The following is a 56,711-nucleotide window of genomic DNA, read 5'->3' on the forward strand; positions in this document are numbered from 1 at the left end:
GAACGGCTTCCCGCAGGCCCCGCACATGATCGGCGCCTGGGCCAGTACGGACGGTACGACCCGGACGTTGCGTCCGCAGTCGCACACGGCCTTGACCCGCACCCCGCCGCCCGACGAACCGTGCCGCGCGGCGGGGCCGCGGAAGGCGCGGGAGGTGTCGGTGGCGGTGGCGGCACTGTGGGCGCGCAGGGCGCGCTGCAGCTTCTCGATGGTGGGACGGTAGCGCTTTCTGGTCTCGGGCTTCATCACGACCAGCGAGAACCCGCTGCTCGGATGCGGTTCCTCCGAGTGCTCCAGGCCCAGCTCCTCGGCGATCGCCAGGAAGCGGCGGTTGTGGTAGCGGCCGGCGCGCGAGGTGTCCCGGACTCCGCGGGCGGCGGCGATCCCGTGGACGGCCTCGTGGAGCAGCCGTTCGAAGGAGAGCTCGGCGCCGCAGGCGGACGACGACTCCCCGATCAGCGATTCGGGCGCGGCCAGGTCGGGCAGCTCGGGGTGGTGCCGTTGAATGTCGGCCCACGCGAGTGCCAGCTCGGCGGCGAGTACAGGTGGTGTCGTGCTCACGTCGTGCACAACGAGCCAGAGTGTCCCGGTGTTCCGATTACGGGGCATCCCAAATAATTTGCACCTACCCGTCGGTTCAGGTTGATGCGCGCCGACGGGGCGGGTATGCCGATCCGGGAGGACCCGCCCGAGCAGGGGCCGGCCGGTCCGTGGGCGGAGCTCTCCGCCGGCCCCGCGCCCCTGCCGGATCCCGGGCGGCCGCCGCGCAGCCCTCAGTAGGAGCGGGCGACCACGGCCACCGTACCGGGGGCGTCGTCGGACTCGGGTACCGACCCGTCCTCGCCGACCAGGCAGCGCACCGTGACGCCCTGCTCCGCGAGCCTCGCCTCGCCCTCCGGCCCCAGGTCGGCCCAGGGAACGCGGGCCCAGCCGCCGGCGGCGGCCTCGACGGCCTCCTCCACCGTCCGCACGTCCGAGGTGCGGGCCTCGCGGCGCTCGCGGGACCGGCGCAGCAGCAGCGCCTGGTCCTCCTCCAGGATCCTCGGGCACAGCTCGGCCAGGGTGTCGGTCGCCACCGGCTCCTTGCCCCCGGCGATGCGGCGCACCAGCATCGCGGTGCCGCTCTCCAGGTCGCGCGGGCCGATCTCGACGCGCAGCGGCACGCCCTTGAGCTCCCAGTCCACGGCCCGGCGGCCGAAGGGGGTGTCGGTGCGGTCGTCCACACGCACCCGGACGCCGGCCGCGGTGAGCCGGTCGCCGACCTCGCGGACCTTGGCCAGCACCGCGTCGTCGCCCTTGATCGCCAGGACGACGGCCTGGACGGGGGCCAGGCGCGGCGGGATCCGCAGCCCGTCGTCGTCGCCGTGCGTCATGATCAGGCCGCCGACCATCCGGGTGGAGGTGCCCCAGGAGGTCTGCCACACCAGTTCCCGCTCGCCGTCCTCCGACAGGTAGCGGGTGTCGAACGCCTTGGCGAAGTTCTGGCCCAGCTCGTGGCTGGTGCCCATCTGCAGGGCCTTGCCGTCGCCCATCATGCCCTCCAGGGTGAGGGTGTTGACGGCGCCCGCGAAGCGCTCCCCGGGGGTCTTGCGGCCCAGTACGACGTCCATGGCCAGGACGTTCTCCATGAAGTCGGCGTAGACCTCGCGGTGGATGCGGGCGGCGTAGTCGCGCGCGTCCTCGTAGGTGGCGTGGGCGGTGTGCCCCTCCTGCCACAGGAACTCACTCGTTCGCAGGAAGACCCTCGGACGCATTTCCCAGCGCACCACGTTGGCCCACTGGTTGATCAGCAGGGGCAGGTCGCGGTAGCTCTGCACCCACTTGGCGAAGTACTCGTTGACGATCGTCTCGGAGGTCGGCCGGACGACCACCGGCTCCTCCAGCTCCTTGCCACCGCCGTGCGTGACGACCGCCAGCTCGGGGGCGAAGCCCTCGACGTGCTCGGCCTCCCTGGTCAGGTAGGACTGCGGGATGAACAGGGGGAAGTAGGCGTTCTCGGCGCCCGCGGCCTTGATGCGGGCGTCCATCTCCCGCTGCATCCGCTCCCAGAGCCCGTACCCGTACGGACGGATGACCATGGTGCCGCGCACCGGCCCGTTGTCGGCCAGCTCGGCCTTGTTGATCACGTCCTGGTACCAGCGCGGGAAGTCCTCCGCCCGAGGTGTGAGCACGGGAGCCTTTGCCATGTCGCGCATGTTACGGCGGTCTGCTGCGGATGCGTGAACCGGACTGCCGGGGGAACGTAGGAGTGCGCGCGGGCAAGCGCGGGTGGAAACACCCCGGCGCCCCCTCTGGACTCGGGGACAGATGCGCAGTTCCCTGGCTTTCGGGGACTTCAGGACCTCTCGGGGGACGAGACGGCGGCCGGTTATCCGGCGATCCTTCCATCGGAATGGGGATGTTGCGATGGCACCCACGCTCGCACAGCGGCACCTCCCGCGGCCCGCCCGGGACTGGGCGGAGATTCAGGAACGGATGCTGGTTCCGCTCTACGAGGCGGTATACGAGCGGTTCGAGGTCGGACGGCACTCCCATGTGCTGGGCCTGGGCTGCGGCTCGGGCCTGGCGCTGGTGATGGCGGCGGCCCGGGGCGCGACCGTCACGGGGACCGACACCGACGAGGCACGCCTGGAGCTGGCCCGGCAGCGGCTGCTGCCGGAGCCGCAGTGGGGTGCGCGGCACTGGACCGCGCGGGTGCTGCCGGGCGGGCCGGACGGCGGACCGGGCGGCGCGGCGCTGCGGGAGGGGCCGCCGCCGACGCTGGTGACCGCCTTCGACACCCTGCCCGACGCCGCCGTGCTCGCCCGGGTGGCCCAGGCTGCCGGCCGGGGCGTGCCGGTGGTGCTGGCGGGCTGGGGGCCGGCCGAGCGGTGCGCCGCGGCCCCCGCGCTGCGGGTGGCCCAGCGGCTGGCCGAGCCGGAGCGCGCGGCGGGCCGGTGCTGGCGGCCGGGCGGCCGGGACGACCTGGAGGACCTGGCGCGGCGGGCCGGGCTGCGCCCCGACGGCTCGGGCCGGGTCGCTTGCCCCTTCGGCTACGCCGACCTGGACAGCGCGGTGCGCGGGCTGGTCTCGACCGGGCTGTACGACGCGGCCGTCCGGGCGACGGACGAGGAGCAGGTCGCCAAGGAGCTGGCCGAGGCGCTGCGCCCGCACGTACGGCCGGACGGCACCGTGTGGATGCAGAACCTGTTCCGCTACGTGGTCGCCATGACCTGAGGGCGCCGCCGTCGCGCGGCGGGCGGCGGCGCCCGGGCGGTCACTTCGGCGGGAGCATGTCCTTGAACTCCTGGGGCAGCTCGAAGTCCTCCGGCCCCTGGCCGCCGGGCAGTCCGAAGGCGCCGCCCTGCCCCGCGGCGCGGCGCTCGGCCACGGCCTGCTCCTCGGCCTTGCGCTTCATCGGGTTGCCCGAGCGCTGCTTGCCCTTGGCCTTCTTCTGCTGCTTGCCCTTCTTCCGAGCGCCGCCCACCCCCGGCATGCCCGGCATCCCGGGCATCCCCGGCATGCCGCCCTGGGCCATCTTCGACATCATCTTGCGGGCCTCGAAGAAGCGCTCCACGAGGTTCTTCACCGCGCTGACGTCCACGCCGGAGCCGCGGGCGATGCGGGCCCGCCGCGAGCCGTTGATGATCATGGGGTCGGTGCGCTCGGCCGGTGTCATCGACTTGATGATCGCGGCGGTGCGGTCCACGTCGCGCTCGTCGATGTCGTTGATCTGCTCCCGGATCTGCCCCATCCCGGGCATCATCCCCAGCAGCTTGGAGATGGAGCCCATCTTGCGGACCTGCTCCATCTGGGCCAGGAAGTCGTCGAGGGTGAACTCCTTGGGGCCCTTGGCCAGCTTGGCGGCCATCTGCTCGGCCTCTTGCCGGCTGAAGGTCTGCTCGGCCTTCTCGATGAGGCTGAGGACGTCGCCCATGCCCAGGATGCGGGACGCCATGCGGTCCGGGTGGAACGCGTCGAAGTCGTCCAGCTTCTCACCGTTGGAGGCGAACATGATCTGGCGGCCGGTGACGTGCGCGATCGACAGGGCCGCGCCGCCGCGGGCGTCGCCGTCGAGCTTGGAGAGCACCACGCCGTCGAAGCCGACGCCGTCGCGGAACGCCTCGGCGGTGTTGACCGCGTCCTGGCCGATCATGGCGTCGACGACGAAGAGGGTCTCGTCGGGACGGACGGCGTCGCGGATGTCGGCGGCCTGCCGCATCATCTCGGCGTCGATGCCCAGGCGGCCGGCGGTGTCGACGACGACGACGTCGTACTGCTTGGTGCGGGCGTACTCGATGGAGTCCTCGGCGACCTTCACCGGGTCGCCGACGCCGTTGCCCGGCTCGGGCGCGTAGATCCCGACGCCCGCGCGCTCGGCGACGACGGTGAGCTGGTTGACGGCGTTGGGGCGCTGCAGGTCGCAGGCGACCAGCAGCGGGGTGTGGCCCTGGGTCTTGAGCCAGCGGCCCAGCTTGCCCGCGAGCGTGGTCTTGCCCGCGCCCTGCAGGCCGGCGAGCATGATCACTGTCGGCGGGTTCTTGGCGAACCGCAGGCGGCGGGTCTCGCCCCCGAGGATGCCGATCAGCTCCTCGTTGACGATCTTGATGACCTGCTGGGCCGGGTTCAGGGCCTTGGAGACCTCGGCGCCGAGGGCGCGCTCCTTGACCTGCTTGATGAAGGCCCGCACCACGGGCAGGGCGACGTCCGCCTCCAGCAGGGCGATACGGATCTCGCGCGCCGTGGCGTCGATGTCCGCCTCGCTCAGACGGCCCTTGCCCCTGAGGTTCTTGAACGTCGCTGTGAGGCGATCGGAGAGAGTGTCGAACACGTCGGTCGCGGATCCTTCGCGTTGGTGGCGGTATCGGCGGTCGACCTCCAAGAGTATCCGCCCGCCCGCGGTCCGGTCAGCCGCCCAGGGCCCGCTCCAGTTCCGCGGCGAGACCGGCGGCCTCCCGGGGCGGCAGCGGGGAGCCGTCGGGTCCGGTGACGTAGAAGGCGTCCACCGCGTTGGCGCCCAGGGTGCCGACGCGGGCGCTGCGCACGGTGACGCCGGCGTCCTCCAGGGCCCGTCCGATGCGGTACAGCAGGCCCGGGGCGTCCTGGGCGCGCACCTCGATGACCGTCGCCAGCCGTGATCCGGCCGGGGCGACGGTCACCTCCGGCGGCGGGGCCCCGGCTCCGTGCCGGCGGGCGCGGCCCAGGTGGGCCCGCTCGCGCTCGGCGAGCCGGGCGGGGATGTCCAGGGAGCCCTCCAGGGCACGCGCCAGGTCGGCGCGGAGCCGCGCGGCCTGCGGCAGCGACCCGTACTCGGCGGCCACCCGCCAGCTCAGCAGCAGCACCCGCCCCTCGCCGGGCGGGTCGACGGCGCGCAGGTCGGCAGCGCGCACGGTGAGCCGGTGCAGGGCCAGGACGCCGGCCGCGGCGGGCAGTACACCGGGCTGGTCGGGCAGAGCGACGAGCAGTTCGACGCCGACTGGTTCCGGGCCCGTCTCCCCCTCGGCGGAGGCCGCCCGGTCCGCCCTGTCGCTCCGGTCCGTCTCGGCGGGGGTTCCGGCCCGGGTTCGCAGGGAGAGCACCGGCCCGCCGGTGCGCCACGCCTCGACGGCCAGCCGCTCGGCCTCGGCGGCGGGCCGGGGGACGTGGTGCTCCCGCTCACCCGCCTCACTCGTCCCTTCCGCCCCCTCCGCCCCCTCCGCCGCCTTCCCCGCCAGCACCGCGCCGGTCCGTCCTACCAGATCGGCCACGAGCCCCGCGCGCCAGGCGGACCAGGCAGCGGGCCCGGTGGCCAGGGCGTCGGCCTCGGTGAGCGCGTGCAGCAGTTCCAGGGTCCCGGTGCCGCCGACGGCGTCGGCCACGGTACGGACGGTGGCCGGATCGTCCAGGTCGCGCCGGGTGGCGGTCTCGGCCAGCAGCAGGTGGTGGCGGACGACGGTGGCCAGGGTCGCGGTGTCGGCGGCGTCGAAGCCCATCCGCGCGGCCAGGTCGCGCACGACGGCCTCGCCCGCGACACTGTGGTCGCCGGGCCGCCCCTTGCCGATGTCGTGCAGCAGCGCGGCGACCAGCAGCAGGTCCGGACGGCGCACGCGGCGGACGTGCGCACCGGCCCGTACGGCGGTCTCGATCAGGTGGCGGTCGACGGTCCAGCGGTGCACGGGGTTGCGCTGCGGACGGCAGCGCACCCGCTCCCACTCGGGCAGCCAGGCGGTGACCAGCCCCTCCGCCTCCAGCGCCTCCCACACCCCGACGGCGGCCTCGCCCGCTCCCAGGAGGGTGACGAACTCCTCACGGGCCTCGGCCGGCCAGGGCACCGGAAGCGGCGGCGCCGCGGCGGCCAGCCTCCGCAGGGCGGGGCGCGACGGCGGCAGCCCGGCCTGGGCGGCCGCCGCGGCGGCCCGCAGCGGCAGCACGGGGTCGCGTTCGGGGCGCGCGGTCCGGGCGAGCACCACCTCGCCGTCCTGCACGACGACACCGTCGGCCAGCGGGGTGCGCTCGGCGGACCGCCTGGCGCGCCGCAGGCCCGGGCGGCGGGCGCGCAGCACCCGGTCGACCTCGCGCCAGGTGACGTCGCAGGCGTAGGAGAGTACCCGGGCCGCCTCGTAGACGCGGCGCAACAGCGCGTCCGCGTCCTCCAGCGCGAGGGCGGCGGCCACCTGGTCCTGGTCCTGGAGGGCGAGCCGGTCGGTGGCTCGGCCGGTGGCCAGGTGGAGGGCGTCCCGTACGTCGAGGAGGGTGCGGTGGGCCTGGTCCAGCCCCTCACGGGGCGCGTCGGCCAGCCAGGAGGCGGCCACCGCGTGCAGGGCGGTGGAGTCGCGCAGGCCTCCGCGGGCCTCCTTCAGGTCGGGTTCGAGGAGGAAGCGCAGCTCGCCGTGGCGGCGGGCGCGCTCCCGGGTCGCCTCACGCAGCCCGGGCAGCAGCCGGGGGGCGCCGGCGCGCCAGCGGGCGAGCATCCGGGTGCGCAGAGCGGCGGTGAGCTCCGGGTCTCCGGCGATGTGCCGGGCGTCGAGCAGCCCGAGCTGCACCCTGAGGTCGCCGGCCGCGGCCCGTTCGGCCTCGCCCGGTGTGCGCACCGAGTGGTCCAGCGCGATCCCGAGGTCCCACACGGGGTACCAGAGGCGGTCGGCGAGGGCGGCGACCTCGCGTGCGCCGCGTCCGGTGTGCAGCAGCAGCAGGTCCAGATCACTGCGTGGGGAGAGCTCCCCGCGGCCGTAACCGCCGACGGCCACGAGCGCGACCCCTTCGCCCGCGTCGCCCAGCAGCGAGGCGAGCCAGGCGTCGGTGAGGTCGGACAGGGCCCGGCGGCGAGGCGGCCCGGACCGCGCCCCTTCGTCGAGGAGGCGCAGCCGGGCCGCCGCGTAGTTGCCGGGGTCGCCGGGTCCCGGGGTCACGCGGTCTCCCGCTCCGGCCGGCTCACAGCGCGTCCGGGCCGCGCTCGCCGGTGCGGACGCGTACCGCCGTCTCCACGGGGACGCTCCAGACCTTGCCGTCGCCGATCTTGCCGGTCCGGGCGGCCTTGACGACCACGTCGAGGAGCTGCTCGGCGTCCTCGTCCTCGACCAGGACCTCCACGCGGACCTTGGGGACGAGGTCGACGGTGTACTCGGCGCCGCGGTACACCTCGGTGTGGCCGCGCTGCCGGCCGTATCCGCTGGCCTCGGTGACGGTCAGGCCCTGCACTCCGAACGCCTGCAGGGCGTCCTTGACCTCTTCGAGCCGGTGCGGCTTGATGACTGCGGTGATGAGCTTCACGCGTCCACCTTCTTGTCGGTCTCCTTCGCGGACGGCGAGGCCGTCGCGCTGTCGTCGTGGCCGCCGGCGGTCCCGGCCGTGCCGCGGGAGGCGGGCGAGCCGCCCACCGCGCTGAGGTCGTACGCGGTCTCGGCGTGGTACGCCTGGTCCAGCCCGGCGGTCTCGTCGTCCTCGCTCGCCCGGAAGCCGACGGCCGCGTCGACCAGCTTGGCGAGTATCCAGGAGACCGCGAAGGAGAAGGCCATCACCGAGAAGGCCCCGGCGGCCTGCTTGCCGAGCTGGGCGAGGCCGCCCACGCCGTCCGTGGCCAGGACGCCGACCAGCAGGGTGCCGATGACGCCGCCGACCAGGTGGACTCCGACGACGTCCAGGGAGTCGTCGTAGCCGAGCCGGTACTTCAGGCTGACGGCCCAGGAGCAGACCAGACCGGCCGCCAGGCCGATGACGATCGCGCCCACGGCGTTCACATGCGCCCCGGCGGGGGTGATGGCGACCAGGCCGGCGACGGCTCCGGAGGCGGCGCCCAGGGTGGTGAGGGCCCCGTGCCGGATCCGCTCGTACAGCAGCCAGCCCAGGATGGCGGCGGCGGTGGCGACCTGGGTGTTCAGGGCCATGGTGGCGGCGGTGCCGTTGGCGCCCAGCGCGGAGCCGGCGTTGAAGCCGAACCAGCCGAACCACAGCAGGGCGGCGCCCAGGACCACCAGCGGAAGGCTGTGGGGCCGCATGGGCTCCCTCTTGAAACCGATGCGCCTGCCGACCACCAGGACGGCCGCCAGGGCGCCGACTCCGGCGTTGATGTGGACGGCGGTGCCGCCGGCGAAGTCGATGACCTCCAGCTCGAACAGCCAGCCGCCCTCGGCCCACACCCAGTGCGCGACGGGGAAGTAGACGACCGTGGCCCACAGCGTGATGAACAGCGCCCAGGCGCTGAACTTCACGCGGTCGGCCAGGGCGCCGCTCATCAGGGCGGGCGTCAGGACGGCGAACATGAGCTGGAAGAGGACGAAGGCGAGGACCGGGATGCCCTCCTCGCCGTCGGTCAGCGTCTCGACGCCGATGCCACTCAGACCGATGTGCTCAAGACTGCCGATCAGGCCGCCGGTGTCGGTGCCGAAGGCGAGCGAGTAGCCGTAGAGGACCCAGAGGACGCTCACGATGCCCAGGGAGATGAAGGACATCATGAGCATGTTCAGTGCGCTCTTGACCCGGACCATGCCGCCGTAGAAAAGGGCCAGGCCGGGCGTCATCAACATGACCAGCGCCGCGCTGATCAGTACGAAAGCGGTGTCCGCGCCGTTCAATGTGGGCGTCTCCTCGCGTACGCGACCCGTGGGGGCGGATCTGGGGGTCAGGATGAGCCACAGATTTCAGGAGTCCCGTTTCCGCCGATGCGGCGCGGCGTTTCACGGCCGTGACGAAGGCACGCTCTCTGTTACGCCTGGGTGAACACGCCTGCGGGCCGAAACCGCGCCGTCGCCGGCCCGGCCCCCGGCCGCCCGTGCGGCGCACCGCCCCGGCCGGGCACGACGGCCGCGCCAGGCAGGCGCGGGACGGCCCGGCCCGCACGGTCGTATGACAACCCCGGGGCCGTGCGGCGGGCGGCCGGGAAGAGACGGTGGGGCGGACGGGAGCGGGCGCGGCCGGCTTCGGGCCCGTTCAGCCCGCGAGGGCGGCCTCGGCCTCGGGCGGTTCGCCGGCGAGTCGCTCGGTGAGTTCGGCGACCTCCGCGACGTCCCCGAACTCGCGGGCCGCCGTGGCCACGGTCTTGCGGATGCGGTTGTCGACCCGTTCCGAACGGAGACGCTTCGCCACCGCCAGCGCCTGGCCGGCCATCTCGGCGCACTGCTCGGGTTCGCGCTGCAGCAGGTGGACGGTGGCCATGCCGGCGAGGTTGAGCGCGTAGGAACGCTGGTGGCCGCTGCCGCCGCCGCACTCGCGGCCGAACAGCTCCACGGCCCGCCGCATCGCCGGCTGTGCGAGCGATAGGTAGGCGGGGCTGCGGCCCGCCACATGGGCGAGGTCGCGGTAGGAGTGGGCGTTCTCGGCGTTGAGCTCGGCCTCGGAGAAGAAACCGATCCAGCCCGGGTCGTCGTCCCCCTCCGTGACCTCGGCGAAGGTCTCCTCGGCCATCCGCACCGCCCGGTGGCACTTGTCGGGCCGCCCCATGTTGGCGTACGCGCGCGCCTCCACCGCGTGGAGCATGGCCCGGGTGCGGGCGGTGGCGTCCTCCCGGCCGCCGTACTGCGCGAGGTGGACCAGTTCCAGCGCGTCCTCGGGGCGGCCCAGATGGATCATCTGGCGGCCCATGTCGGACAGCACGTAGGAGCCCAGCGGCCGGTCGCCGGCCTCCTTGGCCGCGTGCAGGGCGAGGACGAAGTACTTCTGCGCGGTCGGCTGGAGCCCGACGTCGTAGCTCATCCAGCCGGCCAGCTCCGCCAGCTCGGCGGTGACGCGGAACAGCCGCCGCCGCACCGGCTCGGCGTGGTGCTCCTGGAGGAGGTCGGTGACCTCGTGGAGCTGTCCGACGACGGCCTTGCGCCGCAGTCCGCCGCCGCACTGGGCGTCCCACCGGCGGAACATCACGATCGTCTGCTCCAGCAGTTCCAGCTCCGGGCCCGACAGCCGGCGGTCGCCCCGCACGCCGGGCTCCCGGGCAGGGGCCGGCGACGCGCCGGGCAGGTGCTCGCCGGTGACCGGGGCGGCCGGGGCGGGCACCAGCCAGCGCTGCATCGGCTCGATCAGCGCGGGACCAGCGGCCATGCCGAGGGAGGTGCCGAGGAAGCCCCGGCGGGCCAGCATCAGGTCGCCGCGCGAGAATTCGCTGATCATCGCCACGGTCTGCGGTCCCGTCCAGGGCAGGTCCACACCGCCGTCGGAGGCCGTCTGGCGGGGGGCGCGCAGTCCCAGCTCCTCGACGGCGACCACACAGCCGAAGCGTTCGGAGAACAGCTCGGAGAGAATGCGCGGGATCGGCTCGCGGGGCTGTTCGCCGTCGAGCCAGCGGCGCACCCGGGAGGTGTCGGTGCTGATGTGGTGCGCGCCCATCCGGCGTGCGCGGCGGTTCACCTGCCGGGCCAGCTCGCCCTTGGACCAGCCGCTGCGCGCGAACCACGAGGCGAGCTGTCCGTTCGGGCGCTTCCCGGCGGTGCCGAGTCCGCCGCCGCTGCCGTTGCCGCCCAATGGAACGCCCCCATCCCGGCCCGTGCGCGTCCTGTCCTCGGATGCCCCCTCGGCATGCCTCTGGCATAGGCGCACGCCGGGCGTCTCTCCGTGCCTCTGTGTCACCGTGTGAACCGAAAGTAATCCTACGATCACCGACGTGGCGAGTGAAATTGCAAAACCGCCACCATTCGCCACCCCTTCGGATGAACTCAAGCAGCTTTCCGCGCGGTTCACTTGACCCAGGGCGGCCACAACCGGTTGAAGCGATGCACACCGGGGGCGCGTGAAGACCGGCGCACCCCCTCACAGAGATCCCGTCGCCCCGCTTCGACCCGGACCACCCGGCGTCGCCCTGTGCGACGGTTTCGTAACCAAGAGCACGCGGGACCCGTTGGAGGGGGCATGGGCTTCACAATCGGCAGCATCCGCGAGATCCGGGAGCTCCGGGAGCTGCGGTCCGGCACCCGGCGCCGGGGCCGCGCCCCGGTTTGCACGGCGGTGGCCGAGTACACCGGTCTGTGGGGCTGGGACGTGGTCCCGGGGGCGCGCGCCACACGCGTCGGCGACCGGACCGAGTGCTCCTGCGGTGCCCCGCGGTGCCCCTCCCCCGGCGCCCACCCCCTGGACGAGGCGCTCCTGGTACCGGCCGGCGCGACGCTGGACGAGGCCACCGCGGCCTGGGAGCGGGTTCCGGGCGCGGCCCTGCTTCTGCCGGTGGGCCGCGCCTTCGACGTCATCGAGGTCTCCGAGTCCGCCGGGCGCCACGCGCTGGCCCGGCTGGAGCGGATGGGGCTGCCGCTCGGGCCGGTGGCCGTCGCTCCGCACGGCCGCGCCTGGTTCTTCGTGGCCACCGGCGCCGCCGCCGGCCTCCCCCGCCTTCTGTACCGGATGGGCTGGGACGACGCCGTACTGGACCTGCACGGCCTCGGCCCGGGCGACCATGTCACCGCTCCGCCCTCCGACCTCGGCGGGCTCGGCCCGGTCCGGTGGCTGCGGCCGCCCACCCTGGAGGGGGCGGGCCGTCCCCCGCAGGCCAGGCTGCTGCTGGGCACCCTGGCGTACGTCTGCCACCGCGGGCTGCCCGGCTCCTGACCCCCGGGGCCCGGGCCCCGCCGCGGCCTCGGCCGTGCGCGGCGGGGCGCTCCCGGTGCCCTCCCCGTGTCCGTCAGTCGCCGATCAGGGCGTCGACGAACGCCTCCGGCTCGAACGGCGCCAGGTCGTCCGCCCCCTCACCCAGGCCCACGAGCTTGACCGGGACGTTCAGCTCGCGCTGGACGGCGATGACGATGCCGCCCTTGGCCGTGCCGTCGAGCTTGGTGAGCACGATGCCGGTGATGTCCACGACCTCGGCGAAGACCCGGGCCTGGATCAGCCCGTTCTGGCCGGTGGTGGCGTCCAGTACGAGCAGGACCTCGTCGACCGGGCCGTGCTTCTCCACCACTCGCTTGACCTTGCCCAGCTCGTCCATCAGACCGGCCTTGGTGTGCAGCCGTCCCGCGGTGTCGATGAGCACCACGTCCGCGCTCTCGCCGATGCCCTCCTTGACCGCGTCGAAGGCGACCGAGGCCGGGTCACCGCCCTCGGGGCCGCGTACGGTGCGGGCGCCGACGCGCTCACCCCAGGTCTGGAGCTGGTCGGCGGCGGCGGCGCGGAAGGTGTCGGCGGCGCCGAGCACGACCGACCTGCCGTCGGCGACCAGGACACGGGCGAGCTTGCCGGTGGTGGTCGTCTTGCCGGTGCCGTTGACACCGACGACCAGCACCACGCCCGGCCGCACCACGCCCCCGGAGGACACACCGCCCTCGGTGTGGACGGTGCGGTCCAGATCGGTGCCGATCAGGGCCAGCAGTTCCTCGCGCAGCAGCGCACGCAGCTCGGCGGGCGTGCGGGTGCCCAGCACCCTCACCCGCTCGCGCAGCCGCTCGACCAGTTCCTGGGTGGGGGCGACGCCGACGTCGGCGGTGAGCAGGGTGTCCTCGATCTCCTCCCAGGTGTCCTCGTCGAGGTGGTCTCGGGAGAGCAGGGTGAGCAGACCGCGGCCCAGGGTGTTCTGGGACCGCGACAGGCGCTCGCGCAGCCGCACCATGCGTCCGGCGGTGGGCGCGGGCACCTCGATCTCGGGAGCCTCGGGCTGTGGGGGCGCGGGAGGCGCCGCAGCCTCCGCGTCCGTCGCCCCGGCCGGGGGCTGCGGCAGCTCGACCTCTTCGATGGTGCGGCGTTCCTCCGCGCGGGGAGGCCCGGCCTCCTCGCCGACCTGCGGTTCGGTCGGGGGCGCGGTGATGGTCGGTGGTGGGGCGGAGCGGTCCAGCCGTGGCGTCTTCCTCCTGCGGACGCCGGTGACCACCAGTCCGCCGATCGCCACGACGGCGACCACGGCGATGACGACAACGAGAATGAGGATGTCCATGTTTCCCTAGAGAGTTACCTGCGTCACGGACAGGGCCTGCCTTTGACGCAGAGCCGTTCGGGCCGGGCGAGAAGCTCCTTCGGAGCCGGAGTCACAACGCGTCCCAGTATCGGTCAAGGACGCGGACGATCGCCGTTCCGGCCCGTGGGCGGGCCGGAACGGTGATCGTCGCCGCAAAGGCGTGGCCGGGGCGCGGGTCAGCCCATCTCCTCCAGCGCCCTGCCCCTGGTCTCCGGCACGAACTTGAGGACGAACGGGATCGAGAGGGCCGCGAAGGCGTTGTAGATGACGTACGCGCCCGACAGGTTCCAGCCCGACAGGCTCGGGAAGGTGACGGTGATCAGCCAGTTCGCCAGCCACTGGGCTCCGGCGGCGACGCCGAGGGCGGCTGCGATGACCTGCGCGAGCACGCCGGAGGCGATGCCGAATCTGCCCCGGATGCCCTCGACCGCGCCGTTGACGACGGAGCTGTCGTAGCCGAAGAGGAAGCCTCCAATCGCAGCAGCGGCGGCGATGAAGACGACGTGTCTGAGGTGCTGGTGCCGTCCGGCCGGGACACCCGGTCGGTCCGGCCTCACCTGCGCGGTGCTGGTCACTGTGTGTACTCCTGCGATCCCCGACAGCGGTGCCGGGTGGGATGCCAAGCGGTTGCCGCCTTTTACCCGGCACGCACAACTGCATGCCGCTGCTTGAATGCATGACTGGCCACACAGAGATAATTCGTTCAAAAATTGAATTCAATGGATGAGATGATCCCGAGGTAGGTCTAATCTGTGAATTTTCCCGTTCGGGAAGTGAAGAAAAAGTGAAGACCAGGGCCGCCTACCGGACAGCTCGGCGGAGCCGCTGGCTGATGACCTTCGACACCCCGTCGCCCTGCATCGAGACGCCGTAGAGGGCGTCGGCGACCTCCATGGTCCGCTTCTGATGGGTGATCACGATGAGCTGGGAACTCTCCTGGAGCTCCCTCATGATCCCGATCAGCCGCTGGAGGTTGGTGTCGTCCAGCGCCGCCTCGACCTCGTCCATGACGTAGAACGGGCTGGGACGCGCCTTGAAGATCGACACCAGCAGCGCCACGGCCGTCAGCGAGCGTTCGCCTCCCGACAGCAGCGACAGCCGCTTGACCTTCTTCCCCGGCGGCCGGGCCTCGACGTCCACACCCGTGGTGAGCATGTTCTCCGGGTCGGTGAGGACCAGCCGCCCCTCGCCACCGGGGAACAGCCTGGAGAAGACGCCCTCGAACTCGCGGGCCGTGTCGCGGTACGCCTCGGTGAAGACCTGCTCGACCCGCTCGTCGACCTCCCTGACCACCTGCAGCAGGTCCGCGCGGGTCTTCTTCAGGTCCTCCAGCTGCTCGCCGAGGAAGCGGTGTCTCTCCTCCAGGGCCGCGAACTCCTCCAGCGCCAGCGGGTTCACCTTGCCCAGCTGCCGGTACGCCCGCTCGGCTGCCTGCAGCCGCTTCTCCTGCCCGGCGCGGACGAAGGGGACCGGACGGTTGCGCGGATGGCCGGGGTCTCCGGGCAGTTCCTCCCCCTCGGCGGGCGGCGACGGCGGCACCGGCTGGTCCGGGCCGTACTCGCGGATCAGTACGGCCGGCTCCACGCCCAGTTCCTCCAGGGACCGGCTCTCCAGTTGCTCGATCCGCAGCCGTTTCTCGGCGCCCAGCACCTCGCCGCGGTGCACGGAGTCGGTGAGCTTGTCCAGTTCCTCCTTCAGCTGCCGGCCCCGGTCACGCTCGGCGGCCAGTTCGCGTTCCCGCTCGGCCTTGTCGCTCCGGGCGGCCTCCCGCTCCTGCCCGGCCCGCGCCAGCGACACCTCCGTATGGGCCAGCAGTTGCCGGGCGCCGGAGGCGACGGCCGAGGCCACCTCTCTCTCGTGCCGCAGCCGGGCGCGCCGGCGCTCCACCCGCGCCCGCGCCTCCCGCTCGGCACGCGCCGCCCGGTCCAGGGAGTCCGCCCGTCCGGCGAGCCCCTTGGCCCTCTCCTCGTGGGTGCGCACCTGGAGGCGGGCCTCCATCTCCGTCTGCCGGGCATTGGCGCCGTCGGCCGCCAGCCGGTCGCGCACAGAGGTGTCCGGCTCCTCCTCACCCGGCTGCTCCTCGGCCGCCGCCAGCCGCCCGGCCAGCACCTCGGCCTCCTCACGGGCCCGCGCCAGCGCCTCCTCGGCCTTCGCCACGGCCGCCGCCGCACGCTCGGCCTCCCCGACCGCGGCCCGCGCCTGTCCGCCCAGCCGCCCGAGGCGGCCCGCGACCTGCGACCTCTCCCTGTCGGCCGCGCTGCGCCGCGCCCCCAGCTCCTCGACCCGGGCGGCACACTCGCGCCGCCGCTCCCGGGCCCTCTCCCGGCTCCCGGCCAGCGCCTCACACCGGCCGTCCAGCCCGGCCAGCTCCGCGGCGGCCTCGTCCACCGACGCCCGTACCTCCAGCAGCGACGGCGCCCCGGCGGAACCGCCCTGCGCGAAGTGGGCGCCGAGCAGATCGCCCTCGGCGGTGACGGCGGTCAGCTCCGGGCGGGCGGTCACCAGCTCCACCGCGTCCCGGAGGGCGCCGACCACCACCGCGTCGCGCAGCAGCCGCCGCAGGGCGGGCAGCAGCGCCTCCGGACCCGACACCAGCTCCGCGGCCCACCGCGCACCGGGGACGTCCAGGACCCCGGGAGGCTCCTCCGGAGGCGCGTCGCCGAGCACGAGCGCCGCGCGGCCGGCATCCTGCCCGCGCAGCAGGCGCAGGGCGTCGGCGGCCGCGGCCGGGCCGGTCACGGCCACGGCGTCCGCGGCCGAGCCGAGAGCGGCGGCGACGGGCACCTCGAAACCCGGTGTGACGGTGAGGAGTTCGGCGGCCGGGCCGAGCAGTCCGGTGAGTTCGCCGCCGGCGCCGAGCAGAGCGCCGGTACCGTCCTTGCGGCGCAGCCCCAGGGCCAGGGCATCACGGCGGGCGGCGGTCGCCGCACGTTCCCGCTCGGCGGCCGACAGCGCTTCGCGGGCCTCGCTCAGCTCCGCCTCGGCCTCGGCCAGTTCCCGTCCGGCCGCCTCGTGCTCCTCGGCCAGCTCGGCGTCGTCCGCGTCCAGCCCGTCCACCTCGGCCCGCAGCGCCTCGTACTCCTCCTGGGCCGCCGCCGCGCGCTCGGCCGCCTCGTCCCGGGCGGTGGCCAGCCGGTCGATCTCGGCCTGCGCGGAGGCGGCCCGGCCGCGGGCGGCGGTGACCTGGCCGTGCAGCCTGGCCAGCCCCTCGCGGCGGTCGGCGATGGCGCGGGCGGCGTCCTTCAGCCGCCGTTCCTCGTCGGCCAGGGCGCGCTCCAGCTCCGCGCGGTGGGCGACGGTGTCCTCCAGCGCCCGGCTCGCCGCCTCCAGCGCGGCCGTCAGCTCCGCCTCCTGCTCGCGGACCCGGGCCGCCTCCCGCTCCATGTCCTCCGGATCGCGCCCCCGGCGCTCCTCGGCGGGCTCGGCGGACGCACTGCGGACCCGGGCGTCGGCCAGGCTCACGGTGCCGCGCACCCGCTCGGCGAGCTGCGACAGCTCGTACCAGGTCTGCTGTGCCCGCTCCAGTCGCGGGGACAACTCCCTGACCTGCTGCTCCAGCGCGGCCTCCCGTCGCAGCACCTCCCCGAGTCCGGCCTCCACCGACTCCTTCCGCTCCTTGAGCGCCGCCTCGTCGGCGAGTTCGGCCCTCAGCGCCGCGCGCAGGGCCACCAGGTCGTCGGCCAGCAGCCGCAGCCGGGCGTCGCGCAGGTCGGCCTGGATCACCGCGGCCCGGCGGGCGACGGCCGCCTGCCGTCCCAGCGGCTTGAGCTGGCGGCGCAGTTCGTCGGTGAGGTCCTGGACACGGGCGAGGTTGGCCTGCATGGCGTCCAGCTTCCGCAGCGCCTTCTCCTTGCGCCTGCGGTGCTTGAGGACGCCGGCGGCCTCCTCGATGAAGGCCCGGCGGCCGGCCGGGTCCGCGTGCAGGACGGAGTCGAGCTGGCCCTGGCCGACGATGACGTGCATCTCGCGGCCGATGCCGGAGTCCGACAGCAGTTCCTGGATGTCCAGCAGCCGGCAGGTGTCGCCGTTGATCTGGTACTCGCTGCCGCCGTTGCGGAACATGATCCGCGTGATGGTGACCTCGGCGTACTCGATGGGCAGAGCGCCGTCGGAGTTGTCGATGGTCAGGGAGACCTCTGCCCGGCCGAGCGGAGGGCGGCCGGAAGGGCCCGCCGTCCCCGCGAAGATGACGTCCTCCATCTTGCCGCCGCGCAGCGACTTGGCGCCCTGCTCGCCCATGACCCACGACAGTGCGTCCACGACGTTGGACTTGCCGGAGCCGTTGGGTCCCACCACGCAGGTGATGCCCGGCTCGAAGCGCAGCGTCGTGGCCGAGGCGAAGGACTTGAACCCGCGCAGGGTCAGGCTCTTGAGGTGCACGTATCCGGACTTTACTCCCAGGTGCCTGTTTCACGACCGAAGCGAGTTTCGCCGCTGAACGGGTGGGGCACATCACACGGTAAGCGCCACGGCTCCGGCCGGAAACGACGAAGGGACGCCGAAGCGTCCCTTGCAGTTTTCTCCAGCGGCTTGGCGCTGCGTTCCCCGGACCGGGAGGTCAGGTGAGCGCAGGCTCCGCCTTGGATACGTCGATGCTCTCCAGCAACGAGTCGCCGTGCCGTGCAGCGGCGGCCGACAGCGCGTCGTTCTCGGCCTGGATCCGTACCAGCTCGGATTCCAGGTCCTGAACACGCTGCTGCAGCCGTCGCATCTCGGCGAGGACTCGGGGGTCGGAACCGCCGACGTAACCGAGAAGCGCCTTTGCCATGATGGATGGTCCTCCACACTGAGTGACCGACCGGAACGGTGGTGGGTCGTGAGGGATTCGCACCCGCGGTTGCCGTTCGGCCTTCATTCCCAAGGCAGAACAGCTGCGGTGCGCGGGGCTTCCAGAGTCTCACCAAAAGTTTTGGCGGTCAACACGATCACGCCACGCTCCCCGGCGGCCTTGACTCGACGGCACTCAATCTGCCGGAGGGCTCGCGGGGTCCCGCGGGGGTGACGCTGGCCGCAGCCTTGCACGTCACGCGGGGAAAGGCAACCACTTTGGATCATCGGATCGCGAAGCCCTCGTAGCCGCCGCGCGGCGGACCCCAGATCTCGGTCACGCCTTCAACCCGGCCCGGCGTGTCACCCGTCCGGAGCCATCCCAACAGCATTTCGCAGCGATCGCGCGGCCCTTCGGCGACCACCTGGACCCGGCCGTCGCCGAGATTGAGCGCAAAGCCCTCCAGTCCGCCGATCCGAAGCGCGCTGGCCCGGGCGAACCAGCGGAAACCGACCCCCTGCACCTGTCCGCGCACCCAGGCCGTCATCCGCACGGTCTCCCCGGCCGCGCCTTCGCCGGCGCCCTCCGTGTTCGTACCCATGGGCGCACGCTATCCGGACGCACACCGCTCCCACGCGCCCCGTCCTCTCCTCCCTTCCCGTGTTTCCGCCGACCGCTCCTCCGCCTCTCGTGGATGCCGTACAGTCACGCCGCAACGGGACTCACTCTTTCGAGTGACACAAGTGACGCCGATCACGTGAGGACTGCAGCAGATGGGACGCCACCGCCGCGCCGAACCGGTTCCAGCACCGGCCCCCGTCACCCCCGACCGCCACGCGGCGGGCGGACGCCACCGCAGCCCGCACCGCAGGCGGGGCGCAGCCCCCGCCCGCACCGGCCTCCTCGGAGCCTCGGCCGCGATGGCCATGGGTGCCGTGGCGGTGGCCTCGGGGCTGCTGCCCGGCCCGAACGGCGACTACACCGTCGGCGGATTCGCCTCCCCCTCCGGCGCGGCCCCGGACGATCTGCGGGAGCTGCGGGAGCTGCGGACCCAGGGTGCCGCGACGCCGGCCCCGGACGACCGCGGCGAGGGTTCCGCCACGGGTCTCGGCGACGGCCGCGACGCCTCCCCCGGCGCCGAACCCTCGCACGACCGGGAGCCGGGGAAGCCGGAGGCCACGCCGTCGGAGAGGACGACCGAGCCCACCCCGTCACGCGGCAGTACGCCCCCCGCCGAGGAGGACGGCGCGGCCGACGCCCTCCGCATACCCTCCGGCACACCCGGCGAGCCCTCCGCCTCCTCCCGGAAACCCACGGCGCCCGGCCTCCCCTCCCTCGACGAGGAGACGGCCGCCGAGGCGGAGGTGCTGAGACTGGTCAACCTGGAACGCGCCGAGGCCGGTTGTCGGCCGGTCACCGCCGATCCCGAACTGGCCGAACTGGCCGGGGATTTCAGCCAGGACATGGCCGCCCAGGGGTTCTTCTCCCACACCAGCCCCAACGGCGACACCCCCTGGGACCGCGCCGAGGCGGCGGGCATCGACAACCTCGGCGGCGAGAACATAGCCCGCGGCCAGGCCGACGCCCGGTCGGTGATGGACGCCTGGATGGACAGTCCCGGCCACCGCGCCAACATCCTCAACTGCGACTACCGGACCCTGGGCGTGGGCGCGCACTTCGCCGAGGGCGGCCCCTGGTGGACACAGAACTTCGGCTTCTGAGCGGTTTCCCGGCAGGCGCCCGCCGTCCCGCCCGGGCGGCGGGCGGTGTTCAGCGCGCCGGGCGGGGCGGGCGCTGGCAGTGCGGGCAGAAGTAGCTGGAGCGGTTCATCCAGGGGCTGCGGCGCATCGGAGCGGCACAGCGGCGGCAGGGCAGGCCCTCGCGGCCGTAGGCGTCCAGGGAGCGCTCGAAGTAGCCCGACTCCCCGTTGACGTTGACGTAGAGGCTGTCGAAGCTGGTGCCGCCGACGGCGAGGGCCGCGTTCATCACGTCGCGGACGTGGCCGAGGAGTTCCGCGGTGCGCGGGCGGGTGAGGGTGGCGGTGGGACGGTCGTAGTGCAGCCGGGAGCGCCACAGCGCCTCGTCCGCGTAGATGTTGCCGACCCCGCTGATCAGGGACTGGTCGAGCAGTGCCCGCTTGAGCGTGCTGCTGCGGCGGCGCAGGGCGGTGTGGAAGGCGGCCTCGTCGAAGACCGGGTCCAGCGGGTCGCGGGCGATGTGGGCTATGACGTCGGGCAGGCCGTCGTCCGTGGTGGCGTGCAGGGACAGTCCGCCGAAGGTGCGCTGGTCGACGAAGCGCAGTTCGGTCCCCTCGTCGTCGGCGAAGCGGACGCGCACGCGCAGGTGCTTCTCGTCGGGGGCGTCCTGCGGCTGGACGAGCAGCTGACCGCTCATGCCGAGGTGGGCCAGGACACACTGGCCGGTGCCCTCCAGCGGCAGCCACAGGTACTTGCCGCGGCGCAGGGGCGCGCCGACGCGTGTCCCGCGCAGCCGGCCGGTGAAGTCCTCCGCTCCGGCGAGATGACGGCGGATCGCTCGCGGGTGCAGCACCTCGGCTCCGGCGATGGTGCGGCCGCCGACCCAGCGCTCGAGTCCGCGCCGGACGACCTCGACCTCGGGCAGCTCTGGCAACGACGGCTCCTCGTCGACGGAAATCCCGCGTCAGCGGGAGGCGGTGTGGGGTCACTGATGGAACGACGCGCCCACCCGCCCGGATTCCGGGCGGGTGGGCGGAAGGCGCGGGGCGGGCTCCGGGCCGTTCAGGAGACCTTCTCGGCGGTCCGCCCCTCCCGCTGGTCGGCGGCGGCCCGGATGGCACGCCAGGCGGCCTCCGCCGCCTGCTGCTCGGCCTCCTTCTTGCTGCGGCCGGTGCCGGTGCCGTACGCGACACCACCGACGCGGGCAGCAGCCGTGAAGGTCTTCTCGTGGTCGGGACCGGTCTCGCTGACCAGGTACTCCGGAACCCCCAGCCCCTCGGCCGCGGTCAGTTCCTGGAGGCTGGTCTTCCAGTCCAGTCCGGCGCCGAGGTTGGAGGACTCCTCGATCAGGGGGTCGAAGAGCCGGTGCACCAGCTCGCTGGCCGCCTCCAGCCCCCGGTCGAGGTAGACCGCGCCGATCACGGCCTCCAGGGTGTCGGCGAGGATCGACGCCTTGTCCCGGCCGCCGGTGCCCTCCTCACCCCGGCCGAGCCGGATGAAGGCGCCCAGGTCGAGACCGCGGGCGACTCCGGCCAGCGCGCGGGAGTTGACCACCGCCGCGCGAAGCTTGGCGAGCTGCCCCTCGGGCAGGTCGGGGTGGGTGCGGTAAAGGGTGTCGGTGACCACCAGGCCCAGTACGGAGTCCCCCAGGAACTCCAGGCGCTCGTTGGTGGGCAGGCCGCCGTTCTCGTACGCGTAGCTGCGGTGCGTCAGTGCACGCGTCAGAAGGGCGGACTCGAGCTGGTACCCGAGCCGCCCTTCCAGAAGCGTGTGGGACGAGGCCGCGTCCACCAGACCCGCCCTCTGCGCCGTTTCACCCCTGTCGTTGCGGGGAGAGTCTGCGGGCGTAGTGGCGTCTGACATGGAGCCCGTCACCAGCCGATCAGACCTCGAGGACCTGGCGGCGGTTGTAGGTGCCGCAGTTCGGGCAGGCGATGTGCTGCTGACGGGGCTCCTGGCAGCGCTCGCACTTCACCAGGGTCGGGACCGCAGCCTTCCACTGCGACCGGCGGTGGCGCGTGTTGCTGCGCGACATCTTCCGCTTCGGAACAGCCACGGCTATTTCTCCTGTGGATCGTCCCCGGCAGTGCGGGGTTCGTTGTCTTCGTCCTTCTCGCCGTCCCGCATGGAGCCGGCGAGTCCTTCGAGGGCCGCCCACCGGATGTCGACGGCCTCGTTGTGGTCGTGCCCGGGTTCGTCCGCGAGCCTCGCCCCGCAGCGGGGGCAGAGTCCGGGGCAGTCCTCCTGGCACACCGGCTGCAGCGGCAGTGACAGCACCACCGCGTCACGCAGCACGGACTCGAGGTCGAGCAGGTCGCCCTCGAGTCGGAACGTCTCCTCGTCCTCGGCGTCGTCGCCGGTGTCCGCGAAGCGGCTCCGGTCGTCGGCGTCGGGGTAGGAGAACATCTCCTGGAAGTCCGCCTCGCATTCCTGCTCCAGCGGCTCCAGACACCTTACGCACTCCCCCTTCAGCCGCGCACGGGCGGTGCCCGTGACGAGCACCCCCTCCATGACCGACTCCAGGCGGAGGTCGAGCTCCATGGGCGAGCCCTCCGGCACCCCGATGACCTCGATGCCGAGGTCTCCCGGAGCCGGGACCGTCCGGGAGAACTCCTTGAGCGCACCCGGACGGCGCCCCAGCTCGCGCGTGTCCAGCACGAGGGGGGAACGGGGGTCGAGGGGGGCGTTCAGGGCTTCCTGCTTTCTACGGTCTGACAGCGGCTGGCTCCGATTCCTGCGTTCTGGGCAGCCGGACGTCGCGGACGGACCACGACCGAATGGCCAGGATACTGGACCGGCCGCCCGGGACCCAATCCGGGCCGACCGGACACGGCCCGGCCCGTCGGGATGCCGGGCCGGTACGGCTAGCGGCCCTGCTCGTACTGCCGCAGCTGCCCCATGTCGATCATGCTGGTGTCGAAGAAACTGGTCTCGTCGAGCGCCGCGGGCCGCTGTGCCTGCTGCGGCTGGTACGCGGGCTGCTGCGGGGACTGCTGCTGGTAGGCGTACGGATCCTGCTGCGACTGCCCGTACTCCTGCGCATAGCCCTCCTGCGGATAGCCGTAACCACCCTGCTGTGCCTGCTGCGGCTGGTACGCGGGCTGCTGCGGGGACTGCTGCTGGTAGGCGTACGGATCCTGCTGCGACTGCCCGTACTCCTGCGCATAGCCGTAACCGCTCTGCTGGTAGGCGTACGGATCCTGCTGGGGCTGCGGCTCGTACGCGGGCTGCTGCGGCGGCTGCGCGGGGACCTGTGGCGCCTGCTGAGGCTGCTGCGCCTGCCGCGGCTCGTGGGAGACGGCTGCGAGGTCCGCCAGGTAGTCGGCGTCGCTCTGCTGCCCCTGCTCGTCCTGGGCGGCCAGATGGGCGCCCAGCTCGTCGATGGGCCGGTGGCCGGTGAGTTTCTGCCGGCCGCGCCCGACCGCCTCCAGGGTCTTGGACAGCACCGCCTCGAAGGCCCGGAACTGGGCCTCCACATAGGTGTCGGCGCGCTCCCGCAGCTCGGCGGGGTCGGCGGAGCGCTCCGGGATGTCCTCGCCGCCCTCCTCGCCGTAGGGGTCGGCACCCGGATTCCGGCCCAGCAGCTTCTCCCGCCCCCGGTCGACCGAGCCTATGGTCTTGCTGAGGACGACCTCGAAGTTGGCGAGCTTGCTGTCGACGTAGTCGTCGGCCTCGGCCCGGATCCCCCCGGCCTCCTGACGCGCCTGGGCGAGGATGTGGTCGGCCTCCTCCTGCGCGCGGCGGGCGATCTCGGTGCCGGAGACCAGCGATCCGCGCTCGGCCTGTGCGGAGTCGATGATCTGCCGGGCCTCCCGCCGGGCCTCGGCGATCATCTGTTCCCGGTCGCCGATCAGCTCCTGGGCCTGGGCGAGCGAGCCGGGCAGCGCCTGCCGCACCTCCTCCAGCATCCCCAGCAGCTCCGCGCGGTTGACCACGCAGGAGGCCGACATGGGCATGGAGCGGGCACCTTCGACCGCCGCGACGATGTCGTCGAGTTTCTGCTGTACGTCCACGGGAGCGACTGTACGGGCAGCGCCCGCCGGTGCGACAGCGGATGCGGGAACCGGTCCGGGCGCGGGCCCGCCGGGCCTCCGGGCCGGGCGGGGGCCCGGGGTGCCGGGGCGTCAGGAGCGGGACAGCCGCTCGCGCAGGGCCTGGAGCACCACGGGCGGCACCAGGTGGGAGACGTCGCCGCCCCAGGCCGCGACCTCCTTGACCAGGCTGGAGGAGAGGAAGCTGTAGGTCGGGTTGGTGGGCACGAACAGCGTCTCCACCCCGGACAGCCCGTTGTTCATCTGGGCCATCTGCAGCTCGTAGTCGAAGTCGCTGACCGCCCGCAGGCCCTTGACGATGGCCGGGATGTCGCGCTGCTTGCAGAAGTCCACCAGCAGGCCGTGGAAGGCCTCGACGCGCACGTTGCCGTACTCGGCGGTGACCTGGTGGATCAGGTCGATGCGCTCCTCGACGGTGAACAGGCCCTGCTTGGACTTGTTGATCATCACCGCGACGTACACCTCGTCGTAGAGCCTGGAGGCGCGGGAGATGATGTCGAGGTGTCCGTTGGTGATGGGGTCGAAGGACCCCGGACAGACGGCGCGGCGCACTGGCGTTTCCTCGCTCTCCGTACGGGTCATGACGCGTCGGTGACCTCTTCGGCTTCTTCGGCGGCGCGACCGTACCAGAGCGTTCCCTCGCCGTAGCGGCGGGACCGCAGCCCCTCGAAACCGGCGGGCCAGCGGAATTCGCCGCCCCTGGTGCTCCGTTCCACGGTGGCGAGGGCACCGCCCGCGAGCCACCCCCGGGCGCGGAGTGTGAGAAGGATCTCGCGCAGCTCCTCGTCCCCGACGGCGTACGGCGGGTCGAGGAACACCACGTCGTACGGCTCCCCGGGGGCCTGCGCGCGCACCGTCTGCTCCGTCCGGCCGGCGCGCACCTCGGCGCCGGGCAGGCCGAGGCCGCGGACGTTCTGGCGGATGGTTCGCACGGCCCGGGCGTCGGACTCGATCAGCAGGACGTGGGCCGCGCCGCGTGAGAGGGCCTCCAGGCCGACCGCGCCCGAGCCTCCGTACAGGTCGAGCACCCGCAGGCCCGCCAGCGGGCCGAGCAGCGACTCCCAGGTGGAGAACAGCCCCTCGCGCGCCCGGTCGGAGGTCGGGCGGGTGCCCTGGCCGGGCGGCACCGCCAGGCGTCGTCCGCCGGCCGCTCCGGCGATCACGCGGGTCATCGCTTCACCGTCTCCAGGGTGCTGGGGCAGGGGTTGGTGGGGGCCGCGGTCAGCCGGTCCGCCGGACCGGCTGACCGCGGCCCCCACCACGATAGGCGCGCGGCGGACGGACGGCGGGCCCGCCCGCCCCCGTCAGCCCTTCTCCAGGTACTCCTCGCGCTCGGCGTCCAGCAGGGCCTCCAGGGCCGCGCGCAGCTCGGGCAGGCGCTCCAGTTCGGGGTCGGCGGCGACGATCTCCGTCGCCTTCTCCCGGGCGGCCGCGATGACCTCCTCGTCGTCGATGACGGCGAGCATCCGCAGGGAGGAGCGGGTGCCGGACTGCGCCTGGCCCAGCACATCGCCCTCCCGGCGCTGCTCCAGGTCGATGCGGGACAGTTCGAAGCCGTCCAGCGTCGCGGCGACCGCCCCCAGCCTGGCGCGGGCGGGGCTGCCCTCGGGGGCCTCGCTGACCAGCAGGCACAGCCCCGGCGCGCTGCCGCGCCCGACCCGGCCGCGCAGCTGGTGGAGCTGGGAGACACCGAAACGGTCCGCGTCCATGATCACCATCACGGTGGCGTTCGGCACGTTCACCCCGACCTCGATGACGGTCGTGGCGACCAGGACGTCCAGCTCGCCCGCGGCGAAGCGGCGCATCACCTCGTCCTTGGCGTCCGGCTGCATCCGGCCGTGCAGCGCGGCCACCCGCAGGCTCCTGAGCGGCCCGTCGGCGAGCTGTCCGGCGATGTCGAGGACGGCCAGCGGCGGGCGGCGCTCGCCTCCGCCGTCGGCGCCCTCACCGTCCCCGCCGCCCTCACCGTCCTCGTTGCCCGCGCCGCTCCCGCCGTTCCGCCGGGCGCCCGCGGGCTCCTCCTCGTCGCCGATGCGCGGGCAGACCACATAGGCCTGGTGTCCGGCCGACACCTCCTCGCGCACCCGTTCCCAGGCGCGGTCGAGGAAGTGGGGCTTCTCGGCGGCGGGTACGACATGGCTGGCGATGGGCGAGCGCCCGGCCGGGAGCTGGTCCAGCACGGAGGTCTCCAGGTCGCCGAAGACCGTCATGGCGACCGTGCGCGGGATGGGGGTGGCGGTCATCACCAGCAGGTGCGGGGGCTGCTTCCCCTTGGACCGCAGGGCGTCGCGCTGCTCGACGCCGAAGCGGTGCTGCTCGTCGACCACGACCAGGCCCAGGTCGTGGAAGCCCACCTTGTCCTCGATCAGTGCGTGGGTGCCGATGACGATGCCGGCCTCGCCGGTGGCCAGGTCCAGCAGCGCCCGGCGGCGGGCGGCGGCCCCCATCGAGCCGGTGAGCAGCACGACCTTGGTGGCGTGCTCGGCGCCGCCGAGCATCCCGCCCTCGGCCAGCTCGCCCATCATCTCGGTGATCGAGCGGTGGTGCTGCTGGGCCAGGACCTCGGTGGGGGCGAGCATCGCGGCCTGCCCGCCGGCGTCCACCACCGCGAGCATGGCGCGCAGCGCCACCAGCGTCTTGCCGGAGCCGACCTCGCCCTGGAGCAGCCGGTGCATGGGGTGCTCGGTGGCCAGGTCGTCGAAGATCTCCCGGCTGACGGTCCGCTGGCCGTCGGTGAGGGTGAAAGGCAGCCGGGCGTCGAAGGCGTCCAGCAGCCCGTCCTCGCACGGCCTGCGCGCCACGGCCGGGAGCTGGCCCTCGGCCAGGCGGCGGCGGGCCAGCGCGACCTGGAGGACGAACGCCTCGTCCCACTTCAGCCGGGCCCGCGCCAGCTCCACATCCGCCTTGGTGCGCGGCCGGTGGACCTTCTCCAGCGCCTCCGGCAGTGTCGGCAGGCCGCGTTCGGCACGCAGGGCGGCGGGCAGCGGGTCGGCGACTCCCTCCCAGCGCGTGGCCAGCAGGGAGTCCACGACGGTGGCGACGGCCTTGGCGATCTTCCACGACTCCAGCTGCTTGCACGCCGGGTAGATCGGCATGAGCCTGCCCGCGAAGGCGTCCACCGCCTCCGCTCCGCTGCCGGCGCCCAGCAGCTCGTAGGCGGGGTGGGAGAGCTGGAGCTTCCGGTTGAACACACCGACCTTGCCCGCGAACATCCCCCGGCGGCCGGGCAGCAGCTCCTTGTGGTGGTGGTGGACGGCCCTGCCGAAGAAGACCAGGCGGAGTCGGCCGCTGCCGTCGGTGAGGGTGACCTCCAGGCGCTTGCCGCGGCCCTGGTTGAAGGTGAGCACCCGGGAGTCGGCGACCTGGGCGACGACGGTGACGTGCTCGTCCAGCGGCAGGTCGGCGAGCCGGGTCAGCTCGCCGCGCTCGGCGTACCGCCGCGGGTAGTGGTGCAGCAGGTCGCCGACGGTGTGCAGACCGAGGTGCTCGGCCATCACCTTCGCGGTGGTGCCGCCGAGCACCTTTCGCAGCGGTTCCGTCAGGGGGTCTTGCGTGTTCTCTTCCAGCGCGGGCACGTCCCCCATTGCACACCACGCCACCGACAGCGCGGGCCGCGCGACCCGCTCACTCCACGCCGATCAGCAGCGGGCCGCTCTGCCGCCCCTCGTAGACGAGCGTGTCGACGGCCAGGTGGTTGCGGCGCACATGATCCTCCAGGTGATCGGCCAGACCCACGGGCGCGCCCGCGCCGATCACCAGGGTCACCAGCTCGCCCCCCGCCGAGAGCATCCGGTCCAGTACGGCCGCGGCCACGTCCGCCGCCTGTGCGCCGATCAGCGCCACGTCCCCCTCGATCAGGCCGAGGACGTCCCCGGCCTGGCAGATCCCGGCGGTGGTCCATGCCTGCCGTTCGGCGACGCACAGCTCGCCGTACCGGGTGGCCCCGGCCGCGGAGGTCATGGCGACGACGTCCTCGTCGAAGCGGCGGCCGGGCTCGTGCACGGCGAGCGCGGCGATGCCCTGCACCGGGGAGCGGGTGGGGATGATCGCGACCCGCAGCCCCTCGGCGCGGGCCTGTTCGGCGGCCGCAGCGGCGGTGTGCCGCAGCTCGGGGTCGTTGGGCATCAGGACGGCCTCGGGCGCGCCCGTCCGCAGCAGAGCCTGCGCCAGTTCCCCGCTGGCGGGCGGCTCCCCGGGGCGCGCGGTGACGGTGGTGGCGCCCGCCGCGGCGCACAGTTCGGCCAGTCCGTCGCCGGGCACCACCGCGACCACGGCGCGGGGGGCGGCACGGCCGGGGGCGTGTGCGGGCGTACGGCCGGCGTGCCGGTCGCCGCCCCGGGCGCCGAAGTGCGTGATCCGGATGCGGAAGGGGCGCCCGGCCTCGATCCCGGCCTCCACCGCCGCGCCGGCGTCGTCCACGTGGACGTGGACGTTCCACAACCCGTCGCCGCCGACCACCACCAGGGAGTCACCCAGGGCGTCGAGCCGGGTGCGCAGGGCGGCCACGGCGTCGTCCCCCGCCTCCAGCAGGTAGACGACCTCGCAGGCCGGGCCGGCCGGCTCCTGCGCCGCGGTGCGGCCCCCGCCGTCCGGATCCGGGTGCGGGTCCGGGGGCGGGATCGGGCACGGCGTTCCGGAGCGCTCGGCGGCCGGGGCCCCGGGCCGCTCCCCGGAGAGCGCGGCCACCAGTGCGCCCAGCACGGTGACCAGACCGTAGCCGCCCGCGTCCACCACGCCCGCGCGGGAGAGCGCCGGGAGCTGCTCGGGGGTGGCCTCCAGGGCCGCGCGGGCCGCGGACCAGGCGGCGCGGGCCACCGTGGGGCAGTCCCCGGCGGCGGCCGCCGCCGCGTCGGCCGCGGCCGCGGCGACGGTGAGCACGGTGCCCTCCACCGGGTGCGCGACCGCGGCCCGTGCCGCGGTCGCGGCACGCACCAGCGCGCGCCGCAGCGGCTCCCCGTCGTCCTCGCCGCGCTCGCACGCCCCGCCGGCCTCGGCCTCGGCTATCTCCTCGGCCATGCCGCGCAGCAGCTGCGCCAGGATCGTCCCGGAGTTGCCGCGCGCGCCGATCAGCGCGCCGTGTGCCATGGCCCGCACAGCCTGGGCCGGGGTGGGTTCCCCCGCGCAGGCGGCCTCGACGGCCCGGGCGGCGGACTCGGCGGTCAGGTAGAGGTTGGTGCCGGTGTCGGCGTCCGCGACCGGGTAGACGTTGATCGCGTCGATGGTCTCGCGGGCGCGGCCCAGCGCGTCGAGCGCCTGGGCGCTCCACTCCCGTACCGCGGCGGCGTCGAGCGGGTGCGGCACGGACGGGCCTCCTGGGGGCTTGCGGCCGGGCGGCCGGGAAAGACATCTGCGACGGGCGAAGGCTAGTGCCCGGCACGGTCCGCGGCCGGTGGCGGGGCCGTGGTGCGGGGCCGTGGTAATTTCGTGGTCCGGACGGGGGCAAGGTATGCTTCCCCGGTTGCCCGACCCGCTCGGGCTCTACCCAATTCCCTGGCAGTGCCGGTCATCCTCTGATCCTGCCGACGCCGGGATTTCACTGTAAGTGCATCTGAAGTCTTTGGAGTGACCCGTGGCTGCCAACTGCGACGTCTGCGGCAAGGGGCCGGGCTTCGGCAACAACATCTCGCACTCGCACCGCCGTACGTCCCGCCGTTGGAACCCCAACATCCAGCGGGTGCGTGCGATGGTCGGTCGGACGCCGAAGCGGCTCAACGTCTGCACCTCGTGCATCAAGGCCGGCAAGGTCTCGCGCTGAGCGCATGACCTCTCCCCCGCCGCGCGGCGGGGGTGACCCGGTCTCGCGCTGACGCAACGCCCAGCGCGGCCACCTTGCCGGTTGCGCCGGAAGGCCGGTCCACCTCTGGTGGACCGGCCTTCCGGCGTGCGGCCTTCCGGTCCCGCCACGCGGCCGACCGGAACGGCCGCTCAGGACTCCCCTTCCGGAGCCTCCTGCTCCAGCCGCCAGCCGTGGTCCACGGGCCCGATGCCGCCGCCCAGCGCGAAGCCCGCGGCGATGGCACCCGTCACGTACTCCTTGGCATCGGCGACCGCCTCCGGGACCGGACGTCCCTTCGCCAGCCGTGCGGCGATCGCGGCGGCCAGGGTGCAGCCGGTTCCATGGGTGTGGCGGTTGTCGTGGCGGGGCGCGCGCAGCCAGCACTCGGCGGTGCCGTCGGTGAGCAGGTCCACCGCGTCCGCCCTGCCCCTGAGGTGGCCGCCCTTGATCAGCGCCCACCGCGGCCCGTACGCCAGCACCGCCTCCGCCGCGCGCGGCAGGTCGGCCTCGCGTTCCACCCGTACGCCGGTGAGCTGGGCGACCTCGTCCAGGTTGGGGGTGGCGACGGTTGCCCTGGGCAGCAGCTCGGCGCGCACCGTCTCCAGCGCCTCGGCGGCCAGCAGCGGGTCGCCGTGCTTGGAGACCCCGACGGGGTCGACGACCACGGGCGCGGTGAGGCCGTCCAGCAGGCCGGCGACCGTCGCGACCAGTTCGGCGGTGGCCAGCATGCCGGTCTTGACCGCCTGCACCCCGATGTCGTCCACGACGCTGCGGAACTGCTGCCGCACCGCCTCGGCAGGCAGTTCCCAGGCGCCCTGCACGCCCAGGGAGTTCTGCGCGGTGACGGCGGTGAGCACGCTCATCCCGTGGGTGCCGAGCGCGAGCATGGTCTTCAGGTCGGCCTGGATCCCCGCTCCGCCGCCGGAGTCGGACCCGGCGACGGTGAGGACGCACGGTGGTGGTGTACGCATGCCCCGCAGCCTACGGCCGCGGCCGTCCCCCGCCCCCTCGGTCCCTCAGTCCCTCAGTCCCCGAAGTGGTCCCAGCCGCCCGCCAGGTCCCACGGGGCGCCGTCCACCGTGACCTGCGGCGCGGCGGAGGGGTGCAGCACCTCACCGATGCGGCGCCAGCGGGCGGGGAGTTTGGCGTCCGCGGGGAAGGTGGCGGCGATCGCGTGGTCCTCACCCCCGGTGAGGACCCACTGCAGCGGGTCGATGCCCACCGCCTGCCCGATGTCGGACATCTGGACGGGGACGTCGAGGGCCGACGAGCGGATGTCGATACGGACCTTGCCGGCCTCGGCGATGTGCCCGAGGTCGGCGATGAGCCCGTCGCTGACGTCCGTCATCGCCGTCGCGCCCAGTTCGGCCGCCGCCGGGCCCGCGTGGTACGGCGGCTCGGGGCGGCGGTGGGCCTCGACGAAGGCCCGCGGCGAACGGAACCCGCGGGAGAGCACCGAGTACCCGGCGGCCGACCAGCCCAGCCAGCCGGTCACCGCGACGACATCGCCGGGCCGCGCCCCGGACCGGGTGACCGGCTCGCGTCCGTGCAGGTCGCCCAGCGCGGTGATGGCCACGGTGATGGTCTCGCCGCGCACCACGTCCCCGCCGACCACTGCCGCACCCGCGACCTGGCACTCGTCGTGGAGGCCGTCCATCAGCTCGGTGGGCCAGGTGGCGGGCAGTTCGGCGGGCACGACGAGGCCGAGCAGCAGCGCGGTGGGCTCGGCCCCCATGGCGGCGATGTCGGCCAGGTTCTGCGCCGCGGCCTTGCGGCCGACGTCGTAGGCGGTGGACCAGTCGCGCCGGAAGTGCCGCCCCTCCAGCAGCAGATCGGTGCTGGCCACCACGCGCCGGTCGGGCGCGGCGACCACGGCCGCGTCGTCGCCCGGGCCGATCCGTACGGCCGGGGTGGGGGTGATCCGCGAGGTCAGTTCACGGATCAGTCCGAACTCCCCGAGCTCCCCCACGGTACGGCCGGGGGTCCTGGGAGCGCCCCCAGGGAATCCAGAGGGAGGCTGCCCCCCGGGAGAACTCAGCATCGTCGTGCCCCTTCTTCAGTGCGCTCGAACGGTACCGCCGCGGCCGCCGGTCTGCCCCTCCGCGTCGCCGTCCCGCCGCGCCCGCTTGCGGTGCGGGTCTCCCCGGCGGTACGGGCGACGCGGTACCGTGGCGTCCCTTCTTCCCACATGATCCTCGTAGCCGCCCTGGAGGTTCCGTGGTACAGGCGTACATCCTGATCCAGACTGAGGTCGGCAAGGCGTCGTCCGTCGCCGAGGTCGTCGGCGCGATTCCGGGAGTGGTCCGGGCCGAGGACGTGACCGGTCCCTACGACGTGATCGTGCGGGCCGAGGCCGACACGGTGGACGACCTGGGTCGCATGGTGGTGGCCCGCATCCAGCACGTGGAGGGCATCACCCGCACCCTGACCTGCCCGGTCGTACACCTGTAGCTCCCCCGTATGCTCGCCCGGTGAGCTTTGCGCCCCGCCGGTCCCTGCCGTCCGCCCTCCGTGCGCCCGCCGCCGTGCTCGCAGTGCTCGCCGCGGCGGCCGGTTGCACGTCCGGCGGCGACCACCCCGGCCCGCCCGTGCCGAGCCCGACGGGCGAGGCCGCCGGGATCTGCCGCGAGCTGTACGGCGCGCTGCCCGAGGAGGTGGACGGACAGCCCCGGGGCGAGGTCGAGCCCGAGACGCGGTTCGCAGCCGTGTGGGGCGATCCCGCGATCGAACTGGGCTGCGGAGTGCCGCGGCCCGAGGTCCTCACGCCCGGCAGTGAACACTACAACCCCGTCTCCGAGTCGGTGGACGTGAACGGGGTCTCCTGGCTGCTGGAGGAGCGGGACGACGGCCACCGGTTCACCCTCCTCGAACGCGAGGTCTTCGTCCGGGTGACGGTCCCGGGCGCGTACGCGCCCGAGGTCAACGCCCTGGTCGATCTAGCCGACGCGGTGCGGGAGACGGTCCCGGAGAAGCCTCTGTGACGTCCCGCCGTGTCCGCCCCGGGCCCGCGCCCCTCACGGACCCGGGGCGGACACGGCGGCCGTACGGCCTGCGTCGCCCGACGGTCGGCGCAGGCCGGTCAGCGCAGGCCGGTCGGGCGGCGCAGGGCGGCCCTGATGAGGCGGTCGACCAACTCGGGGTAGCCGACTCCGCTGGCCTCCCACATCCGCGGGTACATGGAGATGGGCGTGAAGCCGGGCATCGTGTTGATCTCGTTGATGACGAACTCGCCGCTGTCCAGCAGGAAGAAGTCGGCGCGGACCAGGCCCTCGCAGGAGGCCGCGTCGAAGGCGCGCACCGCCAGCTCCTGGACCTGCCGGGTCTGCTCGCCGGTCAGCGGGGCGGGCACCAGGCCCTCGGCGGAGTCGATGTACTTCGCCTCGAAGTCGTAGAAGTCGTGGGCCGTGGCCGGCGGGATCTCGGCCGGCAGACTGGCACGCGGGCCGTCCTCGAACTCCAGGACACCGCACTCGATCTCACGGCCGCGCAGCAGCGACTCGACGATGATCTTGGGGTCGTGGCGCCGCGCCCCGGCGATCGCCTCGTCCAGGCCCGCCAGGTCGTCGACCTTGGTGATGCCGAAGGAGGATCCGGCCCGGGCGGGCTTGACGAAGATCGGCCAGCCGTGGTCGGCCGCGAAGTCCACGATCCTCTTCCGCACGGCCTTCTCGTCCTGCTCCCACTCGCGCGGCCTGACCACCGTGTAGGGCCCGACGGGCAGCCCGAAGGAGGTGAAGACCCGCTTCATGTACTCCTTGTCCATGCCGACCGCCGAGGCCAGCACGCCCGAGCCGACGTAGGGCACCCCGGCCAGGTCCAGCAGGCCCTGGAGCGTGCCGTCCTCGCCGTACGGGCCGTGCAGCACGGGGAAGACGACGTCGACCTCCCCGAGCACCTTGGGCACCGAGCCCGGCTCGCTGTAGACGACCTCGCGGTTGTCCGGCTCGAAGGGCAGCAGCACGGAGCCGGTGTCGGACTCGGCGAGCTGCTCCACGCTCGGCAGTGCGCGGTCGGCGATCGACATCCGCTCGGGGTCGTCGGCGGTCAGCGCCCAGCGGCCGTCGGCGGTGATGCCGATGGGCAGGACGTCGTAGGCACTGCGGTCGATGGCGCGCAGTACGGCGCCCGCGGTGACCACGGAGATCCCGTGTTCGGAGCTGCGGCCGCCGAAGACGACGGCGACGCGCGGCCTCCGGCCGGCCGGCGGGGGCGTCTGGGGGCCTGGGGAGAAGGACTGGCTGCTCATATCCGGGCGAGATTACCTGACGTGACGGTGGTGGGCGGTCAGCGGCGCTCGGCCTTGGCGCTGCGCGACATCAGTTCCTTGAGGGCGACCAGCGGCGGCTTGCCGTCGTGGACGATGTCGACGACGGTCTCGGTGATGGGCATGTCGACACCGTGCCGCCGGGCCAGGTCCAGTACCGACTCGCAGGACTTGACGCCCTCGGCTGTCTGCCGGGTCGCCGCGACGGTCTCCGCCAGGGTCATGCCCCTGCCGAGGTTGGTGCCGAAGGTGTGGTTGCGCGACAGCGGCGAGGAGCAGGTGGCGACCAGGTCGCCCAACCCCGCCAGGCCCGCGAAGGTGTGCGCGTCGGCGCCCATGGCCAGGCCGAGCCGGGTGGTCTCGGCCAGACCGCGGGTGATCAGCGAGGCCTTGGCGTTGTCGCCCAGGCCCATGCCGTCGGCGATGCCGACCGCCAGCGCGATGACGTTCTTCACCGCCCCGCCCAGTTCGCAGCCGACGACGTCGGTGTTGGTGTAGGGGCGGAAGTAGGGGGTGTGGCAGGCGGCCTGGAGCCTGCGGGCCACCTCCTCGTCGCGGCAGGCGACGACGGAGGCGGCGGGCTGCCGCTCGGCGATCTCGCGGGCCAGGTTGGGGCCGGACAGTACGGCGATCCGGTCCGGACCGGCTCCGGCGACCTCCTCGATCACCTCGCTCATCCGCTTGGCGGTGCCGAGTTCGACGCCCTTCATCAGGGAGACGAGCACGGTGTCCGGCGGCAGCAGCGGCTTCCACGCCGAGAGGTTGCCGCGCAGGGTCTGGGAGGGCACGGCCAGCACCGTGAACTGGGCCCCGGCCGCGGCCTCGGCGGGGTCGGTGGTGGCGCGCACGGCCTCGGGGAGGACGACTCCCGGCAGGTAGTCGGGGTTGGTGCGGGTGGTGTTGACCGCCTCGGCCGACTCCGCGCGGCGGCCCCACAGGGTCACCTCGCAGCCGGCGTCGGCGAGCACCATCGCGAAGGCGGTGCCCCAGGATCCGGTGCCGTAGACGGCGACTCGCGTCACGCGATCTCTCCCTCGGCTGCCGCGCGGCCGACGGTCCGCCGGCCGGCGGCCTCCTCCTCGCCGGCGTCGCGGGCGGCGGGCCCGCCGCCCGCGACGGCCTTCGCGGCGGGTCCGCGGCGGCCCTGTGCGAGCACCCGTCGGCGTTCGTAGCGCTGGGCGGGCGCGGGCTCGCCGCGCACCTCTGCCAGCAGCTGTGTGATCGCGTCCATGATGACGTCGGTGACCTCGCGCAGCAGTTCCGCGGTGGGTTCGCGGTCGTAGAACCGCGACAGGTCGACGGGCGGACCGGCCAGCACCTTCAGCGTCCTGCGCGGGAAGAACCGGACCTTCTTGATCCCCGCGTACGGCGGCACGGCCTCGTTGGCGCCCCACTGCGCGACGGGGATGACGGGCGCCCCGGTGATCAGGGCGACGCGGGCGGCACCGGTCTTGCCCTCCATCGGCCACATGTCCGGGTCGCGGGTGAGGGTGCCCTCGGGGTAGAACGCCACGCACTCGCCCTTGTCGATCGCCTCGACGGCGGCGCGGAAGGCGCTCACGGCGTCGGCGGTCTCGCGGTAGACGGGGATCTGCCCGGTGCCGCGCATCACCGCGCCGACGAACCCGCCCTTGAACAGGGAGTCCTTGGCCAGGAAACGGGGGACGCGGCCGGTGTTGTACTGGTAGTGGGCGTAGGAGAGCGGGTCCAGATAGGAGTTGTGATTCACCACGGTGATGAATCCCCCCTCTTCCGGAATATGCTCCATTCCACGCCAGTCCCGCTTGAACAGCACCACCAGGGGCGGTTTCGCCAAAACCGCGGCAAAGCGGTACCAGAAGCCGATTCTGCGGCGGGACACCCGGACACCATCTCCTCTTGCCTGCTGCGGCATACGCGCCACCGGGAACAACCGCACAAGTGTCGCCCCGGGTCGTCGCCCTGTCGAGCACACCGTAACCCCGCAAAGCCCCGGACGGCTCCGGCGGCGGGTGAGAATGGTGCCGATGCATCGCGACGACACGGCGGCGCGGGCCGCGGCGGCCCGGGGCTGGACCCTGGTGATGCCCCTCAAGCCCCTGGCGCTGGCGAAGAGCAGACTGGCCCCGGCGGCCGGGAGGGGGCTGCGGTCCGCGCTGGCCCTGGCCTTCGCCCAGGACACCGTCGCAGCGGCACTGGCCTGCCCGGCGGTGGAGGGTGTGGTGATCGTCACGGACGATCCGCGCGCGGGGGCGGAACTGGCCGCACTGGGGGCGCGGATCGTGCCGGACGCGCCGGGAGCCGGGCTGAACGCCGCGCTGGAGCACGGTGAGGCGGCCGTACGGTCAAAGCGCCCCGGCGTCCCGGTCGCCGCACTGAACGCCGACCTGCCCGCGCTGCGCCCCGCGGAGCTGGCCCGGGTGCTGGAGGCGGCACGGGCACACCGCCGGGCCTTCCTGGCCGACGCCGCCGGGGTCGGCACCACGCTGCTCGCCGCGTCCGGCGGCGCCGCCCTGACTCCGGCCTTCGGAGGCGCCTCGCGCGCCCGTCATCTGCGCTCCGGCGCGGCCGAGATCGCGCTGCCCGGGGTGGACAGCATCCGGCGGGACGTGGACACCGGTGAGGATCTGGCCGCGGCGCTGGCCCTGGGAGTGGGCCCGTACACGCTCAGAACGTCTGCAGCGTCACCAGCGTGACCCGGCGGCGACCGCCCTCGGCGCCGGTTCCGGTGGTACCGGTTCCGGTCCGGGTCCCGCTCTCGGTCTCGGTCTCGATCCGTACCCGCTGGCCCGGCCGCAGCAGCCGCAGGCCTCCCGCGTCGAACGCCTCGGCATCGAAGGGGAGAGGCGTGCCGTCGTCGAGGAGCACACTGCCGCTGCGGGTCGCGGGGTCATAGGTGTACGCGGTGGCCTGCATGACGCCGAGCCTAGACGAGCCGGGCGCCCGGCCGGGCGCCCGCGGACCGCGGCCCCCGAACGGACCGCGGGCCGGGCTCCACTGGAGTCCGGCCCGGCGCGGTCACCGCATGTCCGTGTGCCCGGCTCACTTCCTGCGGGTCGCCGCCCTCTTGCGCGCCGAGGTCCTGCGGCCGGGGGCCTTCTTGGCGGGCGCCTTCTTGGCGACGGTCTTTCCGGTGGTCTTCTTCCCCGTCGCCTTCTTGGCGGTGCTCTTCTTGGCCGCGGCCTTCTTCGCCGGGGTGGCCTTGGCGGTGGTCTTCTTGGTGGTGGTCTTCTTCGCCGCGGTCTTCTTCGCGGCGGCTCTCTTCGCCGGGGCCGCCTTCTTGGCAGCGGCCTTCTTGGCGGCCGCCTTGCGGGTGGTGGCGCCGGCACCGCCCGAGAGACTGCCCTTGGGAGCCTTCTTCACGGCCACCTCGCCGCCCTTGGGAAGTTTCTTGGCGCCGCTGACCAGGTCCTTGAATCCCTGGCCGGCGCGGAAACGCGGAACGGAGGTCTTCTTGACCCTGACGCGCTCGCCGGTCTGCGGGTTGCGGGCGTAGCGGGCCGGGCGCTCCACCTTCTCGAACGAGCCGAAACCGGTGACCGAGACCCGGTCTCCGGCGACGACCGCACGGACGATCGCGTCCAGCACCACGTCGACCGCGTCAGCTGCCTGCTGTCGTCCGCCGAGCTTGTCGGCAATTGCTTCAACGAGCTGCGCCTTGTTCACGTCTTCCCCTTCGGAGGCATTGCCGGAACGAATCTGTCCAAGCTTTTTCGCACGTTAGGCAGATATTCACCGCAAATCAAACGCGAAACGTGCGAATCACCCTTGTGTCGCAACGAAATAGACCATCACGCACTTCGGTCCGTACGCCGGTCTTCCCGTTCCCCGGGGAAGAGGCCGTCGCCGACCTCGATGTCCTCCATCAGCCGGTCCAGCCGCCGCGCCGCACCGGCCAGGTCGTGCTTCGCGGCGGCCGTGACGGCGAGGAGCCTGCGGACGAGCGCCGCCCGTACGTCGTCGGGCACTTGCAGCGCGCGCACCATGGCGTGCGCGTCCTTCAGTCGGGCGGCGACGAGGTCGTAGAGGGGAAGTTGGCCGTCGCTGTCCATGCACCGATTGTGCCATTGGAGGTGAGTTGTCGGCCCGGCCGGTCCCAACACGCCGCGGGTGGACACGTACGGGTGAGGCAACTGTGCGCAGCAGGACGGCACTTGGCCCTCCCTCCCCTTTCCCGTGCCCCCCGTACGCCCGAGCGCCCCCGGCTCGTGGAGCCGGGGGCGCTCGGAGGGGTGCGCGTACGTCCGCCGCACCGGGCGGTTGCCGGGGTGCCGGACGTCAGACGGCGAGCGTCCGCGGTTTGAAGGAGGGGCGCTTCGCCTCGTACGCGGCGATGTCCTCCTCGTGGCGCAGGGTGATGCTGATGTCGTCCAGTCCCTCCAGCAGGCGCCAGCGGGCGTTCTCGTCCAGTTCGAAGTCTGCCTCGACGCCGGGCGCGGCGACCTTGCGGGCCACCAGGTCGACGGTGATCTCGACCGCCGGGTCGGCCTCCGTCAGCTCCCACAGCGCGTCCACGGTCCGCTGCGGCAGGACGACGGTCAGCAGGCCGTTCTTCAGTGAGTTGCCGCGGAAGATGTCGGCGAAGCGGGAGGAGACCACGGCCTTGAAGCCGTAGTTCTGCAGCGCCCAGACGGCGTGCTCGCGCGAGGAGCCGGTGCCGAAGTCGGGCCCGGCCACCAGAACGGTGGCGCCCTGCCGCTCCGGCCGGTTGAGCACGAACTCGTCGTCCTTGCGCCAGGCCTCGAACAGGCCGTCCTCGAAGCCGTCGCGGGTGACCTTCTTCAGCCAGTGCGCGGGGATGATCTGGTCGGTGTCGACATTGGAGCGGCGCAGCGGGACGGCGCGGCCTGTGTGGGTGGTGAAGGCTTCCATGGCTTTTCCTCAGACTCCCGCGGGCTCGCGTACATCGGACAGGTCGGCGGGCGAGGCCAGATGGCCCAGGACCGCGGTGGCGGCGGCCACCTGCGGGGAGACCAGATGGGTACGGCCGCCCTTGCCCTGCCTGCCCTCGAAGTTGCGGTTGGAGGTGGACGCGGAGCGCTCACCGGGCTTGAGCTGGTCGGGGTTCATGCCCAGACACATCGAGCAGCCCGCGTGCCGCCACTCGGCGCCGGCGGCGGTGAACACCTTGTCCAGGCCCTCCTCGACGGCCTGGAGCGCCACCCGTACCGAGCCGGGCACCACCAGCATCCGCACCCCGTCGGCGACCTTCCGGCCCTGGAGCAGGGCGGCGGCCGCGCGCAGGTCCTCGATACGGCCGTTGGTGCACGAGCCGACGAACACGGTGTCCACGGCGATCTCGCGCAGCGGCTGCCCGGCGGTCAGCCCCATGTACTTCAGCGCGTTCTCGGCGGCCAGCTTCTCGCTGGGGTCGGTGAAGGACGCCGGGTCCGGCACGCTCGCGCTCAGCGGCGCGCCCTGGCCGGGGTTGGTGCCCCAGGTCACGAACGGCGCCAGCTCGGACGCCTCGATGACCACCTCGTGGTCGAAGACGGCGCCGTCGTCGGTGCGCAGCGTCCGCCAGTACTCCACGGCCGCGTCCCGGTCGGCGCCCTCCGGCGCGTGCTCGCGCCCGGCGAGGTAGGCGAAGGTGGTCTCGTCCGGGGCGATCATGCCCGCGCGGGCGCCGGCCTCGATGGACATGTTGCAGATGGTCATCCGCGCCTCCATCGACAGCTTCTCGATGGCCTCGCCGCGGTACTCGATCACATAGCCCTGCCCGCCGCCGGTGCCGATCCGGGCGATGATCGCCAGGATCAGGTCCTTGGCGGTCACCCCCTCGGGCAGCTCGCCGTTGACCGTGATCGCCATGGTCCTGAAGGGCGCCATCGGCAGGGTCTGGGTGGCCAGGACGTGCTCGACCTGACTGGTGCCGATGCCGAACGCCAGCGCGCCGAAGGCGCCGTGGGTGGAGGTGTGGCTGTCGCCGCAGACCACCGTCATGCCCGGCTGGGTCAGTCCCAGCTGCGGTCCCACGACGTGGACGACGCCCTGCTCGACGTCGCCCAGCGGGTGCAGCCGCACCCCGAACTCCGCGCAGTTCTTGCGCAGCGTCTCCAGCTGGGTGCGTGAGACGGGGTCGGCGATGGGCTTGTCGATGTCGAGGGTGGGGGTGTTGTGGTCCTCGGTGGCGATGGTGAGATCGGTGCGCCGCACCCGGCGCCCGTTCTTGCGCAGCCCGTCGAACGCCTGGGGGCTGGTGACCTCGTGCAGCAGGTGCAGGTCGATGAAGAGGAGGTCGGGCTCGCCTTCCGCGCGCCGGACGACGTGGTCGTCCCAGACCTTCTCCGCGAGTGTCCGTCCCATCGCTTTCCCTCCGACCGGCCGCACTGCCGGCCTCGTCTCGACATCCGTGCCGCCGTCTCCGCACGAGCGGGGTGGCGACTGTCACTCCAGCTTGGCGGGTTCCCGGGGAAATTGAACTTGCGTTTCGTAATGTGAGACGCGAATATCGTTGCATGGACAACTCTAGCGGCGTCGGCGTACTCGACAAGGCGGCTCTGGTATTGAGCGCTCTGGAGTCCGGTCCGGCCACCCTCGCCGGGCTGGTCGGAGCGACCGGGCTCGCGCGCCCCACGGCGCACCGGCTCGCGGTGGCCCTGGAACACCACCGCTTCGTGGCCCGCGACATGCAGGGCCGTTTCATCCTGGGCCCGCGGCTGGCCGAGCTGGCCGCCGCCGCGGGCGAGGACAGGCTGCTCGCCTCGGCGGGTCCGGTGCTCACGCACCTGCGCGACGTCACCGGGGAGAGCGCTCAGCTCTACCGCCGCCAGGGAGACATGCGGATCTGCGTCGCCGCGGCGGAACGACTGTCCGGACTGCGGGACACCGTGCCGGTCGGCTCCACCCTCCCGATGAAGGCCGGCTCCGCGGCCCAGGTCCTGATGGCCTGGGAGGAACCGGAGCGGCTGCACCGCGGGCTGCAGGGCGCCCGCTTCACGGCGACGGCCCTCTCGGGGGTGAGACGGCGCGGCTGGGCCCAGTCCATCGGCGAGCGCGAGCCCGGCGTCGCCTCGGTCTCGGCACCGGTACGCGGCCCGTCCAACCGCGTGGTGGCGGCGGTGTCGGTCTCGGGCCCGATCGAGCGCCTGACCCGCCACCCGGGCCGGATGCACGCCCAGGCGATCGTGGAGGCCGCCGGCCGCCTCAGCGAGGCGCTGCGCCGCAACGGAGGCTGAACGCCCCGCCGGTGTGCCTGCGGCGCGCGCCGCAGGCACACCGGATACACAACGAGGAGAGGCCCTCCGCCGAAGCGGAGGGCCTCTCCCGTCCGTACCCCCGACCGGATTCGAACCGGCGCTACCGCCTTGAGAGGGCGGCGTGCTAGGCCGCTACACAACGGGGGCCCCAGCAGCGGTCCCGAAGGACCGAGTACCCCCGACCGGATTCGAACCGGCGCTACCGCCTTGAGAGGGCGGCGTGCTAGGCCGCTACACAACGGGGGCCCCAGCAGCGGTCCCGAAGGACCGAGTACCCCCGACCGGATTCGAACCGGCGCTACCGCCTTGAGAGGGCGGCGTGCTAGGCCGCTACACAACGGGGGCCTGGATCTCGCTGGGAAGATCACGCTGGGGTACCAGGACTCGAACCTAGACTAACTGAACCAGAATCAGTCGTGCTGCCAATTACACCATACCCCACCGGAACTCAAGCTCTTGCGGAACTTTTGTCCTGGTGACCGCCTTGCGTCTCCGGCCTTTCGGCCCGTTCCGCCTGGCGACGGGAAGAACATTACCCGATCGAAGCCCGTGCTCCAAAACGAGTTCCCGCCGGGTCGCCGGCGGCCGGAAGCACCCTTCTCGTACGCCCGGACGCGACCGGACCACGAGCGCCGCCGGCACCACTCCCGCACGGAACGTGACGACAGCGGCGCCCGGAGCGGCCACAGTCGTTGACGCTCCCGCTCCTGTGGTTCGTGCCGGGGCCCTGTGAGGGGCCGGGAACCCTGCTCCCGGCCCCTCACAGGGCCCTGCCTCACGGACTCACGCCTGCGCGGCGGCGGCCTCCAGTTTGGTCAGGGCGGCGTCCACGCGGGACAGGGTGCGCTCCCGGCCCAGGACCTCCAGGGACTCGAACAGGGGCAGGCCGACGGTGCGGCCGGTGACGGCGACGCGGACCGGGGCCTGGGCCTTGCCCAGCTTGAGCCCGTGCTCCTCGCCGGCGGCCAGGACGGCCTCCTTGAGGGCGTCGGCGTTCCACTCGGCCTCCGCCAGCTTCGCCCGCGCGGTGCGCAGCAGGGCGTCCGCGCCGGGCTTCATGGCCTTGTTCCAGGCCACCTCGTCCTGAACCGGCTCGTCCAGGAAGAGGAAGTCGACGTTGGCGGTGATGTCGGACAGGACCGTCAGGCGGGTCTGGGCCAGGGGAGCGAGCGCCTCGAAGGCGGCGCGGTCGAAACTCCCGGGCGCCCACGGCGTGTGCGGGGCGGTCAGCCACGGCTCGCAGCGGGCGATGAACTCCTTGGTGTCCAGGTCCCGGATGTGGACGGCGTTGATCGCCTCGCACTTCTTGAGGTCGAAGCGCGCCGGGTTGGCGTTGACGTCGCCGATCTCGAAGGCGGCGACCATCTCCTCCAGCGAGAAGATGTCCCGGTCCTCGGCGATCGACCAGCCCAGCAGGGCCAGGTAGTTGAGCAGGCCCTCGGGGAGGAAGCCGCGCTCGCGGTAGAGGTTGAGCGAGGACTGCGGGTCGCGCTTGGAGAGCTTCTTGTTGCCCTCCCCCATCACGTACGGCAGGTGCCCGAACCGCGGGGTACTGCCGTTGCCGACGCCGATCTCCGCCAGCGCCCGGTACAGCGCGATCTGGCGGGGGGTGGAGGAGAGCAGGTCCTCGCCGCGCAGGACGTGGGTGATCTCCATCAGCGCGTCGTCGACCGGGTTGACCAGCGTGTACAGCGGGGCACCGTTGGCGCGGACGATGCCGTAGTCGGTGACGTTCTCCGGGGTGAAGGTCAGCTCGCCGCGGACCAGGTCGGTGAAGGTGATCGCCTCGTCCGGCATCCGGAAGCGGACGATGGAGGCGCGGCCCCCGGCCTCGTACGCGGCCTTGCGCTCCCCGGTGAGGGTGCGGCACTTGCCGTCGTAGCCGGAGGGCTTCCCGGCCCTGCGGGCGGCCTCGCGCCGCTCCTCCAGTTCCTCGGCGGTGCAGTAGCAGCGGTAGGCGTGGCCGGCCTCCATCAGCCTGCGTGCGACGTCGGCGTAGACGTCCATGCGCTGCGACTGGCGGTAGGGGGCGTGCGGGCCGCCGGCCCCGGGGCCCTCGTCCCAGGTCAGGCCCAGCCAGCGCATCGAGTCCAGCAGCAGCTCGTAGGACTCCTCGGAGTCGCGGGCCGCGTCGGTGTCCTCGATGCGGAAGACCAGGGTGCCGCCGTGGTGCCGGGCGAACGCCCAGTTGAACAGGGCGGTGCGGACCAGGCCCACATGGGGGTTGCCGGTCGGCGAGGGACAGAACCGTACGCGTACGTCAGATGCGCTAGCCACGCTTGATCACCTTGTTGGTGAGAGTGCCGATGCCTTCGATGGTGACGGCGACCTCGTCGCCGACGTTGATGGGGCCGACGCCCGCCGGGGTGCCGGTGAGGATGACGTCCCCGGGGAGCAGCGTCATCGCCTCGGTGACGTGGACGACCAGGTCCTCCACCGAGCGCACCATCTGGCCGGTGCGGCCGAGCTGCCGCTGCTCGCCGTTGACGGTGCACATGACGGCCAGGTCCGCCGGGTCGACGTCGGTGACCACCCACGGGCCCAGCGGGCAGGAGCTGTCGAAGCCCTTGGCCCGGGCCCACTGGGATTCGGTGCGCTGGACGTCGCGGGCGGTGACGTCGTTGGCGCAGGTGTAGCCGAGGATCACGTCCGCCACCCGCTCCCGGGGCACCTGGCTGCACATCCGGCCGATGACCACGGCCAGCTCGGCCTCGTGGTGCACCTCGTGGGAGAAGGAGGGGTAGACGATCGGGTCGCCGGGGCCGATCACCGAGGTGGAGGGCTTGAAGAAGGCGACCGGCACCTCGGGGACCTCGTTTCCCATCTCCGCCGCGTGCTCGGCGTAGTTGCGGCCGATGGCCACCACCTTGTTCGGGAGGACGGGCGGCAGCAGCCGTACCTTGTCCAGGGGGACCCTCTTGCCCGAGCGCTCGAACTCGGCGAAGGGGTGGCCCTTGATGATGTCGAGGACGAGGCCGTCGCCGCTGTCGGCGTCCCCTTCCACGACTCCGAACGCGACGTTGCCGTCGATGGAGAATCTGGCGATGCGCACGGGTGGTGCTGCCCCTCGTTGATCGCGGGTGGGAGATGACACTCAAGGGTAAGCCCCGCACACTCGCGGTGTGCGGGGCCCTGCCGTGCGCATGTGTGGAGGTGTGGCCTGCGGGTAGCAGTGGAAGCGGGGCGGAGACCGCCTCCGCTCACTCAGCGCAGACGTGCCATGAGGGCGTGCTCGACCAGCGTGATCAGCGCGCTCTTCGCCTCCGCCCGGTGCCGCGCGTCGGTGGTGATGATCGGCGCGTCCGGACCGATCTGCAGCGCCTCACGCACCTCGTCCGGCGTGTACGGCTGATGCCCGTCGAACCCGTTCAGCGCGATCACGAACGGCAGACCCGAGTTCTCGAAGTAGTCCACCGCCGGGAAGCAGTCCGCCAGCCGGCGGGTGTCCACCAGCACCACCGCGCCGATCGCGCCGCGCACCAGGTCGTCCCACATGAACCAGAACCGGTCCTGGCCCGGCGTACCGAACAGATACAGGATCAGGTCCTGGTCCAGCGTGATACGGCCGAAGTCCATCGCCACCGTGGTGGTGGTCTTGTCGGCGGTGTGCGTCAGGTCGTCGATCCCGGCGGACGCGGCGGTCATCACGGCTTCGGTACGCAGCGGGTTGATCTCCGACACGGCGCCCACGAAGGTCGTCTTGCCCACGCCGAACCCGCCCGCCACCACGATCTTCGCGGAGGTGGTGGAGCGGGTTGCACCGCTAGAGCTTGCGAAGTCCACTGAGCACCCTTTCGAGCAGTGTCACATCTGGCTGGCCGCCGGGCTCGCTGCTGCTGCCCGGCTGGTGAATGGCGACGAGGCCGGCCTCGGCCAGGTCGGCCACGAGGATACGGGCCACGCCCAGGGGAATGGAGAGAAGTGCGGAGATCTCGGCAACCGATTTGATCTCGTAACACAGATGGCAGATCCGCTGGTGCTCCGGGAGCTGGCCCTGGAGGCGTGCGGGCTGCGCGGTGGTGTGCACCAGCGCCTCGATGGCGAGCTGGTAGCGCGGCCGGGTACGGCCCCCGGTCATGGCGTACGGCCGCACCAGCGGCGACGATCCGCCGCTGTCGGCCTCCGGCCGGGAGCGGCGGGGCCGCGCGGACTCCTCGGCCTGCCCTTGGTGGGGAGGCCGCTGAGCGTAGGGCTGCTGAGGCTGCTGGTACTGGGGGTACTGCTGCGGCCCGGGCTGGGAGTGGGGCTCCTGCCACCGCTGTTCGCTCGGGGCGGAGGGGAAGTTGTAGCGCTTCATGGACGGGTCGTGCTGCGGCTGAGACTGGTGCTCACCGCCGTAGGGACCGCCTGGGGGCGTTGCCACGTCTCCTCCTCCACTGCCTGACGTCACTCGGGCCGCCGTCTTCCGTGTGCCGCTAGCCCACCGCGTCCCCGCACCTTATGGCGCGGAGACGCGATACGCACGGCCTGTATTGCTAGTTGAGCAGACTTCCCTGCAGTTCGGCGCGGAGGTCCGGGGTCAGCACCGTACCCGCACGGTCCACCAGCAGGGCCATCTCGTACCCGACCAGACCGATGTCCGCGTCCGGATGCGCCAGCACCGCCAGCGAGGAACCGTCGGAGATCGACATGATGAACAGGAACCCACGCTCCATCTCCACCACCGTCTGATTCACCGCACCCCCCTCGAAGATGCGCGACGCACCAGCGGTCAGCGAGGTCAGCCCCGACGCGACCGCCGCCAACTGATCGGCACGGTCCCGCGGAAACCCCTCGGACATGGCCAGAAGGAGGCCGTCGGCGGAGACCACCACCGTGTGCGACACCCCCGGGGTGTTGTCCACGAAGTTGGTGATCAACCAGTTCAGGTTCTGCGCCGCCTGGCTCATCGGGCTCACACTAACGCTCCTGATCGTAGGTGCTGCCGGGGCCGAAGCCCGGCCGGTCATTCTGGGTGTTGTCAGAGCCGCCCGCCGTGCGTCCCCGCCGGACGCCGCGGTGCAGGTTGCTCAACCTGCCTCGGACGTCCTCCGGATCGCGGGAGACCTGGGTCCCGTCCTGGGGTGTCTGCTCCGCGGCACCCTCGACCAGGTTGGCCTTGGGTACGCGGCGGGGCAGACCGGAGGGGGTGACCCCGCCGGCCTTGGGGTCGCGGAGCCCCTCCGCCCGCTGCCAGCGCTCGTCGTTCGCCGTGCGCCAGCCGGAATCGTCGGAACGATCCGCCTGCCGGGGCACCTCCGGGGATTCCGCTTGCGGCTGGTACCGCGGGGCCGAGCCCTCCCCGGGCTGCTGCCTCCGCGGCTCCCGGCGCGGAAGTCCTGCGCCGGTCACAGTGGTGGAAGCGTCCGAAGTCTGACCCGGTCGATCGAAGCCTACGCGGTCCAGGCCGTCTTCGGGAGCGCTGGGGAAGGATTCCGCTTCCGTATTCCGGACGGGCTCCCGCCCGGCGTCGTAACCGTCCTCGCCGTACCCGGTCCCGTAGTCCGGCCGGTACTCGCCCCGGTAGTCCTGGTCGTAACCGCCGTCGTACCCGCCGCCCTGCTGCTGGGGCTGCTGGGGCTGCTGCCGGTAACCGTCCTGGTACCCCTGGCCGTATCCCGTCTCCTGCCCGTAGGGGGCGCCGTCCGGGAATCCGGCCTGCGAGCCGTACTGGCCGGTCTGCTCGGGGTCGTAGGAGGCCTGCTGGGAGGCGTAGTGCTCCTGGGCGCCGTGCCCGTCCCCGTAGCCGCCGTACTCGCCGTCCTGCTGCTGGTACCGGGGCTGCCGGGACTCCAGCGCCGCACGCCGCTCCTCGCGCATCAGCGAGCGCCCGAGCGGGTCGGGCTGGGGGGATTCCTCCTGCTCACCCGCCTGGGAACCGTAGCGGGAGTCGTCGAAGCCCAGGTCCGCGGCGGACAACTGCCGGTTCTGGTGCGCGGGCTGGGCCGCGCTCGGCTGCTCCGGGACGATCCGGGAGACGGTGAAGTCCTCCTCGACCTCCTCCTGGCCGCCGCCGCCGTGCGTGATCTCCTCCGGGAGCATGACCAGCGAGGTGGTGCCCGCCTGCTCGCCGGAGGGGCGCAGCTGGACGCGGATGCCGTGCCGGCTGGCCAGGCGGCCGACCACGAACAGGCCCATGCGCTGGGAGATGGCCACGTCCACCGTCGGCGGGTTGGCCAGCCTGTGGTTGATGTCGGCGAAGTCCTCGGGGGTCAGGCCGATGCCCTTGTCGTGGATCTCGATCATCACCCGGCCGTCGGGCAGCCTGGTCGCGGTGACCTTGACCTTGGTCTGCGGCGAGGAGAACGCGGTGGCGTTCTCCAGCAGCTCGGCCAGCAGGTGCACCAGGTCGGTGACGACGGCGCCGTGGATCTCGCTCTCGGGGACTCCGGACAGCTCGATGCGCTCGTAGTCCTCCACCTCGGAGGAGGCGGCGCGCAGCACGTCCACCAGCGGCACCGGCTGGGTCCAGCGGCGGCCGGGCTCCTCACCCGCGAGGACCAGCAGGTTCTCGCCGTTGCGGCGCATACGGGTCGCCAGGTGGTCCAGCTTGAAGAGGTTCTCCAACTGGTCCGGGTCGGCCTCGTTGTTCTCCAGGTCCGTGATGAGGGCGAGCTGGCCCTCGATGAGACCCTGGTTGCGGCGCGAGAGGTTGGTGAAGATGGCGTTGACGTTCCCCCGCAGCAGCGCCTGCTCGGCGGCGAGCCGGACGGCCTCGCGGTGGACCTGGTCGAAGGCGCGGGCGACCTCGCCGATCTCGTCGCGGCTGTTGATCGGGATGGGCTGGACACGGGTGTCGACCTTGCCAGGGTCGGTGCGGGAGAGCTGGTCCACCAGCATCGGCAGCCGCTGCTGGGCGACGTCGAAGGCGGCGGTGCGCAGCCGGCGCATGTTGCTGCTCATCGAGCGGGCCATCATCCCGGCGATCACGAAGGCGATCACCAGGGCGGCGAGCACGATGACGGAGTTGACGACGGCGTCCCGCTTGGCGTCCGAGGCGATCCTGGCCGTCTCGTTCACCGCCCGGTCGGTGAGGTCCTTCTCCACCTCGCGGTAGGCGTTGAACTTGGCGGTGGCCGCGGTGTACCAGTTCTCGGCGGTGACGCCACCGGCCCGCAGCTTCTGGGGGGAGGTCCCGGAGGCGATGGCCTGGATCATCTTGTCGGTCGCGGGCGGGGTGGCGAACTCCCGTCCGGCGGCCTCCGCCTCCTCGCCGGCCTCGGTGAGCCGCTCCCGGGCGTCCTCGTTCGCCTTGGCCATCTCCTCCTGCAGCAGCTCCCAGTCCTCCGGGGAGGCGCCGCCGCGGTACTCCTCGACGGCGATGTTCTCCAGGTACGCGTAGGAGCTGAAGGCGGTGATCCGGCGCTGCTTGTCCGCCTCGCCCGGACCCGGCTTGATCAGCAGGTGGGTGCCGATCGAGCGCTGCAGGGACTCGGCGGCCTTGGAGAGGGAGACGGCGTAGACGGTTCGGCCGTAGGAAGTGATGTTGCCGGTGCCCAGGCCCAGTTCGTTGGCGAACTCCATCAGCGGGTGCTGGACCCGGACGTAGCCCTCCTCGGTCTCCACACCCTTCAGCCGGTCGGTGTAGGCGTCCTGGCGCAGCTCCTCCAGTTCCGGCTCGACCTGCTTGAAGGCGGCGAGGCGGCGCTTGAGGTTCTGCTGGTCGGGCATCTGGTCGACACGGCGGTGGAACTCCTCGCGCGCGGCGTCGGTGACCCCGCGCACCTCCTCGATCACCGGGTCGTCCGCCTTGCCCTGCAGCAGTGGCGCGGCGGTGCGGTCGCGCTCGTCGATCAGGGCGTGGCCGTACGCGGCGGCGGCGCGGACCAGTTCCGCGGTGCGGTTGGCGTCCTCCGCCTCGTTCAGCGTGTCCAGGGAGTTCTGCACCCGGAAGCCGCCGAAGACCAGGGCGACGAGCACGGGGATGAGGAGGATGGCGTTCAGTCTGGTGGCCACGCGCCAGTTGCGTACCGCGAACCGGCCGCCGCCCGTCTCCCCGCCGTTCCCGGGCAGGTCGGAGTGCGCCTCCACGGCGCGCTGCGGCGGCGTGAAGTTGCCACGCGGCTCCCCGGGCGGGGAGCTCGGATTGCTTCGCCTCACTCGACCAAACCTCTCGGCTTCAGCCCATCGTCTTCGATGAAACCGTAACTACTGCTGAGTTCAGCGAATTTCAGCACGGTAGGCGGAAGCTTTCCAAACACCTGGACCAGTGGCGAATCACACGTGGACGCCGGGAGGAAAAGGGCATATAGTCCACAGATTGACGAAAGGCTGAAATTTTGTACGCGCTGGGAAACGGGGCGCTCGCGGCGAGTGGCATCCACCCCGCAATTCTCTGTCGAAATGTTATGAAGACCGGGACGGACCGGGCGCGAGGCCCGGTCCGTCCCGGCTACTGATCCGTAACCCGCTGTCGTCATCGGCGACTTGGGCGATCCGTGCGGCCACCGTGCGCAAGCCGGTGCCCGGCTCAGCGCAGACGTGCCAGGAGGGCGTGCTCGACCAGCGTGATCAGCGCGCTCTTCGCCTCCGCCCGGTGCCGCGCGTCGGTGGTGATGATCGGCGCGTCCGGACCGATCTGCAGCGCCTCACGCACCTCGTCCGGCGTGTACGGCTGATGCCCGTCGAACCCGTTCAGCGCGATCACGAACGGCAGACCCGAGTTCTCGAAGTAGTCCACCGCCGGGAAGCAGTCCGCCAGCCGGCGGGTGTCCACCAGCACCACCGCGCCGATCGCGCCGCGCACCAGGTCGTCCCACATGAACCAGAACCGGTCCTGGCCCGGCGTACCGAACAGATACAGGATCAGGTCCTGGTCCAGCGTGATACGGCCGAAGTCCATCGCCACCGTGGTGGTGGTCTTGCCACCGGTGTGCGTCAGGTCGTCGATCCCGGCGGACGCGGCGGTCATCACGGCTTCGGTACGCAGCGGGTTGATCTCCGACACGGCGCCCACGAAGGTCGTCTTGCCCACGCCGAACCCGCCCGCCACCACGATCTTCGCGGAGGTGGTGGCACGCTGCGAGGAGGCCCCGTAGGCGGCCTGCGGGCTAGAGCTTGCGAAGTCCACTGAGCACCCTTTCGAGCAGTGTCACATCCGGTGCGCCGCCGGGCTCGCTGCTGCTGCCCGGCTGGTGGATCGCCACCATCCCGGCCTCGGCCAGGTCGGCGACGAGGATCCGGGCCACGCCCAGGGGAATGGCGAGCAGCGCCGAGATCTCCGCCACCGACTTGACCTCCTGGCACAGGTGGCAGATCCGCTGGTGCTCCGGGAGCAGACCCATGAGCTGCGCCGGGTCTGCTGTGGTGCTCACCAGCGCCTCGATGGCGAGCTGGTAACGCGGCCGGGTACGGCCCCCGGTCATGGCGTACGGCCGCACCAGCGGCTGGTCGCCCTCACCGCCGTACGGCGCGTGGTCGTTCAGGCCACCGTACGGACCGGGTGAGGCGGGCGGCGGGGTCATGGCTCCTCCGAGCGAGGCATGTGGTCGACGATGCGGACTGTAGTGCTCGTGTGGGGGGAGCGTGGACTAGTTGAGCAGACTTCCCTGCAGTTCGGCGCGGAGGTCCGGGGTCAGCACCGTACCCGCACGGTCCACCAGCAGGGCCATCTCGTACCCGACCAGACCGATGTCCGCGTCCGGATGCGCCAGCACCGCCAGCGAGGAACCGTCGGAGATCGACATGATGAACAGGAACCCACGCTCCATCTCCACCACCGTCTGATTCACCGCACCCCCCTCGAAGATGCGCGACGCACCAGCGGTCAGCGAGGTCAGCCCCGACGCGACCGCCGCCAACTGATCGGCACGGTCCCGCGGAAACCCCTCGGACATGGCCAGAAGGAGGCCGTCGGCGGAGACCACCACCGTGTGCGACACCCCCGGGGTGTTGTCCACGAAGTTGGTGATCAACCAGTTCAGGTTCTGCGCCGCCTGGCTCATCGGACTCAACTAACGCTCCTGCTGGTAGGTGGGGCCTGTGCCGCGGCTGCCGCCGGCCTGGCCGCTTCCGGCCTGCCGGCCCTGCTGGATGCCCCGGCGGAGATTGGTCAGCCTGCCGCGTACGTCATCGGGCGCACGCGAGACCTGCGGGCCGGCCGGTGCGGCCGGCCGCTGCTGCGCGGTGCCCGCCACGAGGTTGGCGCGCGGCACGCGGCGGGGCAGACCGGAGGTGGTGACCCCGCCGGCCGCGGGCTGGCGGAGCTGTTCGGCCCGGCGCCAGCGCTCGTCGTTCGGGGTCTCCTGCCAACCGGGCCCGGCGTCGGCGCCGCCGAACCCGCCGGAGGGCTGCCGCTGGGGCGCCGGCTGGGCGGGCCGCTCGGGCCGCTGAGGCCGCTGGGGGGACACCGGGCCGGGCGCCCCCGCCGGCGGGGACTCGCCCGACGACGCGGTCGCGGGAGCCTGCTGGGCGGCCTGCCGGGCGCTGAACCAGCTCGACTCCATCGACTCGAAGATCGGTGTGCGCTCGTCCGAGCCCGTCGCGGCCGGGCTGCTGCCGGGCAGTTCGTAGGCGGAGGACTCGCGGTCGGTGGAGGCGCCCTGCCGGGGGGCGGCGTACTGGCCGGTGTCCTGCGGGCCCCGGGGGGCCTGAGGCGCCTGGGGGACCGGGTACCGACCGGTGTCCTGGGGACCGCCCGGAAGGGCGTACTCGCCTGTGTCCTGCGGGCCCTGGGGCCGGGGGTACTGACCGGTGTCCTGGGGACCGCGCTGGCCGACCTGCGGTTCCACACGCGGAAGCTGGGCGGTCTCGCCGAGCCCGGCGGGCTGCTGCGGATACGCGCCGGGGCCGCCCGGACGGGCGAACTCCGAGGTGCTCTCCGCCTCTTCGTGGCCGCGCGGCGCGTCGGGAGCCCCGTACCGGCCGGACGTCCGGTCGCCGCGGCCGTCGGCCCAGCTGGGGCGCCGCTCACCCGGTCCGGCGGGCAGTTCGCCCGCGGAGGCACCGTCGCGTCGCTGCGGCGGCTGCTGATCGGTACGGGGCTCGGGGCGCGCGCCGGGACCGAAGGCGCCCGCGGCGCCCGCCGGGACACCCTCTCCGGAACGGACGGGCTGCCCGGGGCCGGGACGGCCGGGGGCGCCGAAGCCCCCGCCCGCAGGGCCGCCGGGGAGCGCGGCGCGCGAGGAGGAGCCGCCCTGGACCTGGTTGCGGGTGGGCAGCGCACCGAGCCGGCTGGTACCGGCCGGCGCACCGCCGCCCTGCGGCTCGCGCCGCAGCGTGGCGGACGGACCGGCTCCCTGGCCGCCGCCGCCGGAGGGCTTCTTCTGCTGGCCGCCGCGCTGGGTGACGTCGACCGGGAGCATGACCAGCGCGGTCGTGCCACCGGAGTCGGAGGGACGCAGCTGGATGCGGATGCCGTGCCGCAGGGACAGGCGGCCGACCACGAACAGGCCCATGCGGCGGGAGACCGAGACGTCGACCGTCGGAGGGTTGGCGAGCCGCTCGTTGATCGCCGCGAGGTCCTCGGGCGACAGTCCGATGCCGGTGTCGTGGATCTCGACCAGCACCCGGCCGTCGGGCAGGGCGTGGCCGGTGACCTTGACCTTGGTCTGCGGCGAGGAGAAGGAGGTGGCGTTCTCCAGCAGCTCGGCCAGCAGGTGCACCAGGTCGTTGACGACCCGGCCCGCGACCTCGGTGGTGGGAACGGCACTCAGCTCGATGCGCTCGTACTGCTCCACCTCGGACGCGGCGGCGCGCAGCACGTCCACCAGCGGCACCGGGCGGGTCCAGCGGCGGCCGGGCTCCTCGCCCGCGAGGACCAGCAGGTTCTCGCCGTTGCGGCGCATACGGGTCGCCAGGTGGTCCAGCTTGAACAGGGAGGAGAGCTGGTCCGGGTCGGCCTCGCGGGACTCCAGTTCGGAGATGAGCGAGAGCTGGCGCTGGATCAGGCCCTGACTGCGGCGCGAGAGGTTGGTGAACATCGCGTTGACGTTCCCCCGCAGCAGCGCCTGCTCGGCGGCGAGCCGGACGGCCTCGCTGTGCACGTCGTCGAACGCCGCGGCCACCCGGCCGATCTCGTCACGGCTGTGGACGCCGACGGACTCCACGGAGGTGTCGACGTCCTGCGGGTCGGCCTCGGAGAGCTGCTTGACCAGCTCGGGCAGACGGCGGTGGGCCACGTCCTGCGCGGTGTCCTGCAGTCGGCGCAGCGAGCGGATCATGGAGCGGGCCACGACGAACGCGCCGACCAGCGAGATGCCGAGCACGAGCAGCACCAGGATGCCGTTGAAGAGGGCCGACTGCTGGGCCTCGGCCCGCAGCGTACGGGCCTGCTCGTCCATCTGCGTGAGCAGCGATGCCTCGATCTTCCGCATCTGCTCGATCTTGACCTGGTCCTGGTCGAACCAGTCCAGGTAGGAACGGTTCTCGCGTGAGATGCCGTTGGGGTCCTTCACCACGCGTTCGGCGTACTGGTCGGCCGAGGTGATGTTGACGATGCCCTCGTCGAGCGGCTTGGTGAGCTCGGCCGCCTTGTTGTTGCCGTAGATGTCGTCGAAGCGCTTACGGGCCGCGCTCTCGCTCTCCCAGGCCGTCCTGATGTACAGGTGGTCGTTGTCCGACAGCTTGGGGCCGTCCTCGCGGGCCAGGCCGGCGCTGATGATCGCCCGCTGCATGGAGGCGTACTCCTTGGCGGAGGAGAACGCGGCCAGCGCACGGGTGCTCTGGATCATCTCCGGGTTGCTGGTGGCCTGCGCCATGTCCTGGGACAGGCTCAGCAACGACTGGATCAGCTGGTTGTAGTCGTTGACCGTCTGCGAGATGTTGTCCGGGTTGTCGTACGCCCGCTCCCGGATGCTCTTGAGCCGGTTCAGCTGCCGGGTGATGTCCGTGATCGTGGCGCGGACACCGGAGAGGAGCCCGGCGTCGGCCTCGTCGAGCACGGGGGTGGCGTCGAAGAACGCGGCCTTGACCTGGTCGGTCTCCTCGCGGGGACCGACGACCGCGTCGTCCTTGGGGTTGCCGGTGCCGGTCAGAGGGCCGGCCGAGCGGTCCCGCTCCTCCTGGAGCGCCGTCGCCAGCTCGGTGGCGCGCTCGGTCATCTCCGTGAGGAGCTTCATGTTGTCGAGCTGGTCGACCTCGGCGAGCGAGTTGTTGATACTCAGCGCGCCCAGCGAGGTGGCCGTGACGACCGGAAGGGCCAGCAGCGAGACCAGACGGGTGCTGATGCGCCAGTTGCGCAGGGCAAGACGGGAGCCCGTGGCACTGGGCTCCTTGGGCTTCGGGGCGCCCTCGGCCTCGCCGTCCGGTCGCGCCTTCGCGCGCTTGCCCTTGTCGGCGTCGAGGGCCTGCTCCCGGCCACCGCTCTCCTGGGCGCGCTGTGGTGAGGAGCCGCGGTCGGTCGCACCGCGCAGCTCCGGGTCCCCCACAGCGCTGCCATCCCTCTTGAAACGTCCCTGCACTAGCGTCGCAACCTCTGGACCAGGCGTCCCCCCGCGAACGGCGGAACGGTATCGAGTCGGGAAGGTCCGAAGGACCCCCCTGACGGTCGTGAGTGACCGGCGCGCCCCCAAGTCTCCGCCGCGCGGCGCTCCTCTGCGCCCCCTTGCGCGCCGGGTCGTCTCCTGCGGCGGTCCGTGGAATTCCAGCACAGTGCCGGACCTCCAACAAGGTCCGTGGATAAGGCTGTGACATGCGTGACGCTACGCAGACGCCCTGTGGCGGAGGGTGTAGCCGCATACGGCGCATCACGGACTTCTGGCAGCTGGCGCCACACGTGAGCCACTACAGTGCCCACTGCCCCGGTAGCGACACCAGAGGGCGTTTCATTCACCTTGGAGGGCTTATGTCCATTTGGGTGGCCGATCCAGTCGGTCCGTTATGCGTCTTTTGCCCGTCGTTTCGTGAGTAAAATCACAGGCGCATCGTTATACGAGTCATTCGCGGAGGGGAGCGGGCCCCTTACGCTCAGCTTTGCACAAGACATGTAAACGACAAGAAGGCGAACGAGGCAGACTCGGTGAAGACGACGATGATCACGCGCAGCGTTGCCAACCCGCAGCGCACCACCCTGGCCCACCTCAAGGACGCCGACGAGCTGACGGTCGTCCAGGCCGAGCACGCGGAGAGCGGGGAGGGCGCCGGGAACCTTCCGGCCCAGACCGCCAACCCGCGCCGGACCGTCCTGATGGACGCCCCCGCCGGCTGACCGCCCCGCGCGAACCCGCATGGACCGGCCCCCGTACACCCGAGGTGTACGGGGGCCGGTCCATGCGGGTTCGCGCGGGGGCCGGTTCGAACGGCCTCTGCGGCCGGGCCCTGTCCCGGTCTCCGGTCAGCCCTGCCAGCTGTGGGGGGCGCGGAAACCGGAGGTGCGCTCCAGGCGGCGCCAGGGTGCGGTGCTGCGGCGCGGGCGGGAGGTGGCAGGTCCGGCCCGGTGGGCGGCGGCGCGGGCCAGGAGCAGGGCAGTGACCGCGGCGAGTTCCTCCTCGCTGGCGTGGCCCTTCTCCACACGGACCACGTCGGCGACGGCAGTGGCAGTGGCGGAAACGTTCACGGGGCTGCTCCTCACAGGTGTCACTGGGGTGGGTTGCCGTGTTTGCGGGCGGGCAGGTCGGCGTGTTTGGTGCGGAGCATGGCCAGGGCGGCGATGAGGACGCCCCGGGTGTCGGCGGGATCGATGACGTCGTCGACCAGACCGCGCTCGGCGGCGTAATAGGGATGCATCAGCTCGGACCGGTACTCCTTGACCAGCTCCGCCCGGGTCGCCTCGGGATCGTCGGAGGCCGCGATCCGCCGCCGGAAGATCACCCCCGCCGCGCCCTCCGCACCCATCACCGCGATCTCGTTGGTCGGCCAGGCATAGGTCAGATCCGCACCGATGGACTGCGAGTCCATCACGATGTACGCACCCCCGTACGCCTTCCGCAGCACCAGCGAGATCCGCGGCACCGTGGCATTGCAGTACGCGTACAGCAGCTTCGCGCCGTGCCGGATGATCCCGCCGTGCTCCTGATCCACCCCCGGCAGGAAACCCGGCACGTCCAGCAGCGTGACGATGGGAATGTTGAACGCGTCACACATCTGCACGAAACGCGCGGCCTTCTCCGAGGCATGGATGTCCAGCACCCCCGCCAGATGCTGGGGCTGATTGGCGACAACCCCCACCACCTGCCCGTCCAGCCGCGCCAGCACACAGATGACATTGGTCGCCCAGCGCTCGTGAACCTCCAGCAGCTCCCCGTCGTCGACGATCTCCTCGATCACCGCCCGCATGTCATAGGGACGATTGCCGTCCGCCGGCACCAGGTCGTACAGCGCCTCCCCCCGCCGGCCGGCCGGATCACCGCACTCGGTACGCGGCGGATTCTCCCGGTTGTTCGACGGCAGCAGCGACAGCAGATAACGGACCTCCTCCAGACAGGTGGCCTCGTCGTCATAGGCGAAATGCGCCACCCCCGAGGCCGAGGCGTGCACATCCGCCCCGCCCAGCCCGTTCTGCGACACCTGCGCACCGGTGACCGCCTGAACCACATCGGGACCGGTGATGAACATCTGCGAGGTGTCCCGGACCATGAACACGAAGTCCGTCAGCGCCGGAGAATAGGCCGCCCCGCCCGCACACGGACCCAGCATCACCGAGATCTGCGGAATCACCCCGGACGCGGCGGTGTTGCGCTGGAAGATCCCCCCGTAACCGGCCAGGGCCACCACCCCCTCCTGGATACGCGCACCGGCCCCG

At 72.6% G+C, this 56,711-nt stretch carries 50 protein-coding genes, 4 tRNA genes and 2 pseudogenes (2 of these 56 running past the window's edge); 9 read left to right on the top strand and 47 right to left on the bottom strand.

The features are described 5' to 3' along the window. Together ACGRHY_RS07065 and proS are read right to left on the bottom strand one after the other, a co-directional pair. On the bottom strand, positions 1–609 hold the 5' portion of the coding sequence (locus ACGRHY_RS07065) for a hypothetical protein (RefSeq protein ID WP_394634540.1). Its footprint begins 42 nt before the window's first position; 609 of the gene's 651 nt are visible here — the first part of the coding sequence; it begins with the start codon at positions 607–609; its stop codon lies beyond the left edge, outside the window. A gap of 164 nt (positions 610–773) precedes the next feature. Further along, entirely contained in the window at positions 774–2,186 is a 1,413-nt protein-coding gene (gene proS / locus ACGRHY_RS07070) for a proline--tRNA ligase (RefSeq protein ID WP_394634541.1), read from the bottom strand. Positions 2,187–2,406: 220 nt separating this feature from the next. Between proS and ACGRHY_RS07075 the strand changes: the two genes are divergently transcribed. Beyond that, on the top strand, positions 2,407–3,216 hold the full coding sequence (locus ACGRHY_RS07075; protein ID WP_394634542.1) for a methyltransferase domain-containing protein: 810 nt from the start codon (positions 2,407–2,409) through the stop codon (positions 3,214–3,216). A gap of 40 nt (positions 3,217–3,256) precedes the next feature. On the opposite strand, the gene ffh is transcribed toward ACGRHY_RS07075, so the two are convergent. The 5 genes from ffh to nsdA form a co-directional block, all read right to left on the bottom strand. Beyond that, a complete protein-coding gene (gene ffh, locus ACGRHY_RS07080) occupies positions 3,257–4,810 on the bottom strand; it encodes a signal recognition particle protein (protein ID WP_394634543.1) in 1,554 nt (517 codons plus the stop codon). A gap of 76 nt (positions 4,811–4,886) precedes the next feature. Beyond that, complete coding sequence (locus ACGRHY_RS07085; protein WP_394634544.1) at positions 4,887–7,367, bottom strand: [protein-PII] uridylyltransferase; 2,481 nt, start codon at positions 7,365–7,367, stop codon at positions 4,887–4,889. 22 nt (positions 7,368–7,389) lie between these two features. Further along, complete coding sequence (locus tag ACGRHY_RS07090; RefSeq protein WP_394634545.1) at positions 7,390–7,728, bottom strand: P-II family nitrogen regulator; 339 nt, start codon at positions 7,726–7,728, stop codon at positions 7,390–7,392. Continuing rightward, positions 7,725–9,029: an ammonium transporter gene (locus tag ACGRHY_RS07095; protein ID WP_394634546.1), complete on the bottom strand. Its 1,305-nt coding sequence runs from the start codon at positions 9,027–9,029 to the stop codon at positions 7,725–7,727. Before ACGRHY_RS07095 ends, ACGRHY_RS07090 begins: the two co-directional genes overlap by 4 nt. A gap of 355 nt (positions 9,030–9,384) precedes the next feature. Next, the gene (nsdA, locus tag ACGRHY_RS07100; RefSeq protein WP_394634547.1) at positions 9,385–10,908 is read right to left on the bottom strand and encodes a transcriptional repressor NsdA; all 1,524 of its coding nucleotides are present in this window, start codon (positions 10,906–10,908) and stop codon (positions 9,385–9,387) included. A 384-nt stretch (positions 10,909–11,292) separates the two neighbouring features. Here nsdA and ACGRHY_RS07105 point away from each other — a divergent pair, with 384 nt between their 5' ends. After that, positions 11,293–11,982 carry a bifunctional DNA primase/polymerase gene (locus ACGRHY_RS07105; protein WP_394634548.1) on the top strand — a complete coding sequence of 230 codons (690 nt, stop codon included), beginning with the start codon at positions 11,293–11,295 and terminating at the stop codon, positions 11,980–11,982. Between the two features lie 73 nt (positions 11,983–12,055). On the opposite strand, the gene ftsY is transcribed toward ACGRHY_RS07105, so the two are convergent. From ftsY to ACGRHY_RS07130, 5 genes and pseudogenes are all read right to left on the bottom strand, one after another. After that, positions 12,056–13,297: a signal recognition particle-docking protein FtsY gene (ftsY, locus tag ACGRHY_RS07110; protein WP_394634549.1), complete on the bottom strand. Its 1,242-nt coding sequence runs from the start codon at positions 13,295–13,297 to the stop codon at positions 12,056–12,058. A 197-nt stretch (positions 13,298–13,494) separates the two neighbouring features. Then, positions 13,495–13,692, bottom strand: a pseudogene (locus tag ACGRHY_RS07115) (MFS transporter); the annotation flags it as partial. Positions 13,693–14,119: 427 nt separating this feature from the next. Further along, complete coding sequence (smc, locus tag ACGRHY_RS07120; RefSeq protein ID WP_394634550.1) at positions 14,120–17,698, bottom strand: chromosome segregation protein SMC; 3,579 nt, start codon at positions 17,696–17,698, stop codon at positions 14,120–14,122. Between the two features lie 178 nt (positions 17,699–17,876). Next, positions 17,877–18,086 carry a hypothetical protein gene (locus ACGRHY_RS07125; protein ID WP_093662111.1) on the bottom strand — a complete coding sequence of 70 codons (210 nt, stop codon included), beginning with the start codon at positions 18,084–18,086 and terminating at the stop codon, positions 17,877–17,879. A gap of 283 nt (positions 18,087–18,369) precedes the next feature. After that, complete coding sequence (locus ACGRHY_RS07130) at positions 18,370–18,687, bottom strand: acylphosphatase (RefSeq protein ID WP_394634551.1); 318 nt, start codon at positions 18,685–18,687, stop codon at positions 18,370–18,372. A gap of 172 nt (positions 18,688–18,859) precedes the next feature. Here ACGRHY_RS07130 and ACGRHY_RS07135 point away from each other — a divergent pair, with 172 nt between their 5' ends. Next, positions 18,860–19,807 (top strand): CAP domain-containing protein, encoded by a 948-nt coding sequence (locus tag ACGRHY_RS07135; protein WP_394634552.1) that lies wholly within the window; start codon positions 18,860–18,862, stop codon positions 19,805–19,807. A 49-nt stretch (positions 19,808–19,856) separates the two neighbouring features. Here the strand turns inward: ACGRHY_RS07135 and mutM are convergent, their stop codons facing one another. The 9 genes from mutM to ACGRHY_RS07180 all read right to left on the bottom strand — a co-directional run bounded on the left by mutM (position 19,857) and on the right by ACGRHY_RS07180 (position 29,136). Then, a complete protein-coding gene (gene mutM / locus ACGRHY_RS07140) occupies positions 19,857–20,717 on the bottom strand; it encodes a bifunctional DNA-formamidopyrimidine glycosylase/DNA-(apurinic or apyrimidinic site) lyase (RefSeq protein ID WP_394634553.1) in 861 nt (286 codons plus the stop codon). Positions 20,718–20,845: 128 nt separating this feature from the next. Next, complete coding sequence (gene rnc, locus ACGRHY_RS07145) at positions 20,846–21,646, bottom strand: ribonuclease III (RefSeq protein ID WP_394634554.1); 801 nt, start codon at positions 21,644–21,646, stop codon at positions 20,846–20,848. Between the two features lie 19 nt (positions 21,647–21,665). Continuing rightward, positions 21,666–21,839: a 50S ribosomal protein L32 gene (gene rpmF / locus ACGRHY_RS07150; RefSeq protein ID WP_031508259.1), complete on the bottom strand. Its 174-nt coding sequence runs from the start codon at positions 21,837–21,839 to the stop codon at positions 21,666–21,668. 2 nt (positions 21,840–21,841) lie between these two features. After that, a complete protein-coding gene (locus tag ACGRHY_RS07155) occupies positions 21,842–22,441 on the bottom strand; it encodes a YceD family protein (protein ID WP_394634555.1) in 600 nt (199 codons plus the stop codon). A gap of 206 nt (positions 22,442–22,647) precedes the next feature. Then, entirely contained in the window at positions 22,648–23,796 is a 1,149-nt protein-coding gene (locus tag ACGRHY_RS07160; RefSeq protein WP_394634556.1) for a F0F1 ATP synthase subunit B family protein, read from the bottom strand. A 111-nt stretch (positions 23,797–23,907) separates the two neighbouring features. Further along, on the bottom strand, positions 23,908–24,417 hold the full coding sequence (coaD, locus tag ACGRHY_RS07165; protein WP_394634557.1) for a pantetheine-phosphate adenylyltransferase: 510 nt from the start codon (positions 24,415–24,417) through the stop codon (positions 23,908–23,910). Next, complete coding sequence (gene rsmD, locus ACGRHY_RS07170) at positions 24,414–25,007, bottom strand: 16S rRNA (guanine(966)-N(2))-methyltransferase RsmD (RefSeq protein WP_394634558.1); 594 nt, start codon at positions 25,005–25,007, stop codon at positions 24,414–24,416. Before rsmD ends, coaD begins: the two co-directional genes overlap by 4 nt. Before the next feature lie 132 nt (positions 25,008–25,139). Beyond that, on the bottom strand, positions 25,140–27,419 hold the full coding sequence (gene recG, locus ACGRHY_RS07175; protein ID WP_394634559.1) for an ATP-dependent DNA helicase RecG: 2,280 nt from the start codon (positions 27,417–27,419) through the stop codon (positions 25,140–25,142). A 40-nt stretch (positions 27,420–27,459) separates the two neighbouring features. Beyond that, entirely contained in the window at positions 27,460–29,136 is a 1,677-nt protein-coding gene (locus tag ACGRHY_RS07180; RefSeq protein ID WP_394634560.1) for a DAK2 domain-containing protein, read from the bottom strand. A gap of 268 nt (positions 29,137–29,404) precedes the next feature. Here ACGRHY_RS07180 and rpmB point away from each other — a divergent pair, with 268 nt between their 5' ends. Beyond that, a complete protein-coding gene (rpmB, locus tag ACGRHY_RS07185; RefSeq protein WP_093662092.1) occupies positions 29,405–29,590 on the top strand; it encodes a 50S ribosomal protein L28 in 186 nt (61 codons plus the stop codon). Positions 29,591–29,760: 170 nt separating this feature from the next. Here the strand turns inward: rpmB and thiD are convergent, their stop codons facing one another. Both thiD and ACGRHY_RS07195 read right to left on the bottom strand, forming a co-directional pair. Then, on the bottom strand, positions 29,761–30,582 hold the full coding sequence (gene thiD / locus ACGRHY_RS07190) for a bifunctional hydroxymethylpyrimidine kinase/phosphomethylpyrimidine kinase (RefSeq protein ID WP_394634561.1): 822 nt from the start codon (positions 30,580–30,582) through the stop codon (positions 29,761–29,763). A 53-nt stretch (positions 30,583–30,635) separates the two neighbouring features. Further along, positions 30,636–31,580, bottom strand: a complete 945-nt coding sequence (locus ACGRHY_RS07195; protein ID WP_394634562.1) for a thiamine-phosphate kinase — start codon at positions 31,578–31,580, stop codon at positions 30,636–30,638. 248 nt (positions 31,581–31,828) lie between these two features. Between ACGRHY_RS07195 and ACGRHY_RS07200 the strand changes: the two genes are divergently transcribed. After that, complete coding sequence (locus tag ACGRHY_RS07200) at positions 31,829–32,062, top strand: Lrp/AsnC family transcriptional regulator (RefSeq protein ID WP_093662086.1); 234 nt, start codon at positions 31,829–31,831, stop codon at positions 32,060–32,062. Between the two features lie 20 nt (positions 32,063–32,082). Continuing rightward, entirely contained in the window at positions 32,083–32,592 is a 510-nt protein-coding gene (locus tag ACGRHY_RS07205) for a DUF3515 domain-containing protein (RefSeq protein ID WP_394634563.1), read from the top strand. 98 nt (positions 32,593–32,690) lie between these two features. Here the strand turns inward: ACGRHY_RS07205 and ACGRHY_RS07210 are convergent, their stop codons facing one another. From ACGRHY_RS07210 to ACGRHY_RS07220, 3 genes are read right to left on the bottom strand one after another with little or no spacing between them, the layout of a single operon-like run. Then, positions 32,691–33,857 (bottom strand): D-alanine--D-alanine ligase family protein, encoded by a 1,167-nt coding sequence (locus ACGRHY_RS07210; RefSeq protein WP_394634564.1) that lies wholly within the window; start codon positions 33,855–33,857, stop codon positions 32,691–32,693. Positions 33,858–33,895: 38 nt separating this feature from the next. Beyond that, positions 33,896–34,897, bottom strand: coding sequence for an NAD(P)H-dependent glycerol-3-phosphate dehydrogenase (locus tag ACGRHY_RS07215; RefSeq protein ID WP_394634565.1), 1,002 nt, complete (start codon positions 34,895–34,897; stop codon positions 33,896–33,898). Further along, positions 34,894–35,736, bottom strand: coding sequence for a lysophospholipid acyltransferase family protein (locus ACGRHY_RS07220; protein WP_394634566.1), 843 nt, complete (start codon positions 35,734–35,736; stop codon positions 34,894–34,896). The genes ACGRHY_RS07215 and ACGRHY_RS07220 overlap by 4 nt, the downstream gene beginning before the upstream one ends. Positions 35,737–35,881: 145 nt before the next feature. Here ACGRHY_RS07220 and cofC point away from each other — a divergent pair, with 145 nt between their 5' ends. Then, positions 35,882–36,550: a 2-phospho-L-lactate guanylyltransferase gene (gene cofC, locus ACGRHY_RS07225; RefSeq protein ID WP_394634567.1), complete on the top strand. Its 669-nt coding sequence runs from the start codon at positions 35,882–35,884 to the stop codon at positions 36,548–36,550. On the opposite strand, the gene ACGRHY_RS07230 is transcribed toward cofC, so the two are convergent. From ACGRHY_RS07230 to leuC, 5 genes are all read right to left on the bottom strand, one after another. Then, entirely contained in the window at positions 36,522–36,770 is a 249-nt protein-coding gene (locus ACGRHY_RS07230; protein WP_394634568.1) for a hypothetical protein, read from the bottom strand. The two genes, cofC and ACGRHY_RS07230, sit on opposite strands and share 29 nt — an antisense overlap. 126 nt (positions 36,771–36,896) lie before the next feature. Then, positions 36,897–37,520, bottom strand: coding sequence for an HU family DNA-binding protein (locus ACGRHY_RS07235; RefSeq protein ID WP_394634569.1), 624 nt, complete (start codon positions 37,518–37,520; stop codon positions 36,897–36,899). Positions 37,521–37,645: 125 nt separating this feature from the next. Further along, the gene (locus ACGRHY_RS07240) at positions 37,646–37,906 is read right to left on the bottom strand and encodes an SCO5555 family protein (RefSeq protein WP_394634570.1); all 261 of its coding nucleotides are present in this window, start codon (positions 37,904–37,906) and stop codon (positions 37,646–37,648) included. A 226-nt stretch (positions 37,907–38,132) separates the two neighbouring features. Beyond that, positions 38,133–38,726, bottom strand: coding sequence for a 3-isopropylmalate dehydratase small subunit (gene leuD, locus ACGRHY_RS07245; RefSeq protein ID WP_394634571.1), 594 nt, complete (start codon positions 38,724–38,726; stop codon positions 38,133–38,135). A 9-nt stretch (positions 38,727–38,735) separates the two neighbouring features. Next, complete coding sequence (gene leuC / locus ACGRHY_RS07250) at positions 38,736–40,160, bottom strand: 3-isopropylmalate dehydratase large subunit (protein ID WP_394634572.1); 1,425 nt, start codon at positions 40,158–40,160, stop codon at positions 38,736–38,738. A 152-nt stretch (positions 40,161–40,312) separates the two neighbouring features. Here leuC and ndgR point away from each other — a divergent pair, with 152 nt between their 5' ends. Further along, positions 40,313–41,032 carry an IclR family transcriptional regulator NdgR gene (ndgR, locus tag ACGRHY_RS07255; RefSeq protein ID WP_394634573.1) on the top strand — a complete coding sequence of 240 codons (720 nt, stop codon included), beginning with the start codon at positions 40,313–40,315 and terminating at the stop codon, positions 41,030–41,032. 95 nt (positions 41,033–41,127) lie between these two features. Here the strand turns inward: ndgR and ACGRHY_RS07260 are convergent. From ACGRHY_RS07260 to ACGRHY_RS07325, 14 genes and pseudogenes are all read right to left on the bottom strand, one after another. After that, positions 41,128–41,200, bottom strand: a tRNA-Glu gene (locus ACGRHY_RS07260). 26 nt (positions 41,201–41,226) lie between these two features. Further along, a tRNA-Glu gene (locus ACGRHY_RS07265) sits at positions 41,227–41,299 on the bottom strand. Between the two features lie 26 nt (positions 41,300–41,325). After that, a tRNA-Glu gene (locus ACGRHY_RS07270) sits at positions 41,326–41,398 on the bottom strand. A gap of 24 nt (positions 41,399–41,422) precedes the next feature. Next, positions 41,423–41,494 (bottom strand) — tRNA-Gln (locus ACGRHY_RS07275). A 342-nt stretch (positions 41,495–41,836) separates the two neighbouring features. Further along, positions 41,837–43,330: a glutamate--tRNA ligase gene (gene gltX / locus ACGRHY_RS07280; protein WP_394634574.1), complete on the bottom strand. Its 1,494-nt coding sequence runs from the start codon at positions 43,328–43,330 to the stop codon at positions 41,837–41,839. Then, complete coding sequence (locus tag ACGRHY_RS07285; RefSeq protein ID WP_394634575.1) at positions 43,323–44,105, bottom strand: fumarylacetoacetate hydrolase family protein; 783 nt, start codon at positions 44,103–44,105, stop codon at positions 43,323–43,325. Before ACGRHY_RS07285 ends, gltX begins: the two co-directional genes overlap by 8 nt. Before the next feature lie 152 nt (positions 44,106–44,257). Beyond that, positions 44,258–44,836 (bottom strand): GTP-binding protein, encoded by a 579-nt coding sequence (locus ACGRHY_RS07290; protein WP_165869416.1) that lies wholly within the window; start codon positions 44,834–44,836, stop codon positions 44,258–44,260. Next, positions 44,817–45,416: a DUF742 domain-containing protein gene (locus ACGRHY_RS07295; RefSeq protein WP_394634576.1), complete on the bottom strand. Its 600-nt coding sequence runs from the start codon at positions 45,414–45,416 to the stop codon at positions 44,817–44,819. Before ACGRHY_RS07295 ends, ACGRHY_RS07290 begins: the two co-directional genes overlap by 20 nt. 112 nt (positions 45,417–45,528) lie before the next feature. After that, complete coding sequence (locus ACGRHY_RS07300) at positions 45,529–45,942, bottom strand: roadblock/LC7 domain-containing protein (RefSeq protein WP_030980891.1); 414 nt, start codon at positions 45,940–45,942, stop codon at positions 45,529–45,531. Positions 45,943–45,952: 10 nt separating this feature from the next. Then, on the bottom strand, positions 45,953–49,132 hold the full coding sequence (locus ACGRHY_RS07305) for a sensor histidine kinase (RefSeq protein ID WP_394634577.1): 3,180 nt from the start codon (positions 49,130–49,132) through the stop codon (positions 45,953–45,955). Positions 49,133–49,502: 370 nt separating this feature from the next. Beyond that, on the bottom strand, positions 49,503–50,102 hold the full coding sequence (locus ACGRHY_RS07310) for a GTP-binding protein (RefSeq protein WP_237878593.1): 600 nt from the start codon (positions 50,100–50,102) through the stop codon (positions 49,503–49,505). Next, on the bottom strand, positions 50,083–50,496 hold the full coding sequence (locus ACGRHY_RS07315; protein WP_101255539.1) for a DUF742 domain-containing protein: 414 nt from the start codon (positions 50,494–50,496) through the stop codon (positions 50,083–50,085). The genes ACGRHY_RS07310 and ACGRHY_RS07315 overlap by 20 nt, the downstream gene beginning before the upstream one ends. A gap of 66 nt (positions 50,497–50,562) precedes the next feature. Continuing rightward, positions 50,563–50,976, bottom strand: a complete 414-nt coding sequence (locus ACGRHY_RS07320; protein WP_030980891.1) for a roadblock/LC7 domain-containing protein — start codon at positions 50,974–50,976, stop codon at positions 50,563–50,565. A 1,407-nt stretch (positions 50,977–52,383) separates the two neighbouring features. After that, positions 52,384–54,090, bottom strand: a pseudogene (locus ACGRHY_RS07325) (sensor histidine kinase); the annotation flags it as partial. A gap of 899 nt (positions 54,091–54,989) precedes the next feature. Here ACGRHY_RS07325 and ACGRHY_RS07330 point away from each other — a divergent pair. Further along, positions 54,990–55,178, top strand: coding sequence for a hypothetical protein (locus ACGRHY_RS07330; protein WP_394634578.1), 189 nt, complete (start codon positions 54,990–54,992; stop codon positions 55,176–55,178). 126 nt (positions 55,179–55,304) lie between these two features. On the opposite strand, the gene ACGRHY_RS07335 is transcribed toward ACGRHY_RS07330, so the two are convergent. Then, positions 55,305–55,526: an acyl-CoA carboxylase epsilon subunit gene (locus ACGRHY_RS07335; RefSeq protein WP_394634579.1), complete on the bottom strand. Its 222-nt coding sequence runs from the start codon at positions 55,524–55,526 to the stop codon at positions 55,305–55,307. Between the two features lie 20 nt (positions 55,527–55,546). Beyond that, a protein-coding gene (locus tag ACGRHY_RS07340; RefSeq protein WP_394634580.1) for an acyl-CoA carboxylase subunit beta crosses the window boundary here: on the bottom strand, positions 55,547–56,711 show its 3' portion. The gene runs 419 nt beyond the window's last position; the window shows 1,165 of its 1,584 coding nt (coding positions 420–1,584); its start codon lies off the right edge, out of view; the stop codon is at positions 55,547–55,549.

Source organism: Streptomyces shinuiensis (assembly GCF_043660855.1).
GTDB lineage: Bacteria > Actinomycetota > Actinomycetes > Streptomycetales > Streptomycetaceae > Streptomyces.

Excerpts from the sequence above, each read along its gene's own strand:
- proS (WP_394634541.1), bottom strand. The coding sequence starts at position 2,186 with ATGGCAAAGGCTCCCGTGCTCACACCTCGGGCGGAGGACTTCCCGCGC.
- ACGRHY_RS07075 (WP_394634542.1), top strand. The coding sequence starts at position 2,407 with ATGGCACCCACGCTCGCACAGCGGCACCTCCCGCGGCCCGCCCGGGAC.
- ACGRHY_RS07105 (WP_394634548.1), top strand. The coding sequence starts at position 11,293 with ATGGGCTTCACAATCGGCAGCATCCGCGAGATCCGGGAGCTCCGGGAG.
- ftsY (WP_394634549.1), bottom strand. The coding sequence starts at position 13,297 with ATGGACATCCTCATTCTCGTTGTCGTCATCGCCGTGGTCGCCGTCGTG.
- ACGRHY_RS07125 (WP_093662111.1), bottom strand. The coding sequence starts at position 18,086 with ATGGCAAAGGCGCTTCTCGGTTACGTCGGCGGTTCCGACCCCCGAGTC.
- ACGRHY_RS07130 (WP_394634551.1), bottom strand. The coding sequence starts at position 18,687 with ATGGGTACGAACACGGAGGGCGCCGGCGAAGGCGCGGCCGGGGAGACC.
- ACGRHY_RS07135 (WP_394634552.1), top strand. The coding sequence starts at position 18,860 with ATGGGACGCCACCGCCGCGCCGAACCGGTTCCAGCACCGGCCCCCGTC.
- rnc (WP_394634554.1), bottom strand. The coding sequence starts at position 21,646 with ATGTCAGACGCCACTACGCCCGCAGACTCTCCCCGCAACGACAGGGGT.
- coaD (WP_394634557.1), bottom strand. The coding sequence starts at position 24,417 with ATGACCCGTACGGAGAGCGAGGAAACGCCAGTGCGCCGCGCCGTCTGT.
- rsmD (WP_394634558.1), bottom strand. The coding sequence starts at position 25,007 with ATGACCCGCGTGATCGCCGGAGCGGCCGGCGGACGACGCCTGGCGGTG.
- recG (WP_394634559.1), bottom strand. The coding sequence starts at position 27,419 with ATGGGGGACGTGCCCGCGCTGGAAGAGAACACGCAAGACCCCCTGACG.
- thiD (WP_394634561.1), bottom strand. The coding sequence starts at position 30,582 with ATGCGTACACCACCACCGTGCGTCCTCACCGTCGCCGGGTCCGACTCC.
- ACGRHY_RS07210 (WP_394634564.1), bottom strand. The coding sequence starts at position 33,857 with ATGAGCAGCCAGTCCTTCTCCCCAGGCCCCCAGACGCCCCCGCCGGCC.
- cofC (WP_394634567.1), top strand. The coding sequence starts at position 35,882 with ATGCATCGCGACGACACGGCGGCGCGGGCCGCGGCGGCCCGGGGCTGG.
- ACGRHY_RS07230 (WP_394634568.1), bottom strand. The coding sequence starts at position 36,770 with ATGCAGGCCACCGCGTACACCTATGACCCCGCGACCCGCAGCGGCAGT.
- ACGRHY_RS07240 (WP_394634570.1), bottom strand. The coding sequence starts at position 37,906 with ATGGACAGCGACGGCCAACTTCCCCTCTACGACCTCGTCGCCGCCCGA.
- leuD (WP_394634571.1), bottom strand. The coding sequence starts at position 38,726 with ATGGAAGCCTTCACCACCCACACAGGCCGCGCCGTCCCGCTGCGCCGC.
- leuC (WP_394634572.1), bottom strand. The coding sequence starts at position 40,160 with ATGGGACGGACACTCGCGGAGAAGGTCTGGGACGACCACGTCGTCCGG.
- ndgR (WP_394634573.1), top strand. The coding sequence starts at position 40,313 with ATGGACAACTCTAGCGGCGTCGGCGTACTCGACAAGGCGGCTCTGGTA.
- ACGRHY_RS07300 (WP_030980891.1), bottom strand. The coding sequence starts at position 45,942 with ATGAGCCAGGCGGCGCAGAACCTGAACTGGTTGATCACCAACTTCGTG.
- ACGRHY_RS07315 (WP_101255539.1), bottom strand. The coding sequence starts at position 50,496 with ATGACCCCGCCGCCCGCCTCACCCGGTCCGTACGGTGGCCTGAACGAC.
- ACGRHY_RS07320 (WP_030980891.1), bottom strand. The coding sequence starts at position 50,976 with ATGAGCCAGGCGGCGCAGAACCTGAACTGGTTGATCACCAACTTCGTG.